This window comes from Caulobacter sp. DMC95 (assembly GCF_056313785.1).
Map to the genome: position 1 here is coordinate 1 of NZ_JBQUZP010000007.1, position 57,671 is coordinate 57,671.

General features: G+C 64.6%; 46 protein-coding genes and 2 pseudogenes. 24 read left to right on the top strand and 24 right to left on the bottom strand.

What is annotated here, in order from left to right; translation table 11 throughout:
- A partial coding sequence (locus ACT53N_RS15715) for a hypothetical protein (RefSeq protein ID WP_476064534.1) occupies positions 1 to 90 on the top strand: 90 nt, incomplete at its 5' end.
- Positions 91 to 108: 18 nt separating this feature from the next.
- Complete coding sequence (gene cydX, locus ACT53N_RS15720; protein ID WP_476064781.1) at positions 109 to 228, top strand: cytochrome bd-I oxidase subunit CydX; 120 nt, start codon at positions 109 to 111, stop codon at positions 226 to 228.
- Positions 229 to 356: 128 nt separating this feature from the next.
- Here cydX and ACT53N_RS15725 read toward each other — a convergent pair.
- The 3 genes and pseudogenes from ACT53N_RS15725 to ACT53N_RS15735 form a co-directional block, all read right to left on the bottom strand.
- Positions 357 to 1,050 (bottom strand): annotated as a pseudogene (locus ACT53N_RS15725) (IS6 family transposase).
- Positions 1,051 to 1,394: 344 nt separating this feature from the next.
- Entirely contained in the window at positions 1,395 to 2,171 is a 777-nt protein-coding gene (locus ACT53N_RS15730; RefSeq protein ID WP_476064782.1) for an SDR family oxidoreductase, read from the bottom strand.
- Positions 2,168 to 2,497, bottom strand: a complete 330-nt coding sequence (locus ACT53N_RS15735; RefSeq protein ID WP_476064783.1) for a nuclear transport factor 2 family protein — start codon at positions 2,495 to 2,497, stop codon at positions 2,168 to 2,170. Before ACT53N_RS15735 ends, ACT53N_RS15730 begins: the two co-directional genes overlap by 4 nt.
- A gap of 150 nt (positions 2,498 to 2,647) precedes the next feature.
- On the opposite strand from ACT53N_RS15735, the gene ACT53N_RS15740 reads away from it, so the two are divergent.
- The gene (locus ACT53N_RS15740; protein WP_476064784.1) at positions 2,648 to 3,550 is read left to right on the top strand and encodes a LysR family transcriptional regulator; all 903 of its coding nucleotides are present in this window, start codon (positions 2,648 to 2,650) and stop codon (positions 3,548 to 3,550) included.
- Positions 3,551 to 3,634: 84 nt separating this feature from the next.
- On the opposite strand, the gene ACT53N_RS15745 is transcribed toward ACT53N_RS15740, so the two are convergent.
- Positions 3,635 to 4,612 carry an alpha/beta fold hydrolase gene (locus ACT53N_RS15745; protein WP_476064785.1) on the bottom strand — a complete coding sequence of 326 codons (978 nt, stop codon included), beginning with the start codon at positions 4,610 to 4,612 and terminating at the stop codon, positions 3,635 to 3,637.
- A 125-nt stretch (positions 4,613 to 4,737) separates the two neighbouring features.
- On the opposite strand from ACT53N_RS15745, the gene ACT53N_RS15750 reads away from it, so the two are divergent.
- Positions 4,738 to 5,181 (top strand): MarR family winged helix-turn-helix transcriptional regulator, encoded by a 444-nt coding sequence (locus tag ACT53N_RS15750; protein ID WP_476064786.1) that lies wholly within the window; start codon positions 4,738 to 4,740, stop codon positions 5,179 to 5,181.
- Positions 5,182 to 5,467: 286 nt separating this feature from the next.
- Here the strand turns inward: ACT53N_RS15750 and ACT53N_RS15755 are convergent, their stop codons facing one another.
- The 6 genes from ACT53N_RS15755 to ACT53N_RS15780 all read right to left on the bottom strand — a co-directional run bounded on the left by ACT53N_RS15755 (position 5,468) and on the right by ACT53N_RS15780 (position 10,386).
- Positions 5,468 to 6,160 carry an IS6 family transposase gene (locus ACT53N_RS15755; RefSeq protein WP_476064787.1) on the bottom strand — a complete coding sequence of 231 codons (693 nt, stop codon included), beginning with the start codon at positions 6,158 to 6,160 and terminating at the stop codon, positions 5,468 to 5,470.
- 86 nt (positions 6,161 to 6,246) lie between these two features.
- Entirely contained in the window at positions 6,247 to 6,681 is a 435-nt protein-coding gene (locus ACT53N_RS15760; RefSeq protein WP_476064788.1) for a nuclear transport factor 2 family protein, read from the bottom strand.
- A gap of 26 nt (positions 6,682 to 6,707) precedes the next feature.
- Complete coding sequence (locus ACT53N_RS15765) at positions 6,708 to 7,094, bottom strand: nuclear transport factor 2 family protein (RefSeq protein WP_476064789.1); 387 nt, start codon at positions 7,092 to 7,094, stop codon at positions 6,708 to 6,710.
- Between the two features lie 9 nt (positions 7,095 to 7,103).
- Entirely contained in the window at positions 7,104 to 7,862 is a 759-nt protein-coding gene (locus ACT53N_RS15770; RefSeq protein WP_476064790.1) for an SDR family oxidoreductase, read from the bottom strand.
- Between the two features lie 390 nt (positions 7,863 to 8,252).
- Complete coding sequence (locus tag ACT53N_RS15775; RefSeq protein ID WP_476064791.1) at positions 8,253 to 9,695, bottom strand: MFS transporter; 1,443 nt, start codon at positions 9,693 to 9,695, stop codon at positions 8,253 to 8,255.
- Positions 9,688 to 10,386 carry an alpha/beta hydrolase gene (locus ACT53N_RS15780; RefSeq protein ID WP_476064792.1) on the bottom strand — a complete coding sequence of 233 codons (699 nt, stop codon included), beginning with the start codon at positions 10,384 to 10,386 and terminating at the stop codon, positions 9,688 to 9,690. Before ACT53N_RS15780 ends, ACT53N_RS15775 begins: the two co-directional genes overlap by 8 nt.
- A 375-nt stretch (positions 10,387 to 10,761) precedes the next feature.
- Between ACT53N_RS15780 and ACT53N_RS15785 the strand changes: the two genes are divergently transcribed.
- The 3 genes from ACT53N_RS15785 to ACT53N_RS15795 all read left to right on the top strand — a co-directional run bounded on the left by ACT53N_RS15785 (position 10,762) and on the right by ACT53N_RS15795 (position 15,259).
- Positions 10,762 to 13,107, top strand: coding sequence for a TonB-dependent receptor (locus ACT53N_RS15785; RefSeq protein ID WP_476064793.1), 2,346 nt, complete (start codon positions 10,762 to 10,764; stop codon positions 13,105 to 13,107).
- Entirely contained in the window at positions 13,064 to 14,482 is a 1,419-nt protein-coding gene (locus ACT53N_RS15790) for a glycoside hydrolase family 1 protein (protein WP_476064794.1), read from the top strand. Before ACT53N_RS15785 ends, ACT53N_RS15790 begins: the two co-directional genes overlap by 44 nt.
- Before the next feature lie 114 nt (positions 14,483 to 14,596).
- Positions 14,597 to 15,259 carry a TetR/AcrR family transcriptional regulator gene (locus ACT53N_RS15795; protein ID WP_476064795.1) on the top strand — a complete coding sequence of 221 codons (663 nt, stop codon included), beginning with the start codon at positions 14,597 to 14,599 and terminating at the stop codon, positions 15,257 to 15,259.
- Positions 15,260 to 15,366: 107 nt separating this feature from the next.
- On the opposite strand, the gene ACT53N_RS15800 is transcribed toward ACT53N_RS15795, so the two are convergent.
- Together ACT53N_RS15800 and ACT53N_RS15805 are read right to left on the bottom strand one after the other, a co-directional pair.
- Positions 15,367 to 16,233, bottom strand: a complete 867-nt coding sequence (locus tag ACT53N_RS15800) for an alpha/beta hydrolase (protein ID WP_476064796.1) — start codon at positions 16,231 to 16,233, stop codon at positions 15,367 to 15,369.
- Positions 16,234 to 16,665: 432 nt separating this feature from the next.
- Complete coding sequence (locus ACT53N_RS15805) at positions 16,666 to 18,702, bottom strand: phytase (protein WP_476064797.1); 2,037 nt, start codon at positions 18,700 to 18,702, stop codon at positions 16,666 to 16,668.
- A gap of 208 nt (positions 18,703 to 18,910) precedes the next feature.
- Here ACT53N_RS15805 and ACT53N_RS15810 point away from each other — a divergent pair, with 208 nt between their 5' ends.
- The 6 genes from ACT53N_RS15810 to ACT53N_RS15835 all read left to right on the top strand — a co-directional run bounded on the left by ACT53N_RS15810 (position 18,911) and on the right by ACT53N_RS15835 (position 30,377).
- A complete protein-coding gene (locus tag ACT53N_RS15810) occupies positions 18,911 to 21,631 on the top strand; it encodes a TonB-dependent receptor (protein ID WP_476064798.1) in 2,721 nt (906 codons plus the stop codon).
- 167 nt (positions 21,632 to 21,798) lie between these two features.
- Positions 21,799 to 23,427 (top strand): ABC-F family ATP-binding cassette domain-containing protein, encoded by a 1,629-nt coding sequence (locus ACT53N_RS15815; protein ID WP_476064799.1) that lies wholly within the window; start codon positions 21,799 to 21,801, stop codon positions 23,425 to 23,427.
- A gap of 477 nt (positions 23,428 to 23,904) precedes the next feature.
- A complete protein-coding gene (locus tag ACT53N_RS15820; RefSeq protein ID WP_476064800.1) occupies positions 23,905 to 27,012 on the top strand; it encodes a TonB-dependent receptor in 3,108 nt (1,035 codons plus the stop codon).
- Between the two features lie 91 nt (positions 27,013 to 27,103).
- Positions 27,104 to 27,823, top strand: coding sequence for a SapC family protein (locus ACT53N_RS15825; protein ID WP_476064801.1), 720 nt, complete (start codon positions 27,104 to 27,106; stop codon positions 27,821 to 27,823).
- Entirely contained in the window at positions 27,748 to 28,854 is a 1,107-nt protein-coding gene (locus ACT53N_RS15830) for a cupin-like domain-containing protein (protein WP_476064802.1), read from the top strand. The genes ACT53N_RS15825 and ACT53N_RS15830 overlap by 76 nt, the downstream gene beginning before the upstream one ends.
- Before the next feature lie 23 nt (positions 28,855 to 28,877).
- The gene (locus tag ACT53N_RS15835) at positions 28,878 to 30,377 is read left to right on the top strand and encodes a tryptophan halogenase family protein (protein WP_476064803.1); all 1,500 of its coding nucleotides are present in this window, start codon (positions 28,878 to 28,880) and stop codon (positions 30,375 to 30,377) included.
- Between the two features lie 15 nt (positions 30,378 to 30,392).
- Here the strand turns inward: ACT53N_RS15835 and ACT53N_RS15840 are convergent, their stop codons facing one another.
- The 4 genes from ACT53N_RS15840 to ACT53N_RS15855 all read right to left on the bottom strand — a co-directional run bounded on the left by ACT53N_RS15840 (position 30,393) and on the right by ACT53N_RS15855 (position 35,145).
- Complete coding sequence (locus tag ACT53N_RS15840) at positions 30,393 to 31,697, bottom strand: glycosyltransferase family 4 protein (RefSeq protein WP_476064804.1); 1,305 nt, start codon at positions 31,695 to 31,697, stop codon at positions 30,393 to 30,395.
- Between the two features lie 9 nt (positions 31,698 to 31,706).
- Complete coding sequence (locus tag ACT53N_RS15845) at positions 31,707 to 33,065, bottom strand: FkbM family methyltransferase (RefSeq protein ID WP_476064805.1); 1,359 nt, start codon at positions 33,063 to 33,065, stop codon at positions 31,707 to 31,709.
- A gap of 180 nt (positions 33,066 to 33,245) precedes the next feature.
- Positions 33,246 to 34,775 carry a hypothetical protein gene (locus ACT53N_RS15850; RefSeq protein ID WP_476064806.1) on the bottom strand — a complete coding sequence of 510 codons (1,530 nt, stop codon included), beginning with the start codon at positions 34,773 to 34,775 and terminating at the stop codon, positions 33,246 to 33,248.
- A 70-nt stretch (positions 34,776 to 34,845) separates the two neighbouring features.
- Positions 34,846 to 35,145 carry a helix-turn-helix domain-containing protein gene (locus tag ACT53N_RS15855; protein ID WP_476064807.1) on the bottom strand — a complete coding sequence of 100 codons (300 nt, stop codon included), beginning with the start codon at positions 35,143 to 35,145 and terminating at the stop codon, positions 34,846 to 34,848.
- Between the two features lie 250 nt (positions 35,146 to 35,395).
- Here ACT53N_RS15855 and ACT53N_RS15860 point away from each other — a divergent pair, with 250 nt between their 5' ends.
- The 9 genes from ACT53N_RS15860 to ACT53N_RS15900 all read left to right on the top strand — a co-directional run bounded on the left by ACT53N_RS15860 (position 35,396) and on the right by ACT53N_RS15900 (position 49,369).
- A complete protein-coding gene (locus ACT53N_RS15860) occupies positions 35,396 to 39,385 on the top strand; it encodes a beta strand repeat-containing protein (protein ID WP_476064808.1) in 3,990 nt (1,329 codons plus the stop codon).
- 288 nt (positions 39,386 to 39,673) lie between these two features.
- Positions 39,674 to 41,386 (top strand): type I secretion system permease/ATPase, encoded by a 1,713-nt coding sequence (locus ACT53N_RS15865; RefSeq protein WP_476064809.1) that lies wholly within the window; start codon positions 39,674 to 39,676, stop codon positions 41,384 to 41,386.
- A 64-nt stretch (positions 41,387 to 41,450) separates the two neighbouring features.
- The gene (locus ACT53N_RS15870; protein WP_476064810.1) at positions 41,451 to 42,761 is read left to right on the top strand and encodes an HlyD family type I secretion periplasmic adaptor subunit; all 1,311 of its coding nucleotides are present in this window, start codon (positions 41,451 to 41,453) and stop codon (positions 42,759 to 42,761) included.
- 138 nt (positions 42,762 to 42,899) lie between these two features.
- Positions 42,900 to 43,877 carry a GDP-mannose 4,6-dehydratase gene (gene gmd, locus ACT53N_RS15875; protein ID WP_476064811.1) on the top strand — a complete coding sequence of 326 codons (978 nt, stop codon included), beginning with the start codon at positions 42,900 to 42,902 and terminating at the stop codon, positions 43,875 to 43,877.
- A complete protein-coding gene (locus ACT53N_RS15880; RefSeq protein WP_476064812.1) occupies positions 43,877 to 44,509 on the top strand; it encodes an acetyltransferase in 633 nt (210 codons plus the stop codon). Before gmd ends, ACT53N_RS15880 begins: the two co-directional genes overlap by 1 nt.
- Positions 44,506 to 45,621 (top strand): GDP-perosamine synthase, encoded by a 1,116-nt coding sequence (per, locus tag ACT53N_RS15885; protein WP_476064813.1) that lies wholly within the window; start codon positions 44,506 to 44,508, stop codon positions 45,619 to 45,621. Before ACT53N_RS15880 ends, per begins: the two co-directional genes overlap by 4 nt.
- A gap of 3 nt (positions 45,622 to 45,624) precedes the next feature.
- Positions 45,625 to 46,662 carry a glycosyltransferase family 4 protein gene (locus ACT53N_RS15890; RefSeq protein WP_476064814.1) on the top strand — a complete coding sequence of 346 codons (1,038 nt, stop codon included), beginning with the start codon at positions 45,625 to 45,627 and terminating at the stop codon, positions 46,660 to 46,662.
- Between the two features lie 10 nt (positions 46,663 to 46,672).
- Positions 46,673 to 47,710, top strand: coding sequence for a glycosyltransferase family 4 protein (locus ACT53N_RS15895; RefSeq protein WP_476064815.1), 1,038 nt, complete (start codon positions 46,673 to 46,675; stop codon positions 47,708 to 47,710).
- A 54-nt stretch (positions 47,711 to 47,764) separates the two neighbouring features.
- Entirely contained in the window at positions 47,765 to 49,369 is a 1,605-nt protein-coding gene (locus tag ACT53N_RS15900; RefSeq protein WP_476064816.1) for a TolC family outer membrane protein, read from the top strand.
- Between the two features lie 56 nt (positions 49,370 to 49,425).
- Here ACT53N_RS15900 and ACT53N_RS15905 read toward each other — a convergent pair whose 3' ends face one another.
- The gene (locus tag ACT53N_RS15905; RefSeq protein ID WP_476064817.1) at positions 49,426 to 50,718 is read right to left on the bottom strand and encodes a glycosyltransferase family protein; all 1,293 of its coding nucleotides are present in this window, start codon (positions 50,716 to 50,718) and stop codon (positions 49,426 to 49,428) included.
- Between the two features lie 173 nt (positions 50,719 to 50,891).
- Here ACT53N_RS15905 and ACT53N_RS15910 point away from each other — a divergent pair, with 173 nt between their 5' ends.
- Entirely contained in the window at positions 50,892 to 52,427 is a 1,536-nt protein-coding gene (locus ACT53N_RS15910) for a methyltransferase regulatory domain-containing protein (RefSeq protein WP_476064818.1), read from the top strand.
- A 569-nt stretch (positions 52,428 to 52,996) separates the two neighbouring features.
- Here the strand turns inward: ACT53N_RS15910 and ACT53N_RS15915 are convergent.
- From ACT53N_RS15915 to ACT53N_RS15925, 3 genes are all read right to left on the bottom strand, one after another.
- Positions 52,997 to 53,746: a DUF599 domain-containing protein gene (locus tag ACT53N_RS15915; protein ID WP_476064819.1), complete on the bottom strand. Its 750-nt coding sequence runs from the start codon at positions 53,744 to 53,746 to the stop codon at positions 52,997 to 52,999.
- Positions 53,747 to 53,899: 153 nt separating this feature from the next.
- A complete protein-coding gene (locus ACT53N_RS15920; RefSeq protein ID WP_476064820.1) occupies positions 53,900 to 55,333 on the bottom strand; it encodes an MFS transporter in 1,434 nt (477 codons plus the stop codon).
- Between the two features lie 62 nt (positions 55,334 to 55,395).
- Positions 55,396 to 55,551, bottom strand: a complete 156-nt coding sequence (locus ACT53N_RS15925; RefSeq protein ID WP_310212998.1) for a DUF3309 family protein — start codon at positions 55,549 to 55,551, stop codon at positions 55,396 to 55,398.
- Between the two features lie 140 nt (positions 55,552 to 55,691).
- Here ACT53N_RS15925 and ACT53N_RS15930 point away from each other — a divergent pair.
- A pseudogene (locus tag ACT53N_RS15930) lies at positions 55,692 to 55,799 on the top strand (hypothetical protein); the annotation flags it as partial.
- 77 nt (positions 55,800 to 55,876) lie between these two features.
- Here the strand turns inward: ACT53N_RS15930 and ACT53N_RS15935 are convergent.
- The 4 genes from ACT53N_RS15935 to ACT53N_RS15950 form a co-directional block, all read right to left on the bottom strand.
- Positions 55,877 to 56,269 (bottom strand): DUF983 domain-containing protein, encoded by a 393-nt coding sequence (locus tag ACT53N_RS15935; protein ID WP_476064821.1) that lies wholly within the window; start codon positions 56,267 to 56,269, stop codon positions 55,877 to 55,879.
- 59 nt (positions 56,270 to 56,328) lie between these two features.
- Complete coding sequence (locus ACT53N_RS15940; RefSeq protein WP_012640119.1) at positions 56,329 to 56,466, bottom strand: entericidin A/B family lipoprotein; 138 nt, start codon at positions 56,464 to 56,466, stop codon at positions 56,329 to 56,331.
- A 94-nt stretch (positions 56,467 to 56,560) separates the two neighbouring features.
- Complete coding sequence (locus ACT53N_RS15945; RefSeq protein WP_476064822.1) at positions 56,561 to 56,989, bottom strand: beta/gamma crystallin family protein; 429 nt, start codon at positions 56,987 to 56,989, stop codon at positions 56,561 to 56,563.
- A gap of 12 nt (positions 56,990 to 57,001) precedes the next feature.
- Positions 57,002 to 57,613, bottom strand: coding sequence for a beta/gamma crystallin family protein (locus ACT53N_RS15950; protein ID WP_476064823.1), 612 nt, complete (start codon positions 57,611 to 57,613; stop codon positions 57,002 to 57,004).
- Positions 57,614 to 57,671: the final 58 nt, after the last annotated feature.

Below are 57,671 nucleotides of genomic sequence, written 5' to 3' on the forward strand. Positions count from 1 at the left end.
ATCGTGCTGGCCTACACCGCCTGGGTCTACAAGGTCCTCTGGGGCCGCAGCACCACGGCCGCCCTGGCCGTCAATCCAGACCTCTACTGATCCGAAGGAGACGAACCGATGTGGTATTTCGCTTGGATCCTGGGCCTGGGCCTGGCCGTCGCCTTCGGCGTCCTGAACGGGATTTGGTATGAGTTCAACCTGCTCGACGACGGAGACGTTGGCGAGGGGGAGGCCTGACGCGAACCAGGTCTTAAGGCCGCCTGGCTGGACACCAGGCGGCCAACCTCACGATCGCCGTGGGCGCCGCTTCAACGGGGCTGTAAGGTTAACCGCCGCAAGTTGAAGTGGGCCTGTACTTGGCCGTTTCAGGCCGCGGCCTTAGCCCAAGCGGCATGAGCCTCCGCGCGGAAGCGGCGAAGGTTGAGGCGGCTGATCAGATGCTGTTGGACGGCGAAGGTGTTGTAGACGGCGGCGTGGATGGACAGGAAGCGCTGGGCGGAAGGCTGACTTTTGAAACCTTGCATCCTTCGCTCCCGTCGTCGGACGGGGAGGTGGGAGTTCTCGGCCCGATTGTTTTCTCGAAGCCGTCCCGGCCGGTGAAGGTGCTCCAAATCCAACATCCGTAGGGCTGCTGGGTAGGAAGCCAGGCCATCGGTGGTGATGCGCTCTGGCTCGACCGGTTGGCCACGCAGAAGTCGTTCAAGGAACTTTCGAGCCGCTGTCGTGTCCCTCCGGCGCTGCATCAGCAACTCCAGAACCTCTCCCTCGTCGTCGACCGCGCGCCATAGATACATGTGCCGTCCGCCGATCCGGCAGACCATTTCGTCAATGTGCCAGCGGGGCGAAGGGAAGGGGCGAAGCGTCTTCAAGCGCCTGGCGATGGCCGGTCCGAACTTCTTAGTCCAGCATCGGATTGTCTCGTAGCTTACCTCGATCCCGCGCTCGGCGAGAAGGCATTCCACGTCTCGAAGGCTCAAGCTGAAACGAAAGTAGAGCCAGACCGCGTGTCTGATGACAGCCGGGGGGGAAGCGGTGGCGCTTAAAGGACAGCGGTTTCAAGCTCAGTCTCCGAATGGCGCCCCGGCCGCGCCGAGATGCGGAGACTTGTTAGCGTTAGACTGACAGCACCTTACGACGGGGCAAGCTCGCCGTTGAGTCCGGCCACCCCAGAGGTCAATGCGCGCCAGCAAGCGTCCGCCGACATCTTTGCAACAGGCGGCGTCATACCAAGGTCGGTTCGGGTAGCGGACGCAGCGTGGATGACTGGACGCCGTAATGACCGATGGACTGACAGCATCAATTGCGTGGCGCGCGAAAAACCCGAGGCGTTTGGTCATCGGCGTTCTTGCGGATCCGGGCGCGGATGGCGCCCGCCCAAGCGGTCGCTTGGCCGGGGTCCTCGTTTAGACGGTGGGGATCGTGCCGCCGTCGATGACGTACTCCGCGCCGTGAATGGCCAAGGCGCGGTCGGACGCCAGAAAGGCGATCAGCTCCGCCACCTCCTCGGGTTTGGCCGGCCGGCCCAGTGGAATACCGCCGAGGGCCGTAAGAATACTCTGTTTCGCCGTCTCCAGGTTCCCGCCCGTACTTTCGGCGATCCGGCGCATGAGGTCATCAGCTGCCTCGGTGTGAATCCAACCCGGCGAAACGACGTTGACCCGCACGCCCTTGGGGCCGACTTCCTTGGACAGCGCCTTACTGTAGGTGCTGAGGGCGGCCTTGGCGGCGGCGTAGGCCGTCGTGGATTCTGGTAGCGGCAGCGTTCGCTGGATCGATGAAACGTGGATGATCGCGCCACGGCCGCGCTCCAGCATTTGCGGTAGCAAGGCCCTGTCCAGGCGGACCGCCGTCATCAGGTTGAGGTCGAGCTCCGCGGCCCAGTGCGCGTCGGTCAGCGCGGCGAAGCCGCCGCCAGGCGAGGAGGAGCCGCCCAGGACGTGAACAAGGACGTCGACGCCGCCAAGGCGTTCAATCGCAGCCTTCGCCAGGTGTTCTGCGCCTTCCGGCTTGGTCAGATCGACCTCCACGGCTGAGGCTCCGCCGGGGGCGTTGGCGGCGCTTCGGGCGGCGGTGACGACGCGAGCGCCACCTTGCAGCAGCCGCTCGACCATTGCGCGGCCAGCGCCCTTTGTGCCCCCCGTGACCACGGCGCGCACGCTTTCGAAATCACGCGAGCTCACGGCGTGATCTCCAGCGCGGCGATCTGATCGTCCTCAAGGACAAAGGCGTAGCGCAGATCCGTGGGGCTGCCCGGGAAGTCGCCGGTAAGGCGGGCGGTGACCACAATGCGGCTTTTGTCGACGGTGATCGCGAACGGTTCGACGCTGTAGGCGTACTTTTTCGAGGACTGTTCCTTCCAGCGGCGGATGGAGTCGCGTCCCACATAGGTGTTGCGTTCGTCGCGGACGACGGCTGCGCCGGTGAAGCACAGGGCGGTGGCGCCCGCATCCTTGCCCTTGTCGACGTCGAAGTACCGCGAGATGGGCGGCGGCAACTTGATGGTCATGACGGCTCCTGTCTTGAACATGGGGAGGGCGGTCCAACCGCCTTTTCTGTTGAGGTCGGCCTCCTGGGGGGCGACGCGTTCAATTTAGAGCTGGACCGGCGTCCATAAAATCGGGACAAATCGGCATGTAGTGTTTCGGAAAAGAGGACAATGGAGCGCCTCAAACTCATCGAGCTGGAAGCCGTGCTCGCCATTGCTCGCAAAGGGTCCTTCCGCGCCGGCGCGCTTGATCTGGGCTTGTCGACGACCGCGTTGAGCAACACGGTCGCTAAGCTCGAACAAAGGCTTGGGGTGCGGGTGTTTCATCGCACAACCCGAAGCGTGTCGCTGACCGACGCGGGGCGATCGCTGGTCGCGCAGCTGGGACCGGCGGTGCAGAGCATCCATGATGCGGTGGAAGCCGCGCGATCACAGCAGGATACGCCGTCTGGAATGCTCCGCATCAACGCCTTCCCGAGCGCCGCGCGGGAGATCTTTGAGCCTTTGATCCTGGAGTTCGTGCGCCGCTACCCGCGGGTGCACGTCGATCTGGTCACGGAAGGCAAGCTGGTCGATATCGTGGCGGACGGCTTTGATTTTGGCCTTCGGCGCGCCGATCTGGTTCCCAGCGACATGATCGCGTTGCCGCTCGGCGTCGCTCGCGGTCATGCCGTCGTCGCCGCGCCCGACTACTTGGCCGAGCCGCCGCGTGTTCCGGCAGATTTGCTCAGCCATCCCTGCATTCGGGTCCGGCTGCCCAACGGGGCCTTGCTGCGGTGGGGGTTTGAGAAGGACGGCCAAGTCGTCCAGCTCGATCCAGAAGGTCCCCTGACCCTTGATGAGACAAGTCTCGTGCGCGCCGCGGTCATGGGAGGTATGGGCATAGGGTATCTTTTGGAAGCCGACGTGGCCGAAGATATCGCCGCGGGCCGACTGGTCAGGCTCCTGGCGGACTGGACGCCACCGATCGCACCGCTTTGCCTCTATTATTCAGGTCGCAGAAACGCTTCGGCCGCGTTCAGGGCGCTGGTGCAAACCGCACGTCGGTACGCGTCGGGCGCGGGGGCGGCATAGTTCGAAGAGCCGCCGCCGCGATCGCAAGCGTGGTGGCGCAGAGGCGCTTGCTTTGCTGCGCGCATGGCGGCGGCTCCCAAAGTCCTAGGCCTTGAAGAAGGCCAGGAGGTCGGCGTTGATGACGTCCGGGTGGGTGGTCGCCATGCCGTGGGGCAGACCCGGATAGGTCTTCAGCGTGCCCTTCTTGACTAGCTTGATGGCCAGGTGAGCGCTGTCGGCGATGGGGACGATCTGGTCGTCTTCGCCGTGCATGATCAGCACCGGGATATCGACCGCCTTGAGATCGTCGGTGAAGTCGGTCTCGGAGAAGGCCTTGATGCAGTCGTAGTGGGCCTTGGCGCCGCCCATCATCCCCTGACGCCACCAGTTGTCGATCTGGCCCTGGCTGACCTTGGCGCCCGGACGATTGAAGCCGAAGAACGGACCTTCGGGGATGTCGCGGAAGAACTGGGCGCGGTTGGCCAGCAGGGCCGAGCGGAAGCCGTCGAAGACTTCCATGGGCAGGCCGCCGGGGTTGGCGGGCGTCTTCAGCATGATCGGCGGCACCGCGCCCACCAGAACCACCTTGGCCACGCGGCCGGGCTTGGCGCGGGCGGCGTAGTGGATGGCCTCGCCGCCGCCGGTGGAGTGGCCGACGTGGAAGGCGCTCTTCAGGTCCAGATGGTCGGCCAGGGCGATGACGTCGGCGGCGTAGGTGTCCATCTCGTTGCCGGTGTCGGTCTGGGTCGAGCGGCCGTGACCCCGGCGGTCATGGGCGATGACGCGATAGCCCTTCAGGAGGAAGAACATCATCTGGGCGTCCCAGTCGTCCGAAGACAGGGGCCAGCCATGGTGGAAGACGATCGGCTGGGCGGTCTTGGGACCCCAGTCCTTGTAGAAGATCTGGACGCCGTCCTTGGCGGTGACGAAACCGCTTCCGGCGCGGTTCGCCGCGGGCGGCGAGGCGGCGGGCTTTTTCGCGGGGGTCGCGGCTTGGGCGGAAACGCCCAGCGAGGCGGCGGCGGCGAGACCGAAGCCGGCGGTCATCACACCCCGGCGGGAAGCTTGGTTCGACTGGCTCATGATCATCCCTCATTTCTGATTTGCGATAATGGTTATCGCGATAATGATTTAGGCCTACGCCAGCCCTGGGCGACTGTCCAGCATTTTATTTGTTGCGATATCTTTTCTTGTGATAAGAAGGATTCATGACGACGAAGACGCCGCCCCCGCATCCCCTTGATCAGCAGATCTGCTTCACCCTTTACGCCACCAGCATGGCGATCACGCGCGCTTACAAGCCCCTGCTGGACGCAATGGGCCTTACCTATCCGCAGTATCTGGTGCTGAATGCGCTGGGCGAGAGCGACGGCGCCACCATCGGCGCGATCGCGGCGCGTCTGGACCTTGAGTCCAGCACCGTGACGCCGCTGGTGAAACGTCTGGAGGCCGCTGGCCTGGTCATGCGGCGGCGCGGGCTCGAGGACGAGCGCAAGGTCGAAGTGACGATGACCGAGGCGGGGCGAGCGCTATTGGGCCAGGCCGGCTGCCTGAACACGACCCTTCTAGAGCGGTCCGGCATGGCTGGAGAGGACCTAAGCGCCCTGAACCGGCAGATCCAGGCGCTGCACGAAGCGATCGTACGAGACTGACGGGCGATGGCCTCAGCAGACGATGAGCCACAAGAGCCCTGTCAGGTTAAGTCTCGGCGGTGGCGGATGGCCTATATCTACTGTGCTGCCCGGTTAACCGCTGCACGTTGAAGCGGGTCTATACTGGACTATGTCGGCTGAATCGGCCCTCCAATAGGGCGTTCAAAGCCGAGACAGGCCTCGCGCCGCAGCAATTTCGAAGAACCTACTCGCTCCGCGGCGGAGCGTGACGGCAGACCTGTCAAGTTAAGTCTCGCTGGACGCAGAGAGCCTATACTTGACCGCTTCAGGTCGTGGCTGTCGCCCATGCGTCATGGGCCCCGGCGCGCAAGCGCCGAAGAGTGGGGCGGCTGATCAGATGTCTCTGGGTGTAGAAGGTGTTGTAGACGGCTGCGTGAGTGGTGAGGAAGCGCTGGACGGAAACCTGGCTTTTGAAGCCCTGCATCCTTCGCTCTTGCTGCCGAATAGGGAGGTGAGAGTTCTCCGCTCGGATGTTTTCGCGCAACCTGCCGGGCCGGTGAAGGCGCTCTAAACCCAGCTCCGCCAAGGCCGCTAAATAGGGCCGAAGGCCAGCGGTCGTTATGAGCTCAGGCACCACCGGCTGCGTCCTCAGGAGCCGCTCAAGGAGCTTTCTGCCGGCTGCGGCGTCCCGCCGGCGCTGCATCAAAACCTCCAGCACCTCGCCCTCATCATCGACCGCGCGCCAGAGATACCTGTGCTGTCCGCCCACGCGGCGGAGCATCTCATCGAGATGCCAGCGGGGGGAAGGGTAGGGGCGGAGCGTCTTCAGTCGCCTCGCGATCGCGGGTCCAAACTTCTTGGTCCAGAATCGGATCGTCTCGTAGCTAACCTCAATACCGCGAGCCGCCAGTAGCTCTTCGACATCCCGAAGGCTCAAACTGAAACGGAAGTAGAGCCAGACAGCATGTCTTATGACCTCCGCAGGAAAGCGGTGGCGCTTAAACGAGAGTGACCTCACCTTTAGTCTCTCTTTTCAGGTCCGGCTGACGGGCGATGGAGAGACTGTTTAGCGTTAGACTGACAGCGCCCCGCTGAACGGTTCGATCAGCGGGACGCGGCGGCGCGGTCGAGCAGGGCTTCAACTTGGGGTGTGAACGGTTTGCCGGCCTTCTGATCGGCGAGCACGCCGAGGTCGACATAGTCGCGCCACGCGGCGATCTGGTCGCCGCGGAACTCCAGCACGCCCGCATAGGGCAGGGCCATGCGCTTGCCGTCGGCGGTACGATATTCGTCGACGCCTTCCAGGAACAGCCGGTCGCCGGCCTCGGCGTGGGCGAAGATTCGCCACTGGATGTCGTGCATGTCCGCCTGAAGCTTCCGAAGCAGCTTTTCAGCCGCCGCCTTGCCTCGCACCGGCGGCAGGCCCGGGGCGGCGTAGTGCCAGACGATGTCGTCGGTCATATGCGCCAGGACCGCTGGGATATCCTGCGCCTGCCACGCGGCGATCACCCGCGAGAGAATAGGAAAGAGTCGGGACATGGGCGCCTGGGCGTGATGATGATGAACTAGCGGGTCGCCGCGACCAGCTGGGCGGTCTTGGCGGAGTCGATGTACTCGTCGAGGCGCACGATCTTGCCGTTTTCGACGCGGACGACGACGCAGGCGTCCATCGCCCAGCGCTCTCCGTTCGGCAGAGTCGCCTCCAGAACGTGCTGTTGCAGGAACCCGTCGGGCAAGGGCGCGATACGTTGCACGCGATAGATCCGATCTGGCAGGGTCCTGACGAACCAGGCCAACGATTTCAGGTTCTGGTCGACGGTCTGTTCGACGTCATCGATGTTGTGCCAGATCTTGGCGTCCGGGGCGTAGAAGGCCCGGACGGCCTGGGCGTCGCCCGCCTGGATGGCGGCGACAAAGCGATGGGCGAGGTCCACGTAGTCGATCTGGGACATGCTCGCCTCCTAGCGGCCGGTGCTGACGCGGTCGCTGGTCAGCGCGCGCCGCATGGCCATTTCCAGGCCCTTGGGATCGCGCGCCAGGTGAGCGCGCACGTCGATGGCCATGAAGTCCGTGTCGATCTCGTCGGCCTCGCGCTTGAGCGCTTTCAGCCCCGCCTGGGCGATGGTGGCCGGCGCCTCCTTGAAGCCTTCGACGTGGCTGGCCATCCGGGTGTCGACAGAGCCGACGATCAGGGCCAGCACGTGGGTGTTTTGCGCCGCCAGTTCCGCGCGCAGGCAGGTGGTCATGGCACGCGCCGCGAACTTCGACGGGCTGTAGCCGCCCATGCTGGGCACCGCCACGAGGCCGCCTGCTGACAGAACATTGATGATCGCGCTCTTCGGAGCCTTGGCCAGGATCGGGGAGAACGCCCGGCTCATCGCCAGCGGGCCGAAGTAGTTGACCTCCATCTCTTGGCGCGCGGCGTCCATGTCGGGCGCCCCCATCAGGGTCTGCATGGTGAAGGCGCCGGCGTTGTTGACCAGGATGGTGACATCTGTGCACTGCGCCGCCGCCGCCGAGATTGTTGCGGCGTCGCTGACGTCCAGTCGCAGCGCCGTCACTCGGTCCGGAGTCTCTGCGACAAGGTGGGCGGCGCTGGCCGGATCACGCGCGGCGACATAGACCTTGGCCGCGCCCGCTGTCAGGAACGCGCGCACGAACGCCTCGCCAATGCCGCGATTGCCGCCCGTGACCAGGACGATGCTGCCCTTGATGTCCATAAGCGCCGTCTCCTCCCTCTCGAATCTGCCGAGCGACCAAGATCTTCGTCCCGGTTCGCTGAGGACCTTTGGAGAAACCTAGCACCATGGTCTTGTTATGCAAGTAACTGTGATGGCAAAGCTCGGCGAGGGATCTACACTTTCATTAGGCCGCTTCAGGCCAAGTCTCACAGTTTGCGGACGGGCTATAGCTGCCCGTTTCTAGCCGTGCCTTCTCCGGTGCGTCACGAGGCGCAGCGCGGAAGCGCCGCCAGAGAGCGGAGCACGCCACCTGCATCTCGAACTTCGAAATGGCGCCTGGACTTTTCGCGCCAGCGTGCCGTCCGACGTCCCCCCCTAAGGCTCAGTTTGAAACACAGGTAGAGCCAGGCGGCGCGCCCTTGCGCACCATCAGCGACCGCGACCAAGCTTTCGCATGACGCTGAGATGGGTCCGCGCGTCCAGACGATAAAGGACGCAAACGAGGGCGGCGCCGACGGCAAGGCATCCCGCGCCCGGGCCATAGATGATCCCCAGCATCGTCTTGACCTGTTCTGGAAGGCCGATGTTGCCTGTATGCGCGGCGCTTGGGAACCTAATCACCTGGAGTGCGACGCCCGCCAGTAGTGAGCCTAGGCCAGAGGCCGCCTTGCTCGCGAAAGTCCATCCCGCGAAGAAGAGCCCTTCGCGCCGGGCGCCGAAGAGATACTCATGTTCGTCGGCTGCGTCGGCCATCATGGATGCAAAGGCGATGGCGGCCGTCGCCATCAGGGCGCCGCCAAAAAACACCGCGCCTGCCAGGAGCCCCACCGGCGGCGGTCCCTCCGCCAACAGGCCGACAAGGCGAGCGGTCGGAGGAATTGCAAAGGCCCCGCCAAGGCCCAAGACCCCCATGATCAGTACGTCACGTTTTTCCATGCGCCGCAGAAGTGGACCGGCGAAAGGCGCGCCGGATAGGAGCCCGCCAAACAAGGCGAGCGTGACGACTTGCACCTGATCAGGGCGCATGCCCCAGAAATAGGTGTTCATATGTATGGCGAGTGTCGAGTGGATGGCTGAAGCGGTGAACACCAAAAGCGCTGCGACGAACAACACAACAAAGGAGTGATTGGCGAAGAGCTCGCTGATCTCGCGGCGCATCCGATGGTGGAGGCTGCCGTCCTTCGCCGTGGGTGGGTGTAGCCGCTCCTTCATCTGATTGAGCGTAAGGATCGAAAGAGCGCCGGCGGCCAAGATGAGAATGGCCAGCGTAAGGGCTAGAGGGGAATAGGCTTCCCGGCGTGAGAGGCCGCCCGGTCCTGAAAGGAATACGGCGAAGCCCAGGACGACGGTCGCGACTGCGCCGAGCATCGCGAAGGCCCAGCGCCAGGCCGCCACTGAGGACCGTTCCTCGTAGTCGTCGCTCAACTCGGCCCCCACAGCGTTGAAGGGGAGCAGGAAGAGGGAAATGGAGACGCGCAGGCCTATCGACATCAGCATTAGCCAACAGGCTAGGGCCGATACGCTCCATCCCGTGGGCAGGGTGAAAATTAGGACAAGAAACGTCGCCGTGGCCGGCGCGCCGATCATCATGAAGGGTAACCGCCGGCCATGCCTTGACCGCCAGGAGTCGGAAAACGAGCCGATCAACGGATCGACGATCGCGTCGATCACGAGGCCTGCGGCGAGCGCAGCGCCGACCACACCGGCGGGCAAACCGCATACCGCGGAGGCGTAGAACATCAGAAAAATGGTGATGGCTTGCGTGGCGACGCCATCGACCATCGCGCCGATCGCGTAACCGATCTTCTGCTGTCCGCGGAGCGGCGAGAGCAACCGGATGGCGCCGGGCGGGGAAGTGGTCGGATCACGCATGCGTCACGCCAGCCCGATCCAGCCAACCCCCACTCCGCAGCCAAGCGTGAAACGCCGGCATCAGGCTCTCGCTCGTTGTGCCAGGCGTCCCCATGCCAAAGCCATGTCCGCCTGAGGCGTAGACATGAAGTTCCGTAGCGCCGCCTGCGCTTCGCCAGCCCTGCAAAAGGCCATAGTCCTGTCCGTCCCAAAGCGGATCATCGGCGGCGAGCGCCACGAAGAGGGGCGGTGGGGAAGATTCGACGTCGATCATCGTTAGGCCGGGATAGATCGCGCCCAGGAAGTCCGGACGGTCTCCAGGAAAGGCCGGGCTGCAGCTCGCCAGCCCCAGCATCGCGCCGGCGGAAAAGCCCAGATAGCCGACGCGATTAGGATCGACGCCCCACTCGGGAGCTTGTGCGCGCACAGCCGCCAGGGCGGCTTGCGCGTCAGCGATCATGTGCGTGGGAATTTGAAACGCCGCGCGCTTGTTCGGGTCGGCCGCTTCCACGAACCGCTGCAAGAGGGCTGCAGCGAATCCGTTGTCCGCCTCTGGCGTCGGCTCTGATCGGTACTTGAGGATGAAGGCCGCGACTCCGTGATCGGCCAGCCAGCGGGCCTGGGGCCAGGCTTCGTTCTCCATCGACTGCATAAGGTATGCGCCGCCTGCGGCGATGATCACGGCCGCGCCGCTAGCGTCTCGAGCCGGCAAGACCGGCGTCAGTGTCGCCTGAGTAACGTTACGAACGTGCGCGCGTCCTCCCAGGGAAAACCAGCGCTCTTGCGACGCGCCAGCCTCCACAGGGGCGCCAAGCGGAACCGCAGCGGATTCCTCCGGCGGCGATAGGGTCGCGATCATCATGTCGGGCGCGTTCATGACCGGGGCTGTGCTTGGGTGAGCGAGCGCCCTTCGGGCATAACTTGCTCGAACAGCGCACTGTCTCCTGTCTGCGAGTTCATCGTCATCTCCTCCCACCGCCCCGTTCGAGCGGGAGCGTTCATTCAACATACTTACGTACTTGACAGTATGTTTTATATCGGTCAAGCCATGAGGACGTGACGCTAGATCGCGGGGAGGAGACGGCTCATGCAAATTTGGAAACTGATGATTGGCGCCAGCGTGCTGGTGATGGCCGGCGCGGCGCAGGCCCAGATGCAGACTGCGCCGCCTGACGCCGGCCAGCCGACGACCGATGCGGTCAGCCAGATCGCGGAGATCGTGGTCACCGCTCAACGCCGGACGGAAAATCTTCGTGACGTGCCGATCGCGGTCACAGTGGTAAGCGGCGATGGGCTGCGGCAATCGGGCGCCAATCAGCTTTCGGACATCACCCAGCGCGCACCGAGCCTGAATTTCACCGCAACGCCGGGCGTGCCCAACTTCTCGATCCGGGGGGTTGGAACCAACTCGTTCGACTACGGCATTGAGTCCGCCGTCGGCATCGCGATCGACGACGTCAATATCACGCTCCCGCGCTATGTTCCGCTCAACGCCTTGGCCGACATTGACCGAGCCGAAGTCCTGCGCGGGCCGCAAGGACTTCTCTTTGGCAAGAACACGACTGCAGGCCTGATCTCAATCACGACAGTCAAGCCAAGGCTGGACGGATCCCGCGCCAGCGGTCGCGTCCAGGTGGGAAGCCGCGACCAGTTCCAGAGCTACGTGGCTTTGAACGCGCCGATCGCAACAAGCGCCGCGCTGCGTCTGGTCGCCGGCTACCAGTCGCAGGATCCATCGACCAAGGTGGTGGGGCCCGGACGGCTCGATCCGGTGAAGCGGTGGTTTGCGACAGGCAAGCTGTTGTGGGAGCCGACGAGCGACCTGAGTCTTTACGCCATCGTCGACTATCAATCCAATGGCGGCATCGAGTCCTATTCGACGATCCGCAAGTTCGGCGGTGTTGATCCCACTCCCATCCCCGCCGCGTTCCGCCCGTTGGCGCCGCCAACCTTTGTGCAGACGCAGAACGCCGCATTGGGCGTCGTTGCGGGGGCGAGCAACAACAGCACCGCGATCGGAAGCCAAGATGTCGTCCGGGATGAAGAGAGCTTCGGGGCGCAGCTCACGGCGACCTTTGATGTCGGAGCCGTAACGCTCACCTCAGTGAGCGCCTATCGCAAGCTGGACGCCAGGGCCAATAACGACGTCGATCAGACGCCGGTCGCGTTCTTCGACATCAACATCGCCAACTCGCGGTCCGATCAGGTCTCTCAGGAACTGCGCATCGCCAACCGTAGACCAGGGCGTGTCGACTACACTGCCGGGCTTTACTATTTCTCGCAGCAGATCGACGCCCAGATTCTTCAGGCAGGGACCTTCGGCGTCTTTCCGGCCAGCGTCGCCACGCGGCTTTCTCCGACGAACGGGCGGTCAAACTTCGACTACGCCACCAAAAGCTATGCGGCCTTCGCGCAGCTGACTTTCAACCTCGCGAACAATCTAAAACTGATCACGGGCGGTCGCTATACGCACGACAGCATAGACTCGCTGACGACGGTCAGCGTCGAGCCAAACGTCTGTAATCTGGTGACCTTCCTGCTGAGCGGCGGCGCACGTTGCGTTGGAACTCTCGCTGCGCCTGTTGTCGCTTCGCGGGCCAAGAATGGTCTGTCGGCGCGCGCCGGGCTTGAGTACGCCCTGGCCGACCGGGGCAATCTCTACGCCACCTACACCAGAGGCTACAAAGGCCCCGCCGTCAGCTCGGCCGCAGGCGTCGCGTTCAACGTCGACCCTGAGACCGTCGACGCCTACGAACTTGGGGCCAAACTGGACTTCCTGGACCGCCGTGTTTCGGTCAACGCCGCCGCCTTCATCAACGACTTCAAAGATTTCCAGGCGCAGATCTATGACCCCGCACTCAATGGCGGCTTGGGAGCCTTCCGCACGGGCAATGCAAGCACTCTGAAGACGCGTGGCGTTGAGGTCGAAGCCCTCGCGCGCCTCGTCCCTGGCGCTACAATCTCGGCGGGGGTGACCTACCTTGATACCCACTACGGCGCTTACCGGGTCTCCTGCTATTTTGGACAGACTGCGGGCCAGGGTTGCTCGCTACCGGGGCCCAGCTTCGATGCCGCCGGCTCGCCGCTGGTGGGCGCGTCTAAATGGTCCGCCAGCCTGGCCGCCAACCTGGAGCGGCCCGTCAGTCAGGACCTGAAGGCCTTCCTGAGCGCCGACTGGCGCTATCGCAGCCGCTTCTACTACGCGATCAACGATCCCAACACGATCCAGCCGGCCTATGCGCTGGTCAACGCGACGGTGGGCCTGGCGCGCCGCGACGATCGCGTGCGCCTGAGCCTGTTCGTCCGCAACCTATTCGACAAGCGTTACGCCGCGACGATCTACCCGGGCAACTTCTCGGTCGGTCAGTACGTCCAGTCGCTGCCGGACAATGCCTTCCGACGTGTGGGGATCGCGCTCGACTGGCGCTTCTAACAGCTGCCTCAACTGGCGTCGGCGCACCCTTTCGCCGACGCCGCTCTTTTCTCCATCTAGGGCTATTGCGTTGATCAACCACCCCCGAGCTTTCCCCGACACGTTTCTCTGGGGGGCCGCGACAGCCGCCCATCAGGTTGAGGGCGGCAACTGGAACAACGACTGCTGGGCGCTGGAGCAGGCCAGGCCTTCGATATTTGCGGAGCCTTCGGGGGACGCTGTCGATCAATGGAACCGCTTCGAAGACGACATGGCCATCCTGGCCGCTATCGGGCTCAAGGCTTATCGGTTTGGCATCGAATGGGCGCGCGTCGAGCCAGAAGAGGGCGTCTTCGCCCGTTCTGCGCTGGATCACTACCAGCGTTGCCTCGACGCGTGCCATCAGCGCGGCGTCACGCCCGTCGTAACCTTCCACCACTTCACCATCCCGCTGTGGCTCGCCCGTCGCGGGGGGATAACGTGCGATGCCTTCCCTGCGCTTTTCGCGCGCTACTGTGAGACCCTGACGCGGTCCCTCCGAGGCTTGGTCGTGGTCTGCTCCATGAACGAGATGAATGTTCCTTTGATCATTCAGGACGTGGCGCGTGATGTTCTTTCAGGCTCAGAAGGCGAGGCCAAACGGGTTGCTGCGGAACGGGCCCTTGGCGCGCCGATCACCAGCAACTTCCTGTTCACGCCGCCGGACGCGCTGATCCGCAATGGCTTGGGCGCCCATGCGGCGGGTCGCGACGCGATCAAGGCCGTCCAGCCTGACGTGCAGGTCGGGGTTACGCTTTCGCTGCAGGACGAACAGGCCGAGCTGGGAGCTGAGGCGGTGCGCGACGCCCGCCGCGCGCGCATGGTCGATCCATTTCTCGATCTGGTGACGGGAGACGATTTTATCGGGGTGCAGACCTACACCCGTACGACGTCCCGCCGGGACGGCAGTCACGGCCCAAGGCCCGGAGCGCCACTTACAGCGATGGGGTACGAAGATCGCCCGGACGCCCTTGCGGCGGTGTGCCGATATGTCTGGGAACGGACGAACACGCCGGTTCTCGTTACGGAGAACGGCTTTTCCGGCGACGATGACGAGCGGCGAGGCGCGTTCGTCGGCGAGTCGCTCGACCACCTTCAGCGAGCGATCGCCGATGGTGTCGATGTTCGCGGGTACTTCTACTGGTCCCTGCTCGACAACTACGAATGGATGTCCGGCTACGGTCCAAAGTTCGGGATTGTCGGCGTCGACAGATCGACCCAACGGCGAGTGATTAAGTCTTCGGCCCTGGTCTACGGCGCGATTGCGCGTGCGGGCGCCATCGGGCTCGGCGAGGCGAGCCCTGCGACGACAGGTCCGCCGCAACGACGCGCCGCGACTCCGCTGGGCATGGGTTAGCATTGTAAGCCGTGGGCGCGGAGCGAGCGTGCGTTGAGGGCGCTCGCTCCTGGGGAGCGCACAGGCCTTTTTGGGGAGTTTTCAGACTCCTGCGGCCTGGCGTACAAAAGCCGCATGAGTTCAGAGACGGCGCAGAGCGCGCGATCCCAAAAGCGGCCGCGCCGGACCCAGGAACAGCGTAGCGCCGAGACGCGCGCAGCCCTCTTTGAGGCCGCCGTCCGCACGATCGATAGATATGGCTACGCTGGCGCCAACACGGCTCTGATCGCCGACGAGGCCGGGGTGACCCGAGGGACCATAAACCACCATTTCGCCAGCCGGGCGGCGTTCATGGCGGAGGTTGTGCGCTGGGTCTTCGAACGCGAGACTGAAATCTTCCGAGCCTTGACCCAAGATGGTCGGGTCGGCGCTCGGGTCAGCGACTGGCCAGCGCTGCTTTGGGATGTGTTCTCCCGTCCCTCCGGCGTTGCGGTCCTCGAGATCCTGGTGGCGTCCAGAAGCGACCCGGAACTGGCCGAACTCGTCACGCCGATGCAGGCCGAGGTCGAGCGAAGCGGCGCCATGAACTTCGTTGAAAGGATCGGCGCCAGAGATGTGGATATGCCGACGATCCGCATGGTTGTCTGGGCGATCCGCGGCATGACCCTAGGCCGGGCTTTCACAGGCGACGCTGCGGGCATGGAGGGTGCGGTGGCGCAGCTTGCGCGCATCATAGAGCGCGCAGCGCCTGGCGGGACCTTCGAGGAGTTGGCCGCGCCGACTGGCGACGATCCTTAGCCAACGCCCCGCCGGTAGCTCCAACCCAGCAAGCGGCCTGGTCAGGCCAAGCCTTGCCGGTCGGATCCCCCGCAAACAGGAATGGCTTGGCTCGGACAGGCCGCAGATCACGTCTCCGCTGAGTTTTTCGCGCTGACGCCGCCCATAGCGCGCGCCAAGGCCTCGAAGCTGTCGCGGGCGGCGCTCTTGGCTACGTCTGTATGAGCGGCCCACTGGAAGGCATGGAAGGCGCCAGGATAGACGTGCAGCTCTGTGGAGACCCCTGCGCGAGACAGCCGAAGGACATAGTCGAGATCTTCCTCCAGGAAGAGATCCAGCGCACCCGTGGCCAGGTAGGTGGGCGGCAGGCCTGACAGGTCTTGCGCCCTGGCCGCCGCGGCGTAGGGCGAAACACCGTCACCGCCCGGCGCCTGACCTAGCAGCGAGGTCCAGCCGAAAACATTGGAGGCCCGCGTCCATACGAATTCTCCGACATAGGGATGAGTATCGGCTTGAACGCAGGTGCGGTCGTCGATCATCGGGTAGATCAGATGCTGGAACGCGAGCGAAAACTCGCCGCGATCGCGGGCCAGGAGCGCCAAGGCCGCAGCCAGACCGCCGCCGGCGCTCTCCCCCATCACGCCGATACGCGCCCGATCCACGCCCAAGGCGTCGGCGTTCGAAAACAGCCAGTGCAGCGCGGCGTAGCAGTCTTCGATCGCTCCCGGGAATACTGTCTCGGGGGCCAAGCGATAGTTCACCGACACGATCACGCCGTCGAGTTCAGCGCAAAGGCGCCGATGAGCTACTTCAAGCTCACGGGCGTCGCCGGCGACATAGCCGCCGCCGTGGATGTGTAAAACCGCCGCTCGCTCAGCGGTGGCGGTCTGCGGCGTGTAAACGAGAATCTCGACGTCGGGATCACCGGAACGGCCGGGAATCTGTTCGATCGTCAGTGTTGTGCGCTCGACGTCGGCCGGGTCGGGCGTGAACATTCGCGGGCGCGAGCGCATGGCGGGAAGGGTTTCCGCCGAAACCGGTATCGGGGGGATCAAATCCAGAAGCGGGAGCAACTGGGGGTCGACGAGGTGGCGACTGGTCATCTGCGAGGCCTTGTCAGAGCGTTCGCCACCCTAGGCCGACGCGCGCTAGGCGCTCAAGCGACCTCGACGCCGCGCTGGGCCAATAGGTGTTCACTGTCGCGAAGGCCAAGGCCTACCTGCGTTAGAGCCTTTGATGAAGTCCGGCGGAAAACGACGACGCCTGAACGGCGGAGGCTTTTAACTCAGTTTCCGGGCGAGGGCTCAGGTTATGCCGAGATATGCACACGGGTAAGCTTTAGACTGAAAACGCCGCCACGCTTCTTCAATGAAAAGAAGGCTGGTGGGAGCGATATAGCCCCCGTAGCGACCTAACCCAACGCCCTCCTATAGCCCCAGCTTCGCCGCGATCGCCGACCACGGCACCAGCTTGAAGTTCTGGGTCTCCGGCGGAGAGATGTTGCGGCCGTCCTGGGCGACAAAAGCGCCGGACTCCAGGCCTGCGCCGAGCGAGGCGCTGGTGACGTCCAGGCCGTCGGTCTCCGAGACGCCGTCGATGCCGGTCTCGCCGTTCGCGCCGACCGTGAAGCTGCCGACATAGGCGTTGTCGCCCTCGCGGCGGAACACGGCGTAGGTGTTGTCGCCCTGGCTGGACAGGACCAGATAGCCCTTGCCCTTGGGCTGCTTGTAGAGGCCGATGCCTTCCAGGTCGGCCTTCAGCGCGGGCATGTCGGCGATACGAGCGATGGCCTTGCGGGCGGTTCCGGCGCGGGCGTCGGCGCCCAGCTTCCAGAGGGCGGCGTCTTCTTCGGCGACATAGAGCGCGCCGGTCTCGTCGTCGGCGACACAGCCTTCGGTCTGGGTGTCGAACTTGACGTCGCGCACCGGCTTGGCGGCGACCTTGCCGGTCTTGGTGGCGGTCAGGCTGTACTGCCGCACCAGGCCGTCGGGATCACTGACGAACGCAAAGGTCCGGCCCCTGCGGTCCTGGTAGAGGCAAAGGCCGTAGGGATCGGAGAGGCCGCTGGCCTGCACGCCGTCGGCGACATTGGTCAGCAGGCGGGTCTGGGGATCCAGCGTGTAGAGCGCGATGGCGCGGTGGGTGCGGTCGCTGGCCGCGACCAGGGTCACCGCCTTGCCTCCCAGCTTGAAGCCGTCGCGCAGGTCGACATTGTTCATCTTGCCGTCGGGCAGATGCTGCAGCGGCTTGCCGGCGAGGTCATAAACCAGCAGGCCGCCCTTCTTGTCGGTGGCGATAATGACGCTCTGGGCCGGGTCGGTGGGGTGGGCCCAGATGGCCGGATCGTCGGCGGCGTCGCCGTCGTTGCTGACCGGCTCGGTCTCCATGGTCGGGCGCACGAGGGCCAGTTGCTTGGGCGGAGGAGCGCCTTCGGCTGCGCCCAGCGGCAGGTTCATCGCCCTGGCGACGTCGGCCCAGCTGACGATCTTGATGTCCGGATTTTTGTTGGCGTCGTCGGCCACGAGCAGGACGCCGCCGGGGAACGCGGTCCCAACCGGCGCGCGGGTCGCGAACAGGCCGGAGGCCTCCTCGATCGCCGGACCGCCGCCGCCGCCGAGCCGGAACGCGCCGATCCAGCGATCCTGGGCGTTGCGGTCATAGACATTGTAGTCGCCCGCGCCGCTGTTGGCGGCGATCAGGAAGCTGGCGGATGGCCCGCCGTCGACCAGGGCGAGGCCGCCGACCTCGCTGGCGATCCGGCCGAGACGATTGATGTCGATGATGACCGGGATCGGCTCGGCCTCGGGATCGGCGTCATAGCGCCAGACTCCGACGTCCTGCTGGGCGACATAGAGCGCGCCGGTGTTGTCGTCGGCGACGCAGAACTTGGCTTCCGACGACAGGCGTAGGCGGCGTACGACGCGGCCGTCCATCTTTCCGTCAGCCACGGGATAGAGCAGCCATTGGTCCAGCTCGCCGCTCCGGCCCATCGCGTAGGCGTAGAGGGCGTTGTCGCGCGCGCTGCGATAGAGGCAGAGGCCTTCGCCTGAGAAGCCCAGCTTGATCTCGCGGGCGTCGACAGGCGTCACCGCGCCGCTCGCGGTGTCGCGGGCGAACAGGCGCAGGCGGCCCGCCTGGCTGTCGAGCGCGGCGATGAGCGTGCGCTGCTGGTCGGCGCGGGCGTCAACGGCTTGAATCTCGCCGCCCGAAACGGCCATGAGCGGCTGGCCGTCGAGACCGAAGAATTCAAGACCGCCCAGGTCGCCGCTGGCGGCGATCACACCGCCGTCGGGGCGCTTAGCGTCGGGAATGAAGACGACGCCGTTCGCGCCGCCGCGCTTCAGCGGGGCGGTGGCCTTGGCGACGGGCGCCGAAGGGGCGGGCGCAGGCGCGGCGTCTTGAGCGAAGGCGGCGGACGCCAGGCTCAGAGCCAGCAGGCTGCTGGCCAGCATAAATCGGTGCATCACGTCCTCGCCGCGCGCCGTCCCGTAGGGACGAATGATAGGTCACGCGGCTTTAGACGCAGTGCATGTCGTTTCTGTAACAGCCGACTGTAGTCAAATTGCCATCAAAGTGCGGTCGCTCCGTCACGTGACTGTCGTCTCACCGTGATCCCCCGCCGCTAACACGCCCCCTCAAGGAGCGTCGCCATGACGCCAAACGGGGGTATCCATGTTCAACCGCTCGAAAATGGCGCTTCTGCGTCGCGCTAGTCTTCTGGCGATCTCGGTCGTTGCGGTCTCCAGCGCCGCTCAGGCGGCGGACAACACGACCAGCGCGACCGAAGAAGCGAACGCCGTCAGCAACGTCGTCGTCACCGCCCGTCGCCCGCTGGCCGAGAGCCAGGCTGCGGCGATGCAGATCCAGCAGGCTTCGGACTCGCTGATCAGCGTCCTGTCGGCCGACGCCATCGGCGATCTGCCGGACCAGAACATCGCCTTCGCCGTCGGCCGTCTGCCGGGCGTGGCGATCGAGCGCGACCAGGGCCAGGCCCGTTACGTCAACCTGCGCGGCGCGCCGGTTTATTGGACCACGCTGTCGTTCGACGGCCTCAGCGTTGTCAGCCCCGAGGGCCGTGCAACCCGCTTCGACAACATCCCGTCGGCGATCGCCAGCCTGATCACGGTCGAAAAGGCCATTGTGCCGTCGATGCCGGGCGACACCGTCGCCGGCAATGTCGACATCCGCACCCGTCGAGCCTTCGACTACAAGGGCCAGAAGATCACCGGCAAGCTGGGCCTGGGTCGCGTCAAGCTCGGGGGCGGCGACGAGCTGGACAGCAACCTCGTCTATTCGAACGTGTTCGGCGACAAGCTCGGCATCGTGGCTCAAGCCTCGTACTATTCGCGCGAGATGGCGACCGACAACTGGGAGACTGATCCCTATCTGTCGAACACTGTCGACCCGAACAAGCGCTTCGCCCGTGAACACGAGAACAAGCACTATCGCCTGACCCGTCGCAACATGTCGGCCTCCATCCGCGCCGACTACAAGTTCGACGAGAACAACGCGATCTTCTTCAGCACGATCAACACCTACTATAACGACGACGAGCTGCGCGATAACTTCATCTTCCGCCTGGATCAGGGCACGGACGCGGCCGGCAACGGCTATACCAGCACCGCCTACATCAATGGCAATAACCCGGTCTCGGGCACGGTCTATGGCGCGCGCATCAACGCCCGCATCGACTACCGCAACACCAAGGAAGGCATGTCCACCAACACGGTGGGCGGCGAGCACAAGTGGGACAAGCTCAGCGCTTCGTGGCGTCTGAACTATACCTACACCCAGGACGGCCGCGACACCCCGGTGACCATGGCCTTCCAGAGCCCGTCGACCTTCTCGCTGCGTCCGACGGTCGAGTATGATTTCCGCAACGGCGACGTGAACACCGTGCGCCTGTTCCAGACCGGCGGCACGACCACGGCGCGCACCAAGGGCGCTCAGGTCACCAACATCGAGGACTTCCAGTTCCCGCTGCAGAGCGCCGGCATGCTGAAGGGCGGCGACTTCACCGGCGCCTACACGGCCAAGGCCGACTTCGACTATGAAGGCGAACTGTTCGGTCGCGAGACCAAGTTCGAGTTCGGCGGTCTGTGGACCTCGCGCACCAAGAAGTCGCGTGAAAGCAGCTTCACCCGCGCCTATTCGGGTTCGGGCGTGCCGACCTGGGGGCAATACGCCACCAACATCGACTATCTGGGCAGCCAGAACCTGAACTACAGCTTCCGCTACACCAACAAGGAGTACACGACGGAGTTCGTCGACCAGTTGGTGAAGTCGGGTCAGGCGACCAAAAACGACACCCGGGCCAACTACTGGCGCGTGGGCGAGACGATCAGCGCTGGCTATGCGATGGCCACGACCCGTTTCGATTGGGGTAGCCTCGTGTTCGGCGCGCGCGTCGAGCACATCGAGAACGAAGGCCAGGCCTTTGTGAACTTCCCGGCCTCGGGCACGACCCCGGCGGGCCTGCGCCTAGTGAACGTCGCCAGCGACGACACGCTCTACTATCCGAGCGCGCACCTGAACTGGAACCTGCGCGAAGACCTTAAGCTGCGCGTCGGCGTCACCACCTCGGCCTCGCGCGCCGACTTCGACGACCTGCGCCCGAACTTCACCTTCAGCGACTCCAACCAGACGATCTCGGGCGGCAATCCCGACGCCAAGCCTGAGCGTCAGGTGGGTATCGACACCTATTTGGAATGGTACGCCGACCGCGAGACCTTCGTGTCGGCCGGCGTCTTCTACAAGGATCTGAAGGACGTTTTGGTCCAGACCTCGAAGACGTTCGGCGACACCTCGCTGAACTCGGGCGGCGTCGATCGTTCGGGTTATGCGTTCGCCAGCATCGGCAACGCCGGCGAAGGCCACATCAAGGGCCTTGAAGTCTTCTTCACGGGCACGGCCGAGAGCTTTGTCCAGTCGCGCAACCTGCCGGCTTGGCTGGGCGGCTTCGGGACCCGTCTGTCGGGCACCTGGACCTCTTCGGAAGTCACCCTGCCGTCGGTCGGCGGCGTGCCGGCCCGCACCATCTCGGTGCTGGGCACCTCGGACGCGGTCTACAACGTCCAGGCCATCTACGAAAAGTACGGCCTGACCATGCGTCTGGCTTACCAGTACCGTACGCCGTGGGGCCAGTCGGTGGGCTCCTACCGCGTCGTCAACGGCGTCGTGGTTCCCGCGGACAACGGCGACATCTACTGGGACAGCGACGAGGAGGTGGATTTCTCGGCGCGCTATCAGGTCAATAGCAACATCGAAGTGTTCTTCGACGCCAGCAACCTGACCAACGCCGGCGCCCGTCGCTACGGCGACCAGAAGCAGTATCCGATCGAGTATGAGAAGTTCGGCCCGCGCTACGTCGCTGGCGTGCGTTTCAACTTCTAAGATCCGGGCGCTCCCACGCTTGGCCCTGGCTTCCAGGGGCGGGCGTGGGAGACCTCACATCGTTTGGGCCGGGGTTTCCTGGTCCGACATGAGCCACGCGTTTCGCCGGCTGCATTTCGCGCCGGTTTCCCTGGCGTTCGGCGTTCGCGCGCGTTAGCAGGGCGCCCATGATCCGCCTCGACAACATCTCCAAGCAAAACGGCCACCAGATCCTGTTCATCGAAGCCTCGATGGGGGTCCAGAAGGGCGAGAAGGTCGGCTTGGTCGGCCCGAACGGCGCCGGCAAGACCACCCTGTTCCGCATGATCACCGGTCAGGAGCAGCCCGACGACGGAATCGTCTCGATCGATGCGGGCATGCGGATCGGCTATTTCAGCCAGGACGTCGGCGAGATGTCGGGCCAGAGCGCGGTGGCTGCGGTGATGGATGGCGTTGGCCCCGTCAGCGCGCTCGCCGCTGAGATGGCGACGCTGGAGGCGGCGATGGTCGATCCGGATCAGGCCGACCAGCTGGACGCGGTCATGGAGCGCTACGGCGAGGTGCTGGAGCGCTTCCAGGAGCTCGACGGCTATGCGCTGGAGGCCCGCGCCCGCGAGGTGCTGGCGGGCCTCAGCTTCAGCCAGGAGCGGATGGACGCCGATGTCGGTCTTCTGTCGGGCGGCTGGAAGATGCGCGTGGCCCTGGCCCGCATTCTGTTGATGCGGCCCGACGGCATGCTGCTGGACGAACCGTCCAACCACCTCGATTTGGAAAGCCTGATCTGGCTGGAGTCGTTCCTCAAGAACTACGACGGCGCGCTGTTGATGACCTCGCACGACCGCGCCTTCATGAACCGCATCATCGGCAAGGTGATCGAGATCGACGCCGGCCAGCTGATCACCTACTCCGGCGACCTCGACTTCTATGACCAGCAGCGGGCGCTCAGCGAGGCTCAGCGTCAGGCGCAGTACGAGCGTCAGCAGGCGATGCTGGCCAAGGAGATCAAGTTCATCGAGAAGTTCAAGGCGCGCGCCTCTCACGCCGCCCAGGTGCAGAGCCGGGTCAAGAAGCTCGACAAGATCGAACGCGTCGAGGCCCCGCGTCGTCGCCAGACCGTGCAGTTCGAGTTTCAGACCCCGCCGCGCTCCGGCGAGGACGTGATCAGCCTGAAGGGCGTTCACAAGGGTTATGGCGAGCGGCCGATCTATCAGGATCTCGATTTCCTGGTTCGCCGCAAGGAGCGCTGGGCGGTGCTGGGCGCCAACGGCGCGGGCAAGTCGACCCTGCTGAAGCTGGTGGCCGGCGACACCAAGCCCGATCAGGGCGTCGTCAACATCGGGGCCAGTGTCAAGATGGGCTATTTCGCCCAGCACTCCATGGATCTGCTGGACGGCGAGGAGACGATCTTCGAGTCGCTGGAGCGCTCGTTCCCGCAGGCGGGGCAGGGGGCTCTGCGCACCCTGGCCGGCTGCTTTGGCTTCTCGGGCGACGATGTCGAAAAGCCCTGCCGCGTGCTGTCCGGTGGCGAGAAGGCGCGGCTGGTCATGGCCAAGATGCTGTTCGATCCGCCCAACCTGCTCGTGCTGGACGAGCCGACCAACCACCTCGACATGGTGACCAAGGAGATGCTGGTGGCGTCCTTGGCGGACTTTGAGGGCACCATGCTGTTCGTCTCGCACGACCGCCACTTCCTGGCGGCGCTGTCGAACCGGGTGCTGGAGCTGACGCCTGAGGGCATCCATCAATATGGCGGCGGCTACACCGAGTATGTCGCGCGGACGGGGCAGGAAGCGCCGGGGCTGCACCCTGGCGGTTAGACTGTTCCGTTCGGTCTAGCTCGGCACGAGACCTCGGCTTCGCGGAATTGTGTTCGCGCGCAACGGACGAGGCGGGTGACCTCTCAACGACCTTTGGCGCCTGACGCCGCCGCTGGTCCCGAGCGCGGACGCGGGGGCGCGCGCCGCTAAACCATCGCGTGATCGTCATGTAATCGGTTACGGGCGTGAAATATGTCGCAAAAGCGACGTTCTGCGCCGCCGGCCAGCCCGCGAACCCTTCGCCGTGTTCGCTGGCAGGTTGCTTCATTTATCATAAAAATATGCTCAAAAAGTCGCTTGAAAAAAGATTGCTAGCGCTGTCAATTGGCCATTGCAGCCATCCGAGACCAATGTTACCGCTAACTAGTGTTCGCGGCTTCGAGTCTGGACTCGGGTGGTGAAACGGGAAGAGCGCTCCGGAAATGCTTCCGGCTCGCAACAAAAACAGCGCCCCAGAGAGGGCTTAAATTAGGGGGAATGGCTATGAAGCGGCTTCGTCGCTTGCATGCGTCTGCCTCGTGCGTCGCTATTACGGCGGCCATGTTCGCCAGCCCGGTGCTGGCCCAGCAGGCTCAAAACACCACCGTTGATGAAGTGATCGTCACGGGCATCCGCGCTTCGCTCGAGCGGTCGATCGAGATCAAGCGGACCAATTCGGGCGTCGTCGACGCCATCTCCGCCGAAGACATGGGCAAGTTCCCCGACACCAACCTGGCTGAATCCCTGCAGCGGATCACGGGCGTGTCGATCGACCGGACCAACGGCGAAGGCTCGCAGGTCACGGTCCGCGGCTTCGGCGGCGGCTTCAACCTCGTCACCCTGAACGGCCGCACCATGCCGACGGCCAACGTCGCCACGGTCGGCGGCGACCAGTCGTCGGACACAGCCGGCGGCACCAGCCGTTCGTTCGACTTCTCGAACCTCGCTTCGGAAGGCGTCACCACGCTGGAAGTCTACAAGACGGGCCGCGCGGCGGTTCCGTCGGGCGGCATCGGCGCAGCCATCAACGTCAAGACCCGCCGTCCGCTGGAAGGCAAGCCGGGCCTGACGGGCAGCATCGGCGTCAAGGCCGTCTACGACCAGAGCATGGACCAGAAGGTCGACGAGGGCGGCAGCAAGATCACGCCGGAAGTGTCGGGCCTGCTGAACTGGGCCGATGACAGCGACACCTTCGGTATCGCCCTGTTCGGCGCTTACCAGAAGCGCGACTTCACCAGCCGTAGCGTGACGTCGAACGACTGGAACATCCGGACCTACGCGGATTTCATCAATCCGGCCAACGGCTTCGTCCGCAACGGCGGCGCCACCCAGATCACCGGCGCGCCGTCCAGCGGCTCGACTCTGGTCGCGATCCCGAACGACAGCCGCTACCACTTCTCGCAAGGCGAGCGCGAGCGGATCAACGGCCAGCTGACGGCCCAGTATCGTCCGACCGAGAACCTGACGATCACGGCCGACGCCCTGTACGCCGTGAACAAGTCGTTCGAACGCCGCAACGACAGCACCAACTGGTTCAACCGTCCGTTCGACAAGGTCACGTTCGACAACAACCCCGTCGTCGCGACCGCCGTGCTGCTGCAAGAGCAGCTCAGCGGCACCAAGGACATGGGCTTCGAGCAGCAGTATCGCAGCAACGAAGACACCCTGGAGTCTTACGGCCTGAGCGCCGAGTGGGATTTGTCCGACCGCCTGCGCGTCAAGCTGGATGGTCACATGTCTAAGGCCGACTCCGGTCCGCACTCGTCGAACGGCACCAGCTCGACGACGGTTTCGATCGGCGCGCCGATCGTCTCGTCGCACTCGGTGGACTACAGCGGCAAGGTTCCGGTCCAATCGATCACGATCAACGACGCGGCCCCGCGCGGCAACGGCAACGGCGCTCTGGACGCCGGCGACCTGGGCAGCCAGGTGGCCCGCACCTGGACCAACAGCCAGCAGCACGAGATCAAGGAAATCCGCGCCGACGTCACCTATGACCTCGACGACAACGGCAGCCGCTTCGACTTCGGTTTCAACTACCGCACGTCCAAGATGGTTCAGGCGGGCAGCTCGACCCAGCAAGACCTCGGCAGCTGGGGTATCTCGAACCCGCGTGACGTGGCGCAGTACGCACCCGGCCTGGTCAAGGCCTTCTGCATGGCCTGCCAGTTCAACGAGTTCGACCTGAAGCAAAGCGGCGCCGGTCTGGTGTCGTTCCGCGCTGACGCGATCGACCTCTACAACGCGATGTCGAAGGCCTATGTCGCCCGCGGCAACGCTGTCGCGATCACGGGCCAAGCCAATAACCGCGTCGACGAAGACATCCTGGCCGGTTACGCCCAAGTGACCTGGAAGTCGGAACTGGGCGGCATGCCGGCCACTCTGGTGACGGGCGTCCGCTATGAGGAGACCGAAGTCACCTCGACCTCGCTGGTGCGCACGCCCAGCGCGATCGTCTGGACGGCGGACAACGACTTCCGTCTCGACACTGCGGCCACCTACGCGCCGCTGGCTGGCGAGGGCAAGTACTCGAACCTGCTGCCCGCCTTGGACTTCAGCGTCGACCTGCGCGAAGACCTGATCGGTCGCTTCTCGTTCAGCCGCACGATCGCCCGTCCGGACTACGGCAACCTGTTCGCCGCCCAGACTGCGGGCACACCGAACCGTCCGGTGGCCAACGGCGCCATTCCGCTTGGCACCAGCGGCAACCCGGACCTGGAGCCGCTGATCTCGGATAACTTCGACGTCTCGCTCGAGTGGTACTACAAGCCCAGCAGCTACATCACGGCCGGCTTCTTCGAGAAGCGCGTGAACAACTTCGTGGGCACCGGCACCGTTTCGCAGAACCTGTTCGGCCTGCGTGACGTCAGCTCCGGCGCGGCGGGCACCCGTTCGGGCACCGCCAAGGCGATCCTGACGGCCATCGGCGCCGACCAGACCGACGTGAACCTGTTCACGATGACGGCTCTGCTGCAGACCACCGGCTCTTCGGCGGCGGCTCAGGCCCAGTTCCAGGCCAACCGTGGCGTCACGGGCGACCTGAATCAGGCCTTCGTGGATCAGATCCTGGCGGCGGTGGATATCTCGCCCAACAGCACTGACCCGTTGTTCAACTTCCAGGTCTCTAAGCCGATCAACAACAAGACCGGCAAGATCCACGGCTTCGAAATCGCCGCTCAGCACTTCTTCGGCGACACCGGCTTTGGTGTGTCGGGGGCCTACACGATGGTGCGCGGCGATGTGAGCTTCGACAACGGCGCCAGCCCGTCGCAAGACCAGTTCGCGCTGCTGGGTCTGTCGGACACGGCCAACGCCACCCTGATCTACGACAAGAACGGGATCTCGGCCCGGGTCGCCTACAACTGGCGTGACAAGTTCCTGCAAGCCACCAACCGTGGCGGCTCGAGGAACCCGGTCTATGTCGCGCCGTTCGGCCAGCTGGACATCAACGTCAGCTACGACGTGACGCCGAAGCTGGCGATCTCGCTGGAAGGCATCAACCTGACCAAGGAAAGCCTGCGGACCTACGCTCGCGATCCGAACCAACTGTGGTTCGCCCAAGAGCTGGATCGCCGTATCCTGCTCGGCGCGCGCTACCGCTTCTAGTCGGAAGTCTCTGGAAGCAAGGATGGGGTCGCCGCTTGCGGCGGCCCCATTATTCCTTTGAATTCAGCGTCTCCAGCGTGGGTATGCGTCCATGAACCGAGTGCTTCTCAATAATGTCGACCACGCCGATCTGCGTGTGATCGCCACTCACGGCGTGGCGTTCGGCGACGGCGTCAACCAGACCCTGCTGCTGCCGACCGAGTTCGAAGCGGCGCAACGCGAGTATCCCATCCTGATCCGCAAGGACGCCGCCGACGCCTATCAGGCCGTCGCGCTTCTCGGGCTTGATCGGGACGAGAACCTTTTCCTCGACGAGACCGGCTGGAACGCGCGTTACATTCCGGCCGTACAGCGCCGCGGCCCGTTCTCGATTGCTCTACAGCGGGACGAGCGGGGCGGCGAACCTCGTCCGATGATCCATGTCGATCTCGACCATCCGCGCATCAGCGCGGAGGGCGAGCCGCTGTTCCTGTCGGCCGGCGGCAACTCGCCGTATCTGCAGTCGGTCAGCCAGACCCTGGGCCAGATCCACGACGGCCTGGAGATCGCCGGACCGATGTTCGCGGCCTTCGAGCAATACGGGCTGATCGAGCCGATCGATATCGAGATCAAGCTCGATGACAGCACCAGCTACGTCGTGCCGGAGGTCTACTCCATCGCGCCGGATCGATTGAACGCCCTGAGCGGGGAGGCCCTCGAGCGCCTGCACCAGTCCGGCCTGCTGCGCGCCGCGCAGTGGATCGTCTCTTCGATGGGCAATATCGAGGATCTGATCGCGCGAAAGAACCGCCGCCGGGCCAGCCTGGCATGACCGCGCTGACGGCGCGACGGACGGTCGAGACCACGGTGGCGACGCCGGGCGAGATTCCGTTCGACGCTGTTCTGGCAGGGCAAACGCCGATGCTGTTCAAGGGCCTCGCGCGCGACTGGCCCATCGTCCAGGCCGGGCTTCAGTCACCCCAGGCCGCTCGCGACTACATCCGACGCCATGATCGTGGTGTCGGCGTCGTCGGTTACACCGGCGCCCCCGCGATCCGGGGCCGTTTTTTTTACGACGAGACCCTCACCGGCTTGAACTTCCGGGCCGAACGCGCGCCGCTGGACGACGTCCTGCGCCGGATCGAAGCGGTCGAGGGCCAGGCGGACGCACCGTCGATCTATATCGGCTCAACGGACCTGGACGCCTATTTCCCAAGCCTGAAGGCCGAGAACGATCTGGGTCTGGGACCAGAGATCTACGGCCCGGAGCCGCCGATGGCCGGCATATGGCTTGGTAACCGCACTGTGGCGTCGGCCCACTACGACATGTCCAACAACATCGCCGTCTGCGCGGTGGGACGCCGGCGTTTCACGCTGTTTCCGCCCGACCAGGTCGCCAACCTCTATCCCGGCCCGCTGGAGCCGACGCCGGGCGGCCAGGTCGTCAGCATGGTCGACTTCGAGAACCCGGACTTCGACCGTCATCCCGGGTTTCGAGAGGCGCTGGCCAGCGCTCAGGTCGCCGAGATGGAGGCCGGCGACGTGCTCGTCTATCCCGCGCTCTGGTGGCACCAGGTCGAGGCCTTGGCCGAGTTCAACGTGCTGATGAACTACTGGTGGAACACCACGCCCGCCTATGTCGACACGCCAATGACCACGCTGATGCACGGCCTGCTTAGCCTGCGCGATCGGCCAGATTTCGAGAAGCAAGGCTGGAAGGCCCTGTTCGACTACTACGTGTTCGGCCCCGCTGAGCGGGCCGGCGCGCATTTGCCCGAGGCGGCGCGCGGTCCCCTGGGCCCGCTCGACCCCCTCAAGGCCCGGCGCCTGCGCGCCTGGCTCCTTGATCGACTCAACCGATAGCCAAGCCAGGGGGAGGGGACACGATGCAACCCCAAACGATCCGCAAGGTAGTGATCGCCGGGGGCGGCACGGCCGGCTGGATGGCCGCCGCCGCGCTGGCCCGTCAGCTGGGCCCGTTGCTCGACATCACCCTGGTGGAGTCCGAGGACATCGGCACCGTCGGCGTCGGCGAGTCGACCATCCCGACCGCCCGGACCTTCAACGCGCTGCTGGGCATCGACGAAGTTGAATTCATGCGCGCCACCCAGGCGACCTTCAAGCTGGGGATCTCGTTCGAGAACTGGGGCGAGGTCGGCGATCGCTACATCCACTCGTTCGGTCAGGTTGGCAAATCCACCTGGATGGGCGGTTTCCATCACTTCTGGCTGCAGGCCGTTGCGCAGGGCTTTGGCGGCGACCTTGGCGACTACTGCTTCGAGCTGAAGGCCGCCGAAGCCCAGCGGTTCTATACGGGCGAGGAGAGCCCGCTGAACTACGCCTACCATCTGGACGCCGGTCTTTACGGTCAGTTCCTGCGCCGCATGGCCGAGGCCGACGGCGCGCGCCGGATCGAGGGCAAGATCGCCAGCGTCCGCCAGCGCCAGACCGATGGCTTCGTCGAGGCGCTGGTCATGGAGTCCGGCCAAGTGATCGAGGGCGACCTTTTCATCGACTGCACCGGGTTCCGGGGCCTGCTGATCGAGCAGACCTTGAAGGCCGGCTATGAGGATTGGAGCCACTGGCTGCCGACCAACAGCGCCCTGGCGGTCCAGACCCGCTCCACCGAGCCGGCGGTTCCCTACACCCGCGCCATCGCCCACCGGGCGGGCTGGCGCTGGAAGATCCCGCTGCAGCATCGCGTGGGCAACGGTCTGGTCTATTGCAGCGACCACATCTCGGACGACGAGGCGATGGCCATGCTGACCAGCGAGATCGAGGGCGAGACCCTGATCTCCCCGCGTCTGATCCGCTACCGCACCGGCCGCCGTCGCAGGACCTGGGACAAGAACGTCGTGGCGCTGGGTCTTTCCAGCGGCTTCGTCGAGCCGCTGGAGTCGACCTCGATCCACTTGATCATGATCGGTGTGACCCGGCTGATGCAGCTCTTCCCGTTCGGGGGGATCAGCCAGGCGGCGATCGATCGCTACAACCGCCAGGCCGATGACGAGCTGGAGAAGATCCGCGACTTCATCATTCTGCACTACAAGGTGACCGAGCGGACCGACAGCTCGTTCTGGGACCAGGTGCGCACCATGGATATTCCGGACAGCCTGGCGCACCGCATCGCCCTGTTCCAGGAGGGCGCGCAGGTCTTCCAGGCTCCGGGCGAGTTGTTCCAGGTCGACTCCTGGCTGCAGGTGATGCTGGGCCAGCGGATCATGCCCAAGACCTATCACCACATGGGCCGGCTCATGCCGCCCCAGCAGCTGAAGCAGGCGCTGGACGATCTCAAGCGCAACATTGCCGGGGCCGTGTCGCGCCTGCCGCAGCACCAGGCCTTCCTGGATCACTACTGCGCGCCGCCGGTCAGCAAGAGCGCCTGACCCGGGCTGACACCGCTACTGGGGCAGCGGCGCGAAGAGCTTTTGCAGAGTGGCGCCGATCCGCGTGGCGGCGGCGTCGCCTTCGGCCAGACCCATGGCGCTCAGCTCGCCGCCGATGCGCCGGCCCACAGCCAGCAGCGGACGGCTGGTGACCTGGACCTTGGCCAACCCCTCCACCGCTTCGGCGTAACGCGCGGCGTTGAGGTTTTCGAGCGCCCAGGCGCGAGCCGCCTTGCCGGTGTTGAGGCGTAGGGCTTCGTCCGCCACCAGACGCTCCAGCGTCGAACGCAGCTCGTCGACCACGATTTCGCCGTCGATCTTGAACACGAGGTCGTCGGGCAGTTCGCCGTAGAAGCCTGCGCGCGCCACGACCGTGGGCCGCCCGCTCAGCATGCCCTCGCAGGCGGAACCCGACGCCCCTTCCAGCACCGGCTTACGTAGCGCGACCATGATGTCGGCTTCGTCGAGCCGGCGGTCCAGGGTCTCGTCGTCCACTGCGCCGTCGATGATCAGGTTCTCGAAACCCACCTCGGCTGCGAGGCTCTCCAGGCGCGCGCGCTCTTCGTCGGAGATCGGACCCACCAGACGATAGGCGCAAGCCTTTAGCGCTTCAGACCCGCCCAGGGCCTGGATAACGTCGGCGACGCGCTTGTTGGGGTTCATCACCCCAACGGTGGTGACCGTCAGCTGTCGCTTGGGCTTCGGCGGTCCCGGCGGCGTTGCGCGATCCGGGCAGCACAGCGGCGTCACCGCAACCGGGCCCGGGCAAACGGCCTCCAGCTTCGGCGCATAGAAGCGCGCGTGGGCCAGGGCGGCCTCGCAGCGGCCGGCCAACCATTCCGTCATCGGCAGATGCTGGGCGATCTCGCCCATGTCCAGCATCTGGCCCGAGCGAACGGCTACGGCGTGGGGAAGCGCAGCCTCGCCGTAGGTCGCGATGATCTCGGCGTCGTGACGACGATAGTCGAGGCCGTTGTAGTGCAGCCAGCCCGAGAACAGGTTGTAGATATAGAAGTCGTGGAAGATCCCCAGGCACGGCGCGGCGTCCAGAATCGCGAACACGCCCGCGTGGAAGGGATAGTTGTCGCCGATATTGACGACGACCACGTCAAACTCCGCCCTTAGCTGCGCCAGGTCATAGGCGCGCCAGTGATGGACGGGCAGGGCGGTCGGGTGCAGCGGCTCTGCCGGATCGTTCTGGTCCTCGCAGCGCAGGATCTCGACCTGATGGCCGCGCGCGGCGAGTTGCTTGGCGACCTCGGCGCTGACGCGGCCGATCGACGAGCGCAGGACGAAGGGCGTCACCCAGCAGATCTTCATCGAACGCTCCTAGCGCCCCAGCAGGCGCTTTTCGGCGTCGCCGCCGGCGCGCACGAAGGCGATATTGGCCGAGACCACCTTGGCTGCAGCCTTGGCGTTGGTCTTCACGCAGTCGCCATAGGTCTCGTCGATCATGTAGGGCGTAAAGCCCGCATCGCCGAACGCCTTGAACCACTGCGCCGGGGTTTGCCCAACGCGCTTGAGGTGCTCGGGCCCAAATTCGGCGAGGACGGCGAGGTCGGGGTTCTTGGCGATAACGCCCTTCATGCCCGCCAGCACGTCCAGCTCCGCGCCCTCGACGTCGATCTTGACCACGTCCAGGCGCTTGGCCGGCGCCACGTCGTCCAGGCGGACGACCTCGACCTCAATGGTCCGGGCCTCTTCAGCCTCGGGCAGCGCGTAGAGCGAGCTGTGGCCGATGATGTCGCTGACGTGGAAGGTCAGGCGGCCCGGCTTTTCGCCCACGGCCTGATCGCGCACCTCGACCCAGGACAGGCCATTGAGATATTTCATCTTTTCGAGGTTCGAGCGCGGGATCGCCTCGGGCTCGAAGGCGATGACACGGCCGCCGGGACCCGTGGCCCAGGCCATCACCAGGGTCAGCAGGCCGATATTGGCGCCGACATCGGCCACTACCATGCCCGGCTGGATCAGGCGACGCAGCACGTCGCCGGTGCCGGGCTCGAGACCGCGGCTGGTGGCGTTGGCCAGCATGGTCACGAAGGTCGGCAGGTTCCGCGGCGCCAGCACGTAGCCGTCACGCATACGGATCGCCATCGACTCCTCGTCATAGGCGATGAGCGGCCGCTGCTTGATCTCCAGCTCGTCGAAGCGGGGGCCGAACAGGGTGGGGAGAGTTTCGACACGTGTCAGGGCGGTCTGTCCGATGGTCTCGATCACGTGGAGGCGCTCGGTATGAGCGCGCGCGATCTTGCCTTGCTCCAAGGCGAGTTGGCCTTGCTGGGTCGCGAGAGCGTCCTGTGCCGCGAGGAGGGCGGTCAACTGCTGGCCATGTTCGTTGGCCAGCGCGGCGAGCGCAGAGACAGAGCGGCCGTGTTCGAGGGCCAAGGCTTGCAGTTGGTGTTCAAGCTGAACGACGTGAAGCCGGGTGTGGCGCAGTTCCTCCAGCAGCGCCTGGCTCAACGTGCGCTGCTCGCCCAGGTCATGCAGCACTGGGGCCTGCAGGTATCGACGCGCATAGTCGGCGACGCGGCCGAACAGCTTGGCGGCGACACGTCGGGGTAGGGCTAGCCGGCGTCGGCCTGACGCTGCGGGCGCGCCCTGGACGGGGGTGCCGTGGCTGGCCAAGGCGGCCTGCTCGCCGCCCGACGGCGCGACCGCGTCGTTCCGCGAGGGCGAAGCAGCCATGGCGGATCGTATCGCAAGATCAAAGCGTAGCGGACGCAAGGTGACTCTCGTGATCTAAGCTTTGCAACGGCCAAGCCATGGCCACCAGACGATGACGACGACAGCATACGCCAAAGCGCGGAGAAGGGGGCTGTTACTGTCCGGCGGAGCCGCGACGCCACAGCGGACGTCGCTTTCGCCTCAGCTCAAGCCGTCGTGATGCAGGAACGCCGACTGCGCGCCAACAAGATTCACAGACGTCCCGTCGAAGAACGTGAAGCTCATGCTGGTGAGGTTTTCGACCGCGCCCGGGTCTGTCGTGACCCGGCTGTCGAAGATCACAACCTGCAGACCCTGGACCATGATGGTGACTTGCTCGGTGTGAGTCACGAAGTACTCTACGAACTTCTTCACCAAATCCTGGCTGGCGAAGCCCACAAACGGCGGAAGCTTGATGGGGGCGGTGTCGACCGGCAGGGGGGCGGTTGGAGTCGTAAGCGAACCATCCGTCGCCGGCGCGCCTGGCTTGGGCGCGGTCTCAGCGACAGGGGGGGCGGCATCTGATCCGCTCGTCGGCGGAGCCACAGGCGTTGTAACCGGCGTTTCGGGTTGGGCCCCAGGCGCTAGGTTCTCTCCGCCACGCACCGAATAGTGAGCGCCGCTATCAATCAGGTCGGTGAGGACCTGAGGCAGCTTCTCGACCTCGATCACCGCAACCCGCTCGACCAGGCTCTCGCCAACGATGGCGCGGACGAGCTGCACGGCCTCGACCTCAGGCAGACCGCTGTTGGCGAGCCGAATATCGATGCTCCATTGACCACCAGCGGGAGCCGCCAGGAAATGGGCGGCGTTGCCGCTCGCGTCGGCCCCATAGGGGCTTACACTAGCCGCAGGCGTCATATCCCGCTCGAGGGCGGGAAGGGTCGACAGCATGGCCATCAACGCCAAAACCGACGATACGGTCTGGGCGGGTGTGGCCGGTGTCACCTCGGCGCTGGCGCCGACATGGCCAGCCGCCGTCAACAGCGGAGCGCCCTCAACCCGCGCCGAGCCAAAATCCAACGACGCAGCCGCCGCGCGAATGGCGTCGTTGGCCGCCGGCGACAAAGCGCGCTCGTCAAGCTTGATCTCTGCGGCCATCATCGCCGCCGCGAGAATGAGAACGGCCTGACTGACCGGAACCTGAACCGAAACGCCGGTCACTGCGATGGCGGAGGCAGCAGCGCCGCCCGTGATGCTGGCGGCTGAGCTGGTGCTCAGCAGGGCAGGGCGTGTGGAGGGCTGCGGCGCGCCGCCGGCGGACTCAGCGCGGGCCTCGCCGCTTTTGAAGAATGCAGTGCCCACGATCGCAACCAGCAGAGCGGCCGGGTGAAGGGCGATGTTAGAGCCGCGCTCGGGGCGTTTGATCAGCGGATGCCGCTCGACCATGTTGCGCACCAGCGCCGTGAAGTCGAAGCCCCGCGCAATCTCTTCGTAGGCCGGGCCAGCGATGATGTACTGCCCGTCGATGCGCGCGAAGTGAATAACGACGTCGCCGTCGTCGACGCGATAGAACACAAACCAGGGCTCGTTCTCGTCGCTGAGGCCACGATCGGTGCCTACGCGGATGCCCGCGCGGATCAGCGCAGACTCGACACGGTAGAACTCAGCCAGCTCCTGCTGGGTCCAGTCACTGGGCCTCGGCTGGTGGCGCGGCGCCCGCGCGAAGAACGAAAGGACCTGAGCGGCCATGCGCTGGAAGCTTCCTCACGCCTAATCTTTAGGGCGCCCCCCACAGGCGCCTGCGGCGACCCTAGACGAACTATTCCCCGCTGAACAGGATTTCGTAGGTGATCGGGTCGTAAAAGCGCATCAGTTCGCGAACAAACACCTTTTCGGGCACGGCCAGCGCGGCGGCCCACTCGCGATAACGGTCCGGCGGAATGCGACCGCGCCCCGTCTCCAGTTGCGAGATAAAGGTGTAATAGTCAGCACCCACCTTGGCGGCCAGCTGCCGCTGTGACAGGCCGGCGGCCTCGCGCATGTCCTTGAGCCAGCGGCCGCCCTCGCGGCGAAGGTCCTGGACCTCCGGGGCGCTGCGGCGTTGTGGGTTGCCGTACATATATAAAGCCTCGGTTGTCGACGCGGCGCGAGGAGGCCTCACGCAGCAGGCGAATTCGCTTTCTTATAGCCCGTTCCGGAGGGGGGTACAAGGAACGCTATATAGGAATTTGCTGTACCGGTTAGAAAAATGCTGTACGGCTCGAATTCGGCTATTGTCGACGTATGACGTTTGCTCTATAGCCATCGCTGCTCCCATGCGTGCCAATAGGTCGCGGGGGGTGTGGGATTTACTTTGGGAGACAAGCCAGATGGCTGTTACGATCACCCAGCTGACGTCGTATTTTACGAACGCCAACGCTGGTACCGCCCCGACCGCCGCGCAGACCGCGGCTCTGCAGGGCATCCTTGCTGAAAACGCGACCCTGACCCTGACGGACGCTCAGGCCCTGCAAAAGGCCGTCGACCTGGGTTCGGACACGACGACCGCTGTCAGCGTCCAGACCTACCAGTACTTCCTCGGCTTCGCGCCGAGCCAGGCTGGTCTGACCGCTCTGAACGCCGCTTACGTCGGCACGGGCTCGCAAGCCGGCTTCAACGGCGAAAACCGCTACATCGCTCAGTCGGTGTCGCTGGCGATGCAAAACGCCACCGCCAAGGCCGCCTTCTCGGCCAAGGTCGGCGCTCTGTCGTACGCCGACGCTGCGACCCTGATGTACAACGAGATCGTTGGTTCGACCGCCGCTGCTGCGGCCGGCATCAATGTCGCCAACGCCGTGTCGTTCCTGACCAGCGCTTCGGCCATCGCCTACTACACCGCTTTCGTGAAGGCCAACGCTGGCCTGGGCGCCAGCCCGTCGGCCGCTGACATCGACCTGGCCGTCAAGGCCGCCCTGGTCGGCGCCATCCTGAACGCCGCCACCACCTTCAACAGCGGCGCTGGCGTCGGTTCGTACGCGACCGCCACCAACAACCTGCTGAAGGACCTGGCTGACGACGGCGCTCTGGTCTCGAACGACCCGGCCGGCATCAACCTGTTCACCAAGTACGCCACCCCGTCCACGCCGCAGGCTCTGAAGCTGACCACCGGCATCGACACCCTGACGGGCGGCGACGGTAACGACACCATCACGGGTCTGTTCGCCGAAGGCACCAACGCCGACGTCGCGACCCTGAGCACCTTCGACACGATCGACGGCGGCGCGGGCACCGACACGCTGAACCTGTACATCAGCGGTACGGGCAGCAACGGTGCTCTGCCGACCAACGCGACGATCAAGAACGTTGAAGTCGTCAACCTGTACTCGGCCACTGCCGCCAGCAACGACCTGCGTGACGCCTCGACCTACGGTGCGGCTCTGACCCAGCTGTGGCAGATCGGCGCTGAAGACGAAGTCCGCAACCTGGCCGCGGGTCAGACGGCTGGCTTCCGCAACACGTCGGGCGACCTGGAAATTGTCACCGCCGCTGGCGCCAAGTCGGCGTCCATCGCGCTGGACAACACCGACGACACGGATAGCGACATCTATGTTGGCAACTCGTCTGCGACTGGTGCTCTGAGCTCGGTCACGATCTCGGGCGCTTTGGACGACGTTAACGCTGATGGCGCTGACCAGATCTACGTCGAAGTCAGCCTGGGCAAGAACGTCTCGACCCTGACGGTCAACTCGTCGGTCGATATCGAGCTTGACTACAACAACAACGGCAACAACACCGGCGGCACGGTTCTGCGTACGCTCGACGCTTCGGCGAGCACCGGCGGCATCGAGTTCGGCGGCGGCAGCAACGTCCGTACGGTCACGACCGGTTCGGGCGATGACTCGATCTACATCAACACTGCTACGGTGATTGACGACGTCGCCACCACGGCTGACGAAACCGTCTCGGCCTCGGTCACGACCGGCGCTGGCGACGACTACGTCTATGTCGGCACCTCGGGCACCGGCGCGACCACGGTTTCGACCGGCGACGGCGCTGACACCATCGAGATCGACACTGCGGGCACCAACACCCTGACTGTCAACGCCGGCGCGGGTGACGACACCGTCGTCCTCTTCAACAGCACGACGGTCAGCTGGTCTTCGTCGGCCACGGGCGTCAAGGACGTTGTCTCGGGCGGCGACGGCGTCGACACCCTGTCGTTCTCGGCTGCGGTTGCGACGGCGGTTTCGGGCGGCACGACCTTCGAGCGCGCTATCGACGGCTTCGAAAAGGTCTCGATCGACTACGTCGGCAACGGCGAAAACGCCACGGTGAACCTCGCGAACCTGGATGACATCTCGTATGTCGTCACCAACGGTAGCGACACCGCCGCTGGCATCACCGAAGTGGCTGAAGTGGAGTTCTACGACCTGAAGCCGGGTCAGTCGGTCACCGTCGGTGGCGCGACCTACACGAACAGCTCGGGCGTCACGATGGCCGCCGCTGACGTGGCGACCGCTTTCGCCGCGGCCTACGACGTCGCCGGTTACACCGAGAGCAAGTCGGGTTCGGTGATCACTTACACCTCGAGCACCGCCACCACCAACGTGACCGACCTGACGGTCTCGGCTTCGGCTGGTTCGGCTCCGGCGGTTGCGACCTTCACGGTCGTCGACGGCGTGGCTCCGGTGACGGGCACGGCTGAAACCTCGACCGTGACGTTCCAGGGCCTGTTCGACGGTGAGTCGACCACGGTTGCGGGTCGCGTGATCACGGCCACCGGTGGTAACCTGACCGCTTCGCAAGTTGCGGCCCTGTTCTCCAGCGGCACTTCGGCCGGTAACGGCGTGGTTTCGGGCAGCCTGTCGGGTTACACCGCCGGCGCCGCTTCGGCCCAGTCGGTGACCTTCACCAGCACGACGCTCGGCAACGTGTCGAACATCAGCGTCGCCACCACCTCGGGCGCCAGCCTGACGGTTTCGACCACGGATGGCGTGAACACCGTGGCGGCTGTGACTGAAAACGGCGTGATCACCTTCGGCGCTCTGCTGGACGGTCAGTCGGTGACGGTCGGCGGTCGTTCGGTGACGGCGACGGGCGGCAACCTGACGGCGGCCCAAGTTGCGGACGCCTACGCTTCGGGCAACGGCATCTACGGTTCGGCGGTTGTGGGCGGTACGCTCATCTCGGGCTTCTCGATCGGCAACACCGCGTCGGGTGACGCTGTGGTCGAGTACGCCTCCACCACGCCGAGCGCCAACGTGACGAACTTCTCGGGTTCGACCTCGGCCGCTGTGGCCGCCACGACCCCGGACCTGTCCATCACCCAAGGCGCTCCGTCGTACGGCAACCTCACGCTGGACAACCTGGCCGCTGGCGGCACGGTTGAACTGCGGGCTGCCAACGCGGGTACGCTGACGGTCAACCTGGCTGACGCCACCGGTTCGGCCGACGTCGTCAACCTGAAGATCAACGGCTCGTCGAACGTCGTGAACCCGAACGGTGGCACGGTCGTCGTGGCCGGTGTTGAAACCATCAACATCGCCACCGCCGATCGTAACGCTCTGTCGGATCCGTCGGCCGCTTCGAAGCCGAACCTGGTCGCCGCCGCCGCCACCACCGTGACGGTCACCGGCAACCACGGCGTTGACTTCACCGGCTCGACCCTGACCGGCCTGACGACGCTGGACGCCTCGGGCGTGGTTTCGACCCGCACGACCGGCGCCGCCGCCGCCGCCGCCGTGACCTTCACGGCCGCCAGCAGCACCTCGAAGACCCTGACGGTCACCACCGGCATGGGTAACGACGTGATCAACCTGTCGGCCAACACCAAGGGCGGCGCTACGCTGACCTCGGGCGCTGGTGACGACACGCTGACCGGCACGGCCTCGGCCACCGTTGGCGACACGATCAACGCCGGTGACGGCAACGACGTGGTCAACTCGTCGGCTGGCGCTGACACGATCACGCTGGGCGCGGGCAAGGACAGCTACAAGCTGCTGAGCTCGGCTCACACGCTGCTGGCCGTTGGTGACACCATCACCGACTTCTCGGCCAACACCGCGGCTCAGACGACCGGTTCGCTGGGCGCCAACACCAACATCGTGCAGCGCACCGGCGACGTCATCGACGTCTCGGGCCGCTTCGGTGGTTCGGTCACGGGTATCAAGGTCGGTATCGCCACCAACGCGGCGGATGCTCAGACCCAGATCCAGAACATCGCGACCAACGACGGCACGCTGACGGGCTTCGTGCTCGATAGCTCGACCGGCAAGCTGTACATGGACTTCAACGACGACGGTAACGTCGACTCGGTGATCACCCTCACGGGCGTGACCACCCTGACGACCGCCGCCTTCCTGACCGGCCTGAGCTCTTAAGTTCAGCGGGCTCCAGCGCTCTTCGGAGCGCCGGAGGAAGTCGACAGACGAAGCGGAACCCCCGGCGAGCAATCGCCGGGGGTTTTGTTCTATCCAAAGGTCTTTATGCGGCGGGGGGCGAGCTCGCGATGCGGGACTCAAGCCAAGGGCGAGGACCCCTTGCGTTGTCTCGGAGAAAGTGGTCTAGCCGAACACGCTAAGGGGCCAGATTTCGCCATGTTTCCATGGTGAGGACGCGCTCTGTTCAGTTATCCTTCGCCGGCTCGACCGGCTTCTCGTAGGCGCGCAATGTTGTTAAGCCGTCCCGGCCAAAAGCCGACCGTGTTGGATCGGGCCGTGGGGTCCGCCAAGTCCGCCGTGATAACGGCCATGGTCTTCAGCTTCTTCATCAACATCTTGGCGCTGGTCAGCCCCATCTACATGCTCCAGGTCTATGACCGCGTGCTGGCGAGCCGCAACGTCACGACCCTGGTCATGCTGACGGTGATCTGCGTCTTCCTGTTCCTGATCTATGGCGCGCTCGAAGCGTTGCGCACTCAGGTCCTGGTTCGCGCCGGTCTCAAGTTCGATGGCATTGTTCGCGATCCGGTTTTCAAGAGCGTCTTGTCCGCGACGCTCAACCGCCGCGGCGGCGGCGGCCAGGCTTTCCGCGATATGGACCAGGTCCGCGAGTTTATGACCGGCGGCCTGATCGCTTTCTGCGAAGCCCCGTGGATGCCGGTCTTCGTATTCGCGTCCTGGATCTTGCACCCGTTCTTTGGGGTTCTGGCGATCATCGCTTCGTTCGTGATCTTTGGTCTGGCGGTCGCCAATGACCGTGTGACCAAGGATCCCTTGATGCGCGCCAGCCTGTCTTCGATCGCTGCGCAGAATGATGCGAACTCCACCCTGCGCAACGCCGAGGTCATGCAGGCCATGGGCATGTGGGGCGGGCTGCAACAGCGTTGGCGCGTGCGCCGCGATGAACAGGTGGCCTGGCAGGCCGCCGCCAGCGACGCCGGCGGCGCGATGATGTCGGCCATCAAGGTGTTCCGGAACATCATCCAGACCCTGATCCTGGGCGGCGGCGCCTATCTGGCGATCGACGGGAAAATCTCGGCGGGCGCGATGATCGCCGGTTCGATTCTCGTCGGCCGAGCCCTGGCCCCCATCGAAGGCGCTATTGGTCAGTGGAAGGGCTTCCTGGCCGCGCGGCAGTCCTGGGATCGCCTGCAGACCATGTTCCGCCAGGAGGACAACGACGTCGATCGTATGCCCTTGCCCGAGCCTCGCGGTGTTCTGTCGGCCGAGGCGGTGTCTGTGCAGCCCCCGGGCGCCACGGCTCCGACCATTCGTCAGGCAAGCTTCCGCATTGAGCCAGGCGCGGCGGTCGGCGTGGTTGGTCCTAGCGGCGCCGGCAAGTCGTCGCTGATCCGCGGGGTCGTGGGGGTCTGGCCCGCCGTGGCTGGCGTCTTCCGGCTGGACGGCTACGACATGAAGCAGTGGGACCCCGAAAAGCTTGGCCAGCACATCGGTTACCTGCCGCAGGATATCGAGCTGTTCCAAGGCACCGTGGCGCAGAACATCGCGCGCTTCACCGAGTATGAAGCCGCCGACGTGATTCAGGCCGCGACCCTGGCCGGCGTGCACGAAATGATCCAAGCCTTCCCGGACGGTTATGACACGCCGATCGGAGAGGGCGGCACTGCGCTCTCCGGCGGTCAGCGCCAACGTGTGGCTCTGGCCCGAGCTGTCTATCGTTCGCCGGCGCTGATCGTGCTGGACGAGCCGAACGCGAGCCTGGATCAAATGGGCGAGCTGGCGTTGATGGACGCCATGAACAAGCTCAAGGCCGCCAAGCGCACGATCTTGTTCGCCACCCATAAGGTGAACCTGCTCAGCCAGGCGGACTACATCATGGTCGTCAACCAGGGGGTCATCGCCGACTTTGGTCCCCGCGACCAGATGTTGGCCAAGTTGACAGGCGCAGCTCCGACGCCCGTCCCCGCGCCTCAGGGCTAGTCAGTCCGTTCTTGGCTCCAATACTTTCGCGTCGCCCACCAAGCGCGCTGTCTAGGCAAGCATAATGCAGTCTCCGACGATCAAACGTCCCACTGACAACTACCGCTCGGTCGCCAGGATCGGCTATGTCGTTATCGCACTATGCCTGGTGGTGCCGCTGATCTGGGCCGCCCTGGCTGAGCTGGACAGCGCCGTCATCGCCCCCGGCATCATCGCCTCTTCGGGCAATCGCAAAACCGTGCAGCACCTTGAAGGTGGGATCATCCGCAAGATCCTCGTCAAGGAAGGTCAGACGGTGAAAGCCGGCGAGCTTCTGTTTGAGCTGGACCCCACCCAGACCGACGCCATGGCCGGTATCACCCGCAACCAGTATGTCGCGCTGCAGGCCTCCGAGGCTCGGCTTGTCGCTGAACGCGACCAGCGCGCGTCGATCGCCTTCCCGGCCGAACTGCTGCGCCAGCGCAACGACCCGATGGTCGCCCGGGCGATTGCGGACGAACAGGCCCAATTTATCGAGCGCCGCCAGACCATTCAGGGCCAAGTCGATCTGATGAACGGTCAGCGCGACCAGTATCAAAGCGAGATCGAGGGTATCGACCGTCAGACTCAAGGACTGAAGGACCAGCTAGGCTATATCAACGAAGAGCTGACTGATCTGCGGAAGATCTATGAGAAGGGCCTTGTGCCACGCCCGCGCCTCCTGGCGCTTGAGCGTGAGCAGGCATCGCTGTCCGGCTCAATCGGCCGATTGACCGCTGATCGCGCCAAGGCCGTGCAGGGCCTGTCGGACACCCAACTCAAAGTTCGTCAGATCAAGCAGGAGTTCTACACCGAGGTTTCACAGGCGATCGCTGAAACGCGCCTTCGGCTGAACGAGGTGACCGAGAAAGAACTGGTGGCCACCGACGCCCAGAAGCGCGTGAAGGTCACCGCGCCCGTCAGCGGCACGGCGCAGAACCTGCGCTTTTTCACGGAGGGCGCGGTTATTCGTCCGGCCGAGCCGCTGATCGACATTGCGCCTGACAGCCACGACTACATCATCCAGGCGCATTTCAGCCCAACGGATGTCGACAACATCCACCCGGGCATGGTCACCGAGGTGCGCATGCCGGCGTTCCACTCGCGCAAGATGCCGATCCTGAATGGCAGGATCGAGTCGATCTCTCGTGACCGGCTGACCGATGCGGAGGGTAAGACCTCCTACTTCCTGGCGATCGTCCGGGTCGATATCAACCAGCTTCCGCCGGAGTTCCGCAGCCGTGTCACGGCCGGCATGCCCGCTGAGGTTATTGTCTCGACCGGCGAGCGCACCGTGCTGCAGTACCTTTTCGCCCCGCTAAAGGACACCCTGCGCAAGACGATGCGCGAGGAATAGGGCTGCGATTTCAAGAGCCTGATTTGCAACGCTTTTCGGACGGCGGCGCGGGCGACGTAAAATCGCCGGCGCTGCTTTCCATTCGCGGGCAATAGTGTAGTCAGGACCCTTCGTTGTTACTGGAGTCGGCGGATACGCATGGCGAAGACGGCTTTGATCACCGGGGTCACCGGTCAGGACGGGGCGTACCTCGCCAAGCTGCTGCTCGAGAAGGGTTACGCGGTCCATGGCATGCTGCGCCGCTCGGCCTCGGCCGATGTGATCGGTGATCGTCTGCGCTGGATCGGCGTCTATGACGACGTCCAGTTCGAGCTGGGCGACCTGCTGGACGCCGGCGGCCTTGCGCGCCTGATGCGCCGCCTACAACCGGACGAAGTCTACAACCTGGCGGCTCAGAGCTTCGTCGGCGCCTCGTGGGACCAGCCGCACCTGACCGGGTCGGTGACGGGTCTGGGGACGACCAACATGCTGGAAGCCGTGCGCCTCGAATGCCCGCAGGCGCGCTTCTACCAGGCCTCGTCGTCCGAGATGTACGGCCTGGTGCAGCACCCGATCCAGTCGGAGACGACGCCGTTCTATCCGCGCTCGCCGTACGCGGTGGCCAAGCTCTATGCACACTGGATGACGGTGAACTACCGCGAGAGCTTTGGCCTGCACGCCTCGGCCGGGATCCTGTTCAACCACGAAAGCCCTCTGCGCGGCATTGAGTTCGTGACCCGCAAGGTCACCGACGCGGTGGCGGCCATCAAGCTGGGCCAGCAGAAGACCGTCGACCTGGGCAATCTCGACGCCAAGCGCGACTGGGGTCACGCCAAGGACTATGTCGAGGCGATGTGGCTGATGCTGCAGCAGGAGACGCCGGACGACTACGTGGTCGCCACCGGCAAGACCTGGACCGTGCGCCAGATGTGCGAAGTGGCCTTCGCCCATGTCGGCCTGAACTATCAGGACCACGTGACGATCAATCCGAAGTTCCTGCGTCCGGCTGAGGTGGATCTCCTGCTCGGCGACCCGGCCAAGGCCAAGGCCAAGCTGGGCTGGGAGCCGAAGACGACCATGCAGGAGATGATCGCCGAAATGGTCGACGCCGACATCGCACGGCGCTCGCGCAACTGATGAGCGGCGGCGTCGTCATCATCGGCGGCGGCGGCCACGCCAAGGTGGTCATCGAGAGCCTGCGGGCCTGCGGTGAGACTGTGGCGGCCATCATCGACGCCGATCCGACGCCGCGCGAGGTGCTGGGCGTCCCGGTGGTGGGCGACGATCTGGCGCTGCCGACACTGCGCGGGCAGGGGCTTTCGAGGCTGTTCGTGGCGATCGGTGACAATCGGCTGCGTCAAAAGCTCGGCCGCAAGGGTCGTGACCACGGGTTCGCCCTGGTCAACGCGATCCATCCCTCGGCCATCGTCTCGCCCAGCGCACGCCTGGGCGAGGGGATTGCCGTGATGGCGGGCGTGGCGATCAACGCCGAGAGCGCGATCGACGACCTTGTGATCATCAATACTGGCGCCGTCGTTGACCATGACTGCCGCCTCGGCGCCGCCTGCCATCTGGGGCCCACCGCAGCGCTGGCCGGGGGCGTAACCGTGGGAGAGCGGGCTTTCCTCGGTGTCGGCGCCCGGGCCATACCGGGCGTGTCGATCGGCGCCGACACGACCGTCGGCGCCGGCGGCGTCGTCGTGCGTGACCTTCCGGACGCCATTGTCGCGATCGGCGTGCCGGCCAAGATCAAAGGAGACCGTTCGTGAGTGACCTGCCGCGCATTTCCGTCGCCGCGCCGCGCCTCGACGGCAACGAGCGCGCCTATGTGCTCGAATGCATGGACACGACCTGGATCTCGTCGGTCGGACGCTTCATCGTTGAGTTCGAAAAGGCCTTCGCCGACTACTGCGGCGTCAAGCACGCGATCGCCTGCAATAACGGCACGACCGCCTTACACCTGGCCCTGGTGGCGATGGGTATCGGACCCGGCGATGAGGTGATCGTTCCCAGCCTGACCTATATCGCCTCGGCCAATTCGGTCACCTATTGCGGCGCGACGCCTGTGCTGGTCGACAACGATCCGCGGACCTTCAACCTGGACGCCACCAAGTTGGAGGCGCTGATTACCCCGCGCACGAAGGCGATCATGCCCGTGCATCTCTACGGTCAGATTTGCGACATGGATCCGATCCTCGAAGTCGCTCGCAGGCATAACCTACTGGTGATCGAGGACGCGGCCGAGGCTGTGGGGGCGACCTACAAGGGCAAGAAGTCGGGTGCGCTCGGCGACTGCGCCACATTCAGCTTCTTCGGCAACAAGATCATCACCACCGGTGAAGGTGGGATGATCACCACCAACGACGACGAACTCGCCGCCAAGATGCGATTGCTGCGCGGCCAGGGCATGGATCCGAACCGCCGCTACTGGTTCCCGGTTGTTGGGTTCAACTATCGCATGACCAACATCCAGGCCGCGATCGGCCTGGCGCAGTTGGAGCGGGTCGACGAGCACCTCGCCGCCCGCGAGCGGGTCGTCGGCTGGTATGACGCAAAGCTTGCGCGCCTGGGTAACCGGGTGATCAAGCCCCACGTGGAGCCCACCGGCCGGCATGTGTTCTGGATGTACACCGTGCGCCTGGGCGAGGGGCTATCGACCTCGCGCGAGCAGGTGATCAAGGATCTCGACGCTCTGGGCATCGAGAGCCGCCCGGTGTTCCACCCCATGCACGTGATGCCGCCCTACGCGCATCTGGCTAGGGATGATCTGAAGATCGCCGAGGCCTGTGGGGCCGACGGCCTCAATCTGCCGACGCATGCGGGCCTCAGCGAGGCTGATATCGACCGCGTGATCGCGGCGCTGGACCAGGTGCTGGTCTAGCCGATGCGCATCGTCCTGCTGTCCTCGATCGTGCCGTTCATCAACGGCGGGGCGCGCTTCATCGTCGAGTGGCTCGAGGAGAAGCTGGTCGAGGCCGGCCACGAGGTTGAGCGGTTCTATCTGCCGTTCGTCGACGACCCGAACGAGATCCTGCATCAGATCGCCGCCTGGCGGCTGATGGACCTGACGCAATGGTGCGACCGGGTGATCTGCTTCCGTCCGCCGGCCTATGTGGTGGATCACCCAAACAAGGTGCTGTGGTTCATCCACCACATCCGCACCTTCTACGACCTTTGGGACACGCCCTATCGCGGCATGCCCGACGACGCCCATCACCGGGCGATCCGCGACAACCTGCGGGCGCTCGACACCCAGGCGATTTCGGAAGCCCGGGCGGTGTTCACCAATTCCCAGGTGGTGGCCGACCGGCTGAAGGCCTTTAACGGCCTGGACGCCACGCCGCTGTATCCGCCCATCTACCAGCCGGAGCGCTTCACCCACACCGGCTATGGCGACGAGATCGTCGCCATCTCGCGCCTGGAGCCGCACAAGCGACAGGCCCTGATGATCGAGGCCATGCAGTACGTGAAGACCGGGGTGAAGCTGCGTCTGGCGGGCACGGCGTCCAGCGCCGAGTACGGACGCCAACTGGTCAAGATGACCCACGACTTAGGCGTGGCCGATCGGGTCATTCTGGAGGATCGCTGGATCAGCGAGGACGAGAAGGCCGATCTGCTGAAACAGGCCCTGGCTGTCGCCTATCTTCCCAAGGACGAGGACAGCTACGGCTATCCTTCGTTGGAAGGCGCCCACGCCCGCAAGCCGGTAATCACCACGACCGACTCCGGCGGGGTGCTGGAACTGGTCGAGCATGGCCGTAACGGTCTGATCAGCGCGCCCGACCCTCGCGCCCTGGCCGAGCAGTTCGACCGTCTGCACGCCGACAAGCAGGCGGTGGCCAAGATGGGGACCGCCTCTTTGAACCGTCTGGCCGAGATGAAGATCGATTGGACCACCGTGGTGGAGCGCCTGACCTCATGAGGAAGCCCGCATGAAGGTTCTGGTCGTCAATAACGCCGCGCCGTTCCAGAGGGGCGGCGCCGAGGAGCTGGCCGATCATCTGGTTCGACGCCTGAACGCCACGCCCGGCGTCCAGTCCGAGCTGGTGCGCGTGCCGTTCACCTGGGAGCCCGCCGAGCGCCTGATTGAGGAGATGCTGATCTCTAAAGGCATGCGGCTCTACAACGTGGATCGCGTAATTGGCCTGAAGTTCCCGGCCTATCTGATCCCGCACCAGAACAAGGTGCTGTGGCTGCTGCACCAGTTCCGCCAGGCCTACGACCTGTCGGAAGCCGGCCAGAGTCATCTGGACTTCGACGACACGGGCAGGGCGGTCAAGGCGGCGATCCGCGCGGCCGATAACGCCTGTTTCGCCGAGTGCCGCAAGATCTACTGCAACTCGCCCGTCACCCAGAACCGGCTGATGAAGTTCAACGGGGTGGGCAGCGAGGTGCTCTATCCGCCGCTCAATGATGGCGAACTGTTCACCGGCGGTGAGCACGGCGACTACGTCTTCGCAGGCGGCCGTGTCGCGGCGGGCAAGCGCCAGCACCTGCTCATCGAGGCCCTGGCCCTGCTGCCGGGCGGCCTGCGCCTGGTCATCGCCGGCCCGCCGGAGAACCAGGCCTATGCAGACCGCCTGACCAAGCTGGTCGAGGATCTGGACCTGAAGGACCGGGTCGAGCTGCGCTTTGGCTTCCATCCGCGTGAGGACATCGCGCGCTGGGCCAACGGCGCTCTGGTCTGCGCCTACCTACCCTTCGACGAGGATAGCGTCGGGTACGTCACGATGGAGGCTTTCGCCGCAGGCAAGGCCGTCCTCACGGTGACCGACTCCGGAGGCCTGCTGGAGATCGTCAGCGCCGACACCGGCGCGGTCGCCGAGCCGACGGCGCAAGCCTTGGCTGATGCGCTTGACCGTTTGACCTCGGACCGGGCGCGCGCCATATCGCTGGGCGACGCGGCGCGCAAACTCTGGCGCGACAAGAATGTCACATGGGAAGAGACGGTCCGCCGTCTTCTTGATTAAGCCACAAATATTGGGTTGAAGGCCTAAGGTAGGCCCGAGCCGCAAGTCTAGGAAATGCGAGTGCTGTCGAAAGTTCTGTCCGTGCGAACGTCCCTGATCGCTGTGGCTGTCGCCGTAGCCATGGCTGGTCGCGCTGAACTCGCTCAAGCCGAGACCTTGGCTGACGCCATTACAGCGGCCTATCAGAGCAACCCAAATATTCAGGCGCAACGCGCGGCCTTGCGTGCGCTCGATGAGAACTACACCCAGGCGCGGGCAGCCTATGGCCTGCAAGCCAGCGCCCAGGTGGCCGAAGCCTACGGCTATCAGAAAGGGCCTAGTACAACGCCCTTTGGGAGCAACAAGCCGCTTGGCCTTGAGGCCGCTAGCCAGACAAATCAGCTATCAGTCAGCCAGTCGCTCTATACGAATGGCCGCTATGCTGCGCGTCTCGCCGGCGCAGAGGCGAAGATCAAGGCTTCTCGCGAGAGCCTTCGCCGTATCGAGATGGACCTCTTGGTTCGAGTCGCCAACGCCTATGTCTCGGTCCGTCGTGACCGTGAAGTACTTCGTATCAGCCTCGGCGGCGAGGCGTGGCTGCGGAAGCAACTCCAAGACACGGAGGACAAGTACGCAGTTCGTCAGGTTACGCTGACCGACGTCCAGCAAGCCAAGGCGCGCCTAGCGTCTTCGTCCACTCAGGTGATCAACGCCCAGGCGCAGCTAAACCTGAGCATCGCCAACTATGCGTCTTTGGTGGGGCGCCTGCCAGGTGATCTGGAGCCCGAGCCGGATATCGACAACCTCCCTAAAGCCTTGGACGAAGCCTTCAACCAAGCTGAGGCGAACAACCCGGTGGTGCTCGGCGCCGCCTATGCCGAGAAGGGCTCGAGACTAGGTGTCGCCGAAGCGCGCGCCCAGCGTCTGTTCAGCATCTCAGCGCGGCTCGACTATCGGAACGGGCCCACCTACCCGTATAGCGCCAAGATCCGTAACCGTGAGGACTCGGTCTCGGCTGGCGTCACGCTTTCACAGCCTTTGTTCTCGGGCGGCCAGATCAACTCTGTGATCCGGCAATCGATCGAGGAGAACAACCGCGACAAGCTGCTGATCGATGATGCGCGGCGCAACATGGTTTTCAGCGTCTCTGAGGCCTGGGAACAACTGGTGTTCGCGCGTCGCTCGCTGGTGACCCTGGAAGAGGAAATGAAGGCCAATACGATCGCCTTCTATGGTGTTCGGGAAGAGGAGCGTTTCGCCCTTCGCAGCACGATCGAAGTCCTCAACGCCCAGGCTGAACTCCAAAGCGCGCAGATCGGCTTCCTAAGAACGCGGGCTAATGAGTATGTCGCCCGCTTCCAGCTCTTGTCGCAAATCGGCACGCTGGAGGTCGGCAATCTGGCGCCCGGCATCGCTCCTTATGATCCTGAGCGCAACTTCAAGAAGGTGCGTTATCGCGGGACCCTGCCGTCTGATTTGATCATCCAGACCTTCGATCGCATCGCCTTGCCTATGGCGGCTAAAGCGCCTCCGATCGGCGATACGGCGCCTATCCGACCGCTGTCGACCGAACTGCCGGCGGGACCGATCGCGGCCGAAAAGCTGAAGCCTCCGCCCTCGATCAACGAACTGCCCGCTCTAAGCGATGATGCGCCGGTCGCCACAGCGCCAAAGGGCTAGGTAGGCTGCGTGCGATAAAGACACTGCGCCGCTTGGCGGCGCGACCGCACGTGCGGTCAGCCCTGCTTGGGCAGTAGTGTGTTCAGCATAGCCAGCCAGCCAGCGCGATTGAACGAAACATGCTGATTGCGTGTTGTGGCCTCCGACCAAGCCGCGCGCAGCGTTTCGGTCTGAATGAGGTTGGCGAGCTTTTCGGCGGCGTCGGTGATATCAGCCTCGGCCCAGCGTCCGCCACGATAGATGGCGCCGTCCCCTTCGACGGGAACCAGATCGTAGTCCACGAGTCCACTCGCCGTTGGGTCCATGAACTCGACGTTGGACGACCATCCCGTCGCCACCACCGGCTTGCCCTGCCAGATGCCTTCAGCCAGCAGAAGGCCATAGCCTTCGGAGCGGTGAAGCGAGAGGATTATATCGACGCTCGCAGTCAGCGCGGTCATATCTGCGCTCGACAAGTTCTCGGTCATCAGGCGGACGCTTCGATCGGCGGCGACCTCCTCGGTCAATCGGCTAAATGTCTCCGGGTAGAGCTCCGCGCCCACTACCTTGCAAATCAGGATCGCGGCGTAGTCGCAACGCCGGTTCGCCTCCCGAAAAGCCTCTAAGGCGGCGCGAGGATTTTTTCGTTGAGCCGTAGACCGCAGGTCGAACGCCATGAAGACGATGACTTTATCTTCCGGGAGCGCGAAGCGCGTCCGATCCGGATGTGCGCGATCGTTGAGAAAGATGGGGTAGGGGACGGCGGACACGCGCACGCGCTTGGGTGCGAGTTTACGGATGGCGTCCGCAGCGAACTCCGACGGCGTCCAAACCTCATCGACAAGATCAAAAGCCGGCGCCCAGTCGCGGGGAGCTTCTTCCAACTCCCAGGCCCAATAGCCGATATGGCGGCGCCCCGCCAAAAAGCGGCCCTCCGTGGCGATCGCCCAGCGCAGAAGTTCAGGCGGATTGATATGGGAGACTACCGTACCGCGCTCCGCGCTCGTAGGACCAGGCGTTGTAACGGGGAGCTGGATGGGGAGGCCGGCCATCTCTGACAGATCCAGGGCTCGCAGCGGCCGACCAGCGTCCAGGAAGCCCCGCGCCAGGCTGCGGGCGCCTTCTCCAAGGCCGTGCACCGCGCCAAGATAGCCTACGATCGTGATCGGATCTGACAGCGCGCGGTCGAAGGATCGGGCCCGACGCTTGGCGCGATTGAACGCTGTCCGCCGCCTGCGATCATCGCTCAACTGGTTCCAAGCTTGGACCGTCCCGGACAGCGCTACGCTCGGCGCTTGAACAGCAAGGTGTGCGGCTCTGCGGAGCGGTTCAGGGAGGTTGCGCCAGGCGGCGAGCAGGCGAGGCTTCATGAGGACGCCGGAGAAAGGCCGGGTGAGTACTGTCGGCGCGCAACTCTATAGCGGGAGTCATCGGCATAGCGCCATCAAAAGCCGGGCCTTGTTGCAGGCCCGACTTCACGACCTTGCTCAGGCGTCGCGTTCCATGCAGCAATGCCGCCGAAAGTGATTTGGGGGATCAGCGCGTGTCGACTGAGTGGAACGCTGGCTACGTTACGGACATCAACTATACGAGCGGCTACTACGCCGAACTGAACCCTCTGCGAACTCGCCTCCCGCTTTTGTTGGCGGGGTGCCAAGCCGCTCGCGTCGAAGCTGCATGCGAGCTGGGTTTTGGGCAGGGCCTCTCGGTTTCGATGCACGCGGCGGCTCAACCGGGCGTGCGCTGGTATGGCACCGACTTCAACCCTTCTCAGGCCGCCTTTGCGACGGACCTGGTGCGACTATCAGGAGTCGAGGCCAAGCTTTACGACGAGGCGTTCGCCGAGTTTTGCAATCGACACGATTTGCCAGACTTCGACTTCATCGGCCTGCACGGAATTTGGAGCTGGGTGTCGGACGAGAACCGTCACGTGCTTGTCGATTTCGTGCGACGCAAACTGAAGCCCGGCGGCGTGCTCTATGTCTCGTACAACACCCTCCCTGGCTGGGCCGCGTCGGCTCCGCTTCGCCACTTGATGAAGCGTCACGCCGAGGTGCTGAGTCCTCCGGGGCAAGGTTTGGTTGGGCGCACCGATGCAGCGATCGGTTACATTGATCAGTTTCTGGCGCTTGACCCGCTCTACGCCCGAGCTAACCCGTCGGTTGTGGAGCGGCTCAAGCAGATCAAGACGCAGAATCGGACCTACGTGGCGCATGAGTTCATGAATCGCGATTGGAACCCGATGTATTTCGCCGATTTTGAGTCTTGGATTAGCAAGGCCAAAGTTGGATACGCCGCTTCAGCGAACACTCTGGAAAGCCTTCCGGAACTGAATATGACCGCCCAGCAGGCTGAGTTCGTGCGCGCCGCGCCCGACAGCTCCCTGCGCGAAACCCTTCGCGATTTCTGCGTCAATCAGCAGTTCCGTCGGGACTACTGGGTCAAGGGTTTGCGTCTGATTGGAGGGCAGCAGCAGGTCAACGCGCTGCGCGACGAGCGTGTTGTGTTGGCGGTCGCTCGCGATAGCTTCCCGACCAAGGTCAGGGGCGCGATCACCGAGGCTCAGCTGAACGAAGGCATCTACGCACCGATCGCCGAATTGCTGGCCGACAATATGCCGCGCAGTGTCGGAGAAATCGCCGATGCGGTCGAAGGGAAGGGCGTGGCGTTTGGCCACCTCAGATCGGCGTTGGCGGTACTCTTCGGAACCGGCGTTCTTCAGCCGGCAGTGGCGTCTCATGACGTCGAGAAGGCCATGCCACACACGAAAGCGCTCAATCGAGCCATCGCGATGCGGTCTTGCACCGAAGGGGATATTGCCAATCTCGCCTCACCCGTCATGGGCGGTGGCGTCAGCGCGACGCGGTTCCATCAACTGTTCTGGCTTAGCAAGGAAACCGGCGGCGGAGGCTACCAGGAGTGGGCGGATTTTGCGTGGGCGCAGTTGCAGGCGCAGGGCCAGACCTTGACGAAGGAGGGCGACCGTCTGTCGCCCGAGGCCGCACGTGCGGAACTAAGAGAGCAGGCGCAAAAGTGGGGTAAGCAAGTTCTTCCGCTCTGGACTGCGCTGGGCGTCTAGCCATAACCGCCACCGCGCGTTTAGCGAGAGCCTGCCGGAGCCTAGTCAAACCGCTTGGGTGCTGTTCACCCGTTCATTTCGCTTCTGAGGAGAGAGATTTTTAAAAATTGTCGCCCGTTGTGTCTTTTTGGCACTATATAAATATTCTTCTTCAGTAGATCGCGTATTCGGAAAATTTTCTGGGCCTACAAAATGGCTTCGTGTTCTCAAAATTTCGCTGGGAACGCTTTGGTATGAACAGTTATAGCTGATAACCTCTTCAGGGAGGGGGCGGCATTTGATCTAGCTATCTCGATATTTGACGCCGGCGCCAAGAATCTGGCGCAAGGGGTCTAAGTATCGGAGGTTGTGTTCGGAAAACACGTCGAAGTTTCGGATTTCCAAGCTTCAAAGGTTGCGAACCGGCGCCGGTTAAGATATGTAGGGAGGGTCTACCCACAAGACTTCCCATTGGCCCCGCCGGAGACCGCGTCTCCGGCGGGGCTTATTGCATCTGGGGGCGTCGGCTCGCGCTGATGACAACGCGAGCGATCAGGCCTCGTTCCTACGGTCCGGCTTTGAAGTCCTGGTCAGACGCGATCGTCGGGCGGCGTCGAGGCCGTGCGGCTCAGGTGTGGGCCGTGCACGACCGGTTGCCGCTCCAGGATCTGCCGCACCTTGCGAACCGCCACCGAGGCCCGGCTGCGGCGTTGCCGCCAAAGCAGCAGAAGCATCGCGCCGAGCGTGGCGATCAGGAAGGGCAGGGGGCCCAGCAACCAGACCGCCGCGGCGAGGGCGAAATAGTAGGCGCGGACGCCCGCGTTGAAGGCCGACAGCGCCGGGTTCAGGATGCCCCCCGCCGCTTCGGCGTACTCCGCCAGGACGGCGCTGGGCGCCCACATCGGCGTGGCCCCGATCGCGGCCAAGCAATAGTTCATCTGACGGATCGACCAGATGAAGTCCAGCAGGCCCCGGGCCAGCGCGATCAGCACAAGGCCAAGCTTGATCTGGAACATCAGCGGCGTGGTCTTGGCCAGTACGGCCAAGCCTTCGACGCTCTTCAAGGCGTTGTCGCCCCCGAACAGCACGCCGGCGGCGGCGGCGATCAGGATCAGGTTCGAGGACGCGAAAAAGCTCGCCGAATTGATCGCGTGACCCAGGAGTTGACCGTCGAGCAGGGCGATTTCGCGGACGGCCATTTCCTGCATCCACCGTCGGCGGATCACCGTCATGTCGGTGTTGAGCACGCCGCCCGCCTCGCCCAGGCGCTTGAGCATCGGCTCATACAGCAGCCAGCAGCAGGCGAAGACGGTCAGGACGATGATGTCGAGCAACGGCATGGCGCCACCCTAGCCTCGGGCGAAGAGTCGGAAAACCGGCTTAGAGCCTCGCGCGTCAAAACGGACTCGTTTTGACGCGATAACGAGGCTCTAAAATCAAACACTTAGAGCGTGACTTGCGCCGAAACCGGTTCCCACTTTCGGCGTCACGCTCTAGTCCTCGTGGATCAGGCTATGTCGGCTGGTGTCCTTCAGGATGATCGAACAGACCAGCCCGATGGTCATCACAGCAGCGACATAGACGTAGAAGGTGCTCTCCAGATTCTCGTGCTTGAAGGCCAGGGCGACCATCTCGGCCGTCCCGCCGAACAGCACATTGGCCAAGGCGTAGGGCAGGGCCACGCCCAGGGCGCGGATTTCGGCCGGGAACATCTCGGCCTTCACCACGGCGCTGATGGAGGTGTAGCAGGACTGGAAGGCGACGCCGGCGAGGATCAGGGCCAGGGCCACGCCGACCGAGTTGGTCTGGCTGATGGCGCTCATGATCGGCCAGACGGTCAGGGCGCCGCCGCCGAAGGCGACGATCAGCATGGGCTTGCGGCCGAACCGGTCTGACAGCCATCCCGCCAGCGGCTGCATCAGCATGAAGGCGATCAGGCTGAGCGCGCTGATCTCCGAGGCCTGCGCCTTGCTGAAGCCCGCCGTGTTGACGAGGAACTTCTGCATGTAGGTGGTGTAGACATAGAAGGTCAGCGACCCGCCGGCGGTCAGGCCCATGATCAGCAGGCTCTCGCGCGGGTGGCGGCGGATAAGCGGCACGATCAGCGATACGAAGAACAGCACCAGGAACGCTGCGCCGAGATACTGGCCGGCCTTGGCCAGTGGGCCGCCCATCAGACCGATGACGCCCGAGGCGATGGTCAGCGACAGGAAGGCGGCGGCGCTGATGATCTGTCCGCGCGACAGGGTCTCGCTCTGGACGGGGCGCTTGAACGAGACGCTTTCCTCCAGGCCGCGCCGGATCCAGAACACCACGACCGCCAGCAAGGCGCCGATGATGAACGGCACACGCCAGGCCCAGGCCTTCAGCGCTTCTTCGCCCAGGGTGCGTTGCAGGATGATCAGGACGCCCAAGGCCAACAACTGGCCGGCGATCAGGGTCACATAGTGGAAGCTTGACCAGAAGCCGCGGCGGGCCTTGCCGGCCATCTCGCTCATATAGGTGGCGCTGGCGCCGTACTCGCCGCCCACCGACAGGCCTTGCAGCACGCGGGCGAACAGCAGGATCGTCGGCGCCCACAGGCCGATGGTGTTGAAGTCGGGGGTGATGGCGATGATGAAGGCGCCGGCGCACATCAAAGACACCGAGACCGACAGCGCGGCGCGACGGCCGGCGTGGTCGGCGTAGAGCCCCATCAGCCAGGCGCCGATCGGTCGCGCGACAAATCCCAGGAAAAAGACCGCCGCCGCCTGCAGCAGCTGCACGGTCTGGTCGCCCTTGGGGAAGAAGGCGGGCGCGAAATAGAGGGTGAAGGCGGCGTAGGCGAACCAGTCGTACCATTCGACTAGGTTGCCGGCGGAGCCGCCCAGGATCGCCCTGGCCCTGGCCAGCGGCGTGAGGCGCCTGGCCTCGGTCGTCGCCGTCATATGATCTCCCCCTCCGCTTGGAGGGGGAGATTAGGCGAACGCCGGATCAGAGCAAGGCGGGCTTAGAGCCTGCCCATCAAGACCAGGATGATGATGATCACCAGGATCAGGCCAAGGCCCCCGCTGGGGAAGTAGCCCCACGAGCGGCTGTGCCCCCACGTCGGCAGCGCGCCGATCAGGGCCAGGATCAGGAGAATGATGAGAATCGTGCCGAGCATGGTGCGAAGGTTCCCTCCGAGCCCGCGTCAGCCACCGTGGCGATGCGGGGTCATGCGATCGGAATTCGCGGCCCCGCTTGTCGGTTCCGAGCCAAAAGGTTCCCAGCTTTTTTGCTATCGACGCTGAGCATCGTGCGCTTATGCGGATGGCGATCCTCGTCCTTCGACAAGCTCAGGATGAGGATTTTGTGCGAACCGAAGCCAACAGTCGTCCTCACCCTGAGCTTGTCGAAGGGCGAGGGCGGCTCCCACCGCGCCATCAAGACGCGCGGTTGAAACATCAGGTTGGAGCTCACGGCCTGACGAAGTCAGATCGTGACATGTTCTAGGAGGGCGCGTCCTCGGCCTTGCGGATCTTGATGGCCCAGAGCGTGCCGATCACCGCGCCCTTCACGCGCGGCAGGGTCAGGAGCGTCAGCGCCGTAAGCGGGATCAGGACCACCGGCGCCACGATCCAGGGCGAGGCCTCCCAGATCCAGGAGAAGAACAGCATCGGCGCGATGATGACATGGCCGACGAGGAAGATCGTGAAATAGGCCGGGCCGTCATCGGCCGGGTAGAGGCCCAGCTCGTGACCACAGGCCTCGCAAACGGGCGACACCTTCAGATAGCGACGGTACAGCCGGCCGTCGCCACAGTTGGGACAACGGTGGCTCAGGCCGCGCTTGAGGCCGGTAAGCACGGAGGTGGTGGGCTGGTCTTCGGACATGGCGTCCATATGCGCTCGCGGCGACGGCTAGAAAAGGGCGACCAGCCGTCGCATGAGGCGGTAAGGTCTTAGTGCTTGGCGTCGCGCGCGGCGCCGCTGACGGCCTTGCCGGCGGCCGAGACATCGCGGCCCACGCCCTCGATCGTGTTGCAAGCCGAGACGAGCAGCGCCGACGCGGCGACGGCGAGAACGACGAACTTACGCATGTTGGGAACTCCACTCGTTCGCGAGGCTGGCGGACCTTAGCCGTACGCCGCACCGAGCTTCAAGAGCTGGGCGCGGCGTTTGACGATGCGCGGTTCAGCGAACCCGGCGGACCGAGCTGAAGCGGTCGTTCTGCCGATTGGGCAACACCCCGACGTCGTAGTCGTAGACCCAGCAGCGACCCTGGAAATAGGCGTGCTCGCAGAACTGCCAGGCCCCGCGCGAAATCCGCATCGACGAGGCGCGGTCGTTGAAGCCGATGCGGGCCAGATCCGGCATGTCGCTCCGGATCGGGCGGGCGTCGCCATAGAAGTCGCGGTGCTCGAACAGCACGATCCCGCCGCCGCTCCAGCGGTCGCGGCGATCGTCTCGTCGGTCATCCCGGCGATCGTCGCGGCGGTCATAGCGATCATCCCGCTGGTCGTAGCGATGATCGCGGCGGTCCCAGTCGCGGTCCTGGGCCAGGGTTTCCGTGGTCAGCAGCGCCAGGGCGCCGCAGGCGATGACAAAGGCGGTCTTGCGCATGGCCTTGCCTCCTTAGCGAACGCGACGGATCGAGCTGATGGCGTCGTTCCATTCACGCGGAAGCGTGAACTGGTCGGCGTCCAGGCGGCTGCAGCGGCCCTGATAGTTGGCGTGCTCGCAGATCTCCCACTTGCCGCGGACGATGCGGATCGACGAGGCCTTGTCATTAAAGCGCGCGACGTCGAGATCGGGCGTGTCGCCCATCACCTCGTAGACGCGCCCTTGGTAGCCGGTGTCCTCGAACATCAGGATGTCGCCGCGATAGCCACCACCGCCATTGCCGTAGGGGGGGCGACCACCGCCGCCGTTCCAGCCACCGCCGCCCTGGCCGGGGCCGACAATGCCGGCGCATTGCAGGCGGCCGTCGCGGTTCTCCAGGCCCTGTCCTCCGCAGTCCCGGGCGCGGGCGCTGCTCCATTCCCAGCCGCCGCGATCGGTCTGGCAGCGCGCCCAGACCTGGCCGTTGAAGGCCGTGATTTCGCGGCATGAGCGGGTGTAGGAGCCGCGCGGCGGGTCGTCATAGCGGCCGTTCCAATAGGGGGCCTGGGCCGCAGCTGAGCCGGCCATGCCCAGAGTAGACAGGGCCAGAACGGATAGGGCCGCGAGCGCGAAGGTCTTACGCATGATGTTCCCCCAACTGAGGCTTGGTCGTTGATGGCAGCTAACCGCTCGGCAACTGAAC

Excerpts from the sequence above, each read along its gene's own strand:
- cydX (WP_476064781.1), top strand. The coding sequence starts at position 109 with ATGTGGTATTTCGCTTGGATCCTGGGCCTGGGCCTGGCCGTCGCCTTC.
- ACT53N_RS15735 (WP_476064783.1), bottom strand. The coding sequence starts at position 2,497 with ATGACCATCAAGTTGCCGCCGCCCATCTCGCGGTACTTCGACGTCGAC.
- ACT53N_RS15740 (WP_476064784.1), top strand. The coding sequence starts at position 2,648 with ATGGAGCGCCTCAAACTCATCGAGCTGGAAGCCGTGCTCGCCATTGCT.
- ACT53N_RS15745 (WP_476064785.1), bottom strand. The coding sequence starts at position 4,612 with ATGAGCCAGTCGAACCAAGCTTCCCGCCGGGGTGTGATGACCGCCGGC.
- ACT53N_RS15750 (WP_476064786.1), top strand. The coding sequence starts at position 4,738 with ATGACGACGAAGACGCCGCCCCCGCATCCCCTTGATCAGCAGATCTGC.
- ACT53N_RS15760 (WP_476064788.1), bottom strand. The coding sequence starts at position 6,681 with ATGTCCCGACTCTTTCCTATTCTCTCGCGGGTGATCGCCGCGTGGCAG.
- ACT53N_RS15765 (WP_476064789.1), bottom strand. The coding sequence starts at position 7,094 with ATGTCCCAGATCGACTACGTGGACCTCGCCCATCGCTTTGTCGCCGCC.
- ACT53N_RS15770 (WP_476064790.1), bottom strand. The coding sequence starts at position 7,862 with ATGGACATCAAGGGCAGCATCGTCCTGGTCACGGGCGGCAATCGCGGC.
- ACT53N_RS15775 (WP_476064791.1), bottom strand. The coding sequence starts at position 9,695 with ATGCGTGATCCGACCACTTCCCCGCCCGGCGCCATCCGGTTGCTCTCG.
- ACT53N_RS15785 (WP_476064793.1), top strand. The coding sequence starts at position 10,762 with ATGCAAATTTGGAAACTGATGATTGGCGCCAGCGTGCTGGTGATGGCC.
- ACT53N_RS15790 (WP_476064794.1), top strand. The coding sequence starts at position 13,064 with ATGCCTTCCGACGTGTGGGGATCGCGCTCGACTGGCGCTTCTAACAGC.
- ACT53N_RS15795 (WP_476064795.1), top strand. The coding sequence starts at position 14,597 with ATGAGTTCAGAGACGGCGCAGAGCGCGCGATCCCAAAAGCGGCCGCGC.
- ACT53N_RS15800 (WP_476064796.1), bottom strand. The coding sequence starts at position 16,233 with ATGTTCACGCCCGACCCGGCCGACGTCGAGCGCACAACACTGACGATC.
- ACT53N_RS15805 (WP_476064797.1), bottom strand. The coding sequence starts at position 18,702 with ATGCACCGATTTATGCTGGCCAGCAGCCTGCTGGCTCTGAGCCTGGCG.
- ACT53N_RS15810 (WP_476064798.1), top strand. The coding sequence starts at position 18,911 with ATGTTCAACCGCTCGAAAATGGCGCTTCTGCGTCGCGCTAGTCTTCTG.
- ACT53N_RS15815 (WP_476064799.1), top strand. The coding sequence starts at position 21,799 with ATGATCCGCCTCGACAACATCTCCAAGCAAAACGGCCACCAGATCCTG.
- ACT53N_RS15820 (WP_476064800.1), top strand. The coding sequence starts at position 23,905 with ATGGCTATGAAGCGGCTTCGTCGCTTGCATGCGTCTGCCTCGTGCGTC.
- ACT53N_RS15825 (WP_476064801.1), top strand. The coding sequence starts at position 27,104 with ATGAACCGAGTGCTTCTCAATAATGTCGACCACGCCGATCTGCGTGTG.
- ACT53N_RS15835 (WP_476064803.1), top strand. The coding sequence starts at position 28,878 with ATGCAACCCCAAACGATCCGCAAGGTAGTGATCGCCGGGGGCGGCACG.
- ACT53N_RS15840 (WP_476064804.1), bottom strand. The coding sequence starts at position 31,697 with ATGAAGATCTGCTGGGTGACGCCCTTCGTCCTGCGCTCGTCGATCGGC.
- ACT53N_RS15845 (WP_476064805.1), bottom strand. The coding sequence starts at position 33,065 with ATGGCTGCTTCGCCCTCGCGGAACGACGCGGTCGCGCCGTCGGGCGGC.
- ACT53N_RS15850 (WP_476064806.1), bottom strand. The coding sequence starts at position 34,775 with ATGGCCGCTCAGGTCCTTTCGTTCTTCGCGCGGGCGCCGCGCCACCAG.
- ACT53N_RS15855 (WP_476064807.1), bottom strand. The coding sequence starts at position 35,145 with ATGTACGGCAACCCACAACGCCGCAGCGCCCCGGAGGTCCAGGACCTT.
- ACT53N_RS15860 (WP_476064808.1), top strand. The coding sequence starts at position 35,396 with ATGGCTGTTACGATCACCCAGCTGACGTCGTATTTTACGAACGCCAAC.
- ACT53N_RS15865 (WP_476064809.1), top strand. The coding sequence starts at position 39,674 with ATGTTGTTAAGCCGTCCCGGCCAAAAGCCGACCGTGTTGGATCGGGCC.
- ACT53N_RS15870 (WP_476064810.1), top strand. The coding sequence starts at position 41,451 with ATGCAGTCTCCGACGATCAAACGTCCCACTGACAACTACCGCTCGGTC.
- gmd (WP_476064811.1), top strand. The coding sequence starts at position 42,900 with ATGGCGAAGACGGCTTTGATCACCGGGGTCACCGGTCAGGACGGGGCG.
- ACT53N_RS15880 (WP_476064812.1), top strand. The coding sequence starts at position 43,877 with ATGAGCGGCGGCGTCGTCATCATCGGCGGCGGCGGCCACGCCAAGGTG.
- ACT53N_RS15890 (WP_476064814.1), top strand. The coding sequence starts at position 45,625 with ATGCGCATCGTCCTGCTGTCCTCGATCGTGCCGTTCATCAACGGCGGG.
- ACT53N_RS15895 (WP_476064815.1), top strand. The coding sequence starts at position 46,673 with ATGAAGGTTCTGGTCGTCAATAACGCCGCGCCGTTCCAGAGGGGCGGC.
- ACT53N_RS15900 (WP_476064816.1), top strand. The coding sequence starts at position 47,765 with ATGCGAGTGCTGTCGAAAGTTCTGTCCGTGCGAACGTCCCTGATCGCT.
- ACT53N_RS15905 (WP_476064817.1), bottom strand. The coding sequence starts at position 50,718 with ATGAAGCCTCGCCTGCTCGCCGCCTGGCGCAACCTCCCTGAACCGCTC.
- ACT53N_RS15915 (WP_476064819.1), bottom strand. The coding sequence starts at position 53,746 with ATGCCGTTGCTCGACATCATCGTCCTGACCGTCTTCGCCTGCTGCTGG.
- ACT53N_RS15920 (WP_476064820.1), bottom strand. The coding sequence starts at position 55,333 with ATGACGGCGACGACCGAGGCCAGGCGCCTCACGCCGCTGGCCAGGGCC.
- ACT53N_RS15925 (WP_310212998.1), bottom strand. The coding sequence starts at position 55,551 with ATGCTCGGCACGATTCTCATCATTCTCCTGATCCTGGCCCTGATCGGC.
- ACT53N_RS15935 (WP_476064821.1), bottom strand. The coding sequence starts at position 56,269 with ATGGACGCCATGTCCGAAGACCAGCCCACCACCTCCGTGCTTACCGGC.
- ACT53N_RS15940 (WP_012640119.1), bottom strand. The coding sequence starts at position 56,466 with ATGCGTAAGTTCGTCGTTCTCGCCGTCGCCGCGTCGGCGCTGCTCGTC.
- ACT53N_RS15945 (WP_476064822.1), bottom strand. The coding sequence starts at position 56,989 with ATGCGCAAGACCGCCTTTGTCATCGCCTGCGGCGCCCTGGCGCTGCTG.
- ACT53N_RS15950 (WP_476064823.1), bottom strand. The coding sequence starts at position 57,613 with ATGCGTAAGACCTTCGCGCTCGCGGCCCTATCCGTTCTGGCCCTGTCT.